Source organism: Pseudomonas sp. PDM02 (assembly GCF_014852285.1).
GTDB lineage: Bacteria > Pseudomonadota > Gammaproteobacteria > Pseudomonadales > Pseudomonadaceae > Aquipseudomonas > Aquipseudomonas migulae.
Genome location: NZ_JACVBL010000008.1, coordinates 284985 through 336890 on the forward strand (window position 1 = coordinate 284985; position 51906 = coordinate 336890).

Annotated in this window: 59 protein-coding genes and 4 tRNA genes (1 of these 63 cut by a window edge); 11 read left to right on the top strand and 52 right to left on the bottom strand. The window is 56.2% G+C overall.

Annotated elements, in window-relative coordinates:
* Positions 1–894 carry the 5' portion of a GlxA family transcriptional regulator gene (locus tag IB245_RS16425; protein WP_192228084.1) on the bottom strand. 105 nt of this gene lie to the left of the window's left edge, so 894 of the gene's 999 nt are visible here — the first part of the coding sequence; the start codon lies at positions 892–894; its stop codon lies beyond the left edge, outside the window.
* Positions 895–995: 101 nt separating this feature from the next.
* Between IB245_RS16425 and IB245_RS16430 the strand changes: the two genes are divergently transcribed.
* The 10 genes from IB245_RS16430 to IB245_RS16475 all read left to right on the top strand — a co-directional run bounded on the left by IB245_RS16430 (position 996) and on the right by IB245_RS16475 (position 11047).
* Complete coding sequence (locus IB245_RS16430) at positions 996–1544, top strand: cysteine hydrolase family protein (RefSeq protein ID WP_008044039.1); 549 nt, start codon at positions 996–998, stop codon at positions 1542–1544.
* Between the two features lie 1003 nt (positions 1545–2547).
* Positions 2548–3129: a YjfI family protein gene (locus IB245_RS16435; protein ID WP_085988408.1), complete on the top strand. Its 582-nt coding sequence runs from the start codon at positions 2548–2550 to the stop codon at positions 3127–3129.
* A 25-nt stretch (positions 3130–3154) separates the two neighbouring features.
* Complete coding sequence (locus IB245_RS16440; protein ID WP_008041320.1) at positions 3155–3853, top strand: PspA/IM30 family protein; 699 nt, start codon at positions 3155–3157, stop codon at positions 3851–3853.
* Positions 3854–4009: 156 nt separating this feature from the next.
* Positions 4010–4573, top strand: coding sequence for a rhomboid family intramembrane serine protease (locus IB245_RS16445; protein WP_008041319.1), 564 nt, complete (start codon positions 4010–4012; stop codon positions 4571–4573).
* A gap of 71 nt (positions 4574–4644) precedes the next feature.
* Entirely contained in the window at positions 4645–5679 is a 1035-nt protein-coding gene (locus IB245_RS16450; RefSeq protein WP_192228085.1) for an ion channel, read from the top strand.
* Complete coding sequence (locus IB245_RS16455) at positions 5666–6340, top strand: DUF2491 family protein (protein ID WP_192228086.1); 675 nt, start codon at positions 5666–5668, stop codon at positions 6338–6340. The genes IB245_RS16450 and IB245_RS16455 overlap by 14 nt, the downstream gene beginning before the upstream one ends.
* A gap of 15 nt (positions 6341–6355) precedes the next feature.
* Complete coding sequence (locus IB245_RS16460; protein ID WP_008030949.1) at positions 6356–6784, top strand: DUF350 domain-containing protein; 429 nt, start codon at positions 6356–6358, stop codon at positions 6782–6784.
* Positions 6785–6802: 18 nt separating this feature from the next.
* On the top strand, positions 6803–7516 hold the full coding sequence (locus IB245_RS16465; protein ID WP_192228087.1) for a DUF1190 domain-containing protein: 714 nt from the start codon (positions 6803–6805) through the stop codon (positions 7514–7516).
* 12 nt (positions 7517–7528) lie between these two features.
* Positions 7529–8686, top strand: a complete 1158-nt coding sequence (locus IB245_RS16470; protein WP_192228088.1) for a glutathionylspermidine synthase family protein — start codon at positions 7529–7531, stop codon at positions 8684–8686.
* Positions 8687–8842: 156 nt separating this feature from the next.
* Complete coding sequence (locus IB245_RS16475; RefSeq protein ID WP_192228089.1) at positions 8843–11047, top strand: OsmC domain/YcaO domain-containing protein; 2205 nt, start codon at positions 8843–8845, stop codon at positions 11045–11047.
* A 184-nt stretch (positions 11048–11231) separates the two neighbouring features.
* Here IB245_RS16475 and IB245_RS16480 read toward each other — a convergent pair whose 3' ends face one another.
* Positions 11232–11756 carry a single-stranded DNA-binding protein gene (locus IB245_RS16480; protein WP_008041307.1) on the bottom strand — a complete coding sequence of 175 codons (525 nt, stop codon included), beginning with the start codon at positions 11754–11756 and terminating at the stop codon, positions 11232–11234.
* A gap of 9 nt (positions 11757–11765) precedes the next feature.
* Positions 11766–13163: an MFS transporter gene (locus tag IB245_RS16485; RefSeq protein WP_008030907.1), complete on the bottom strand. Its 1398-nt coding sequence runs from the start codon at positions 13161–13163 to the stop codon at positions 11766–11768.
* Between the two features lie 191 nt (positions 13164–13354).
* Between IB245_RS16485 and uvrA the strand changes: the two genes are divergently transcribed.
* On the top strand, positions 13355–16189 hold the full coding sequence (uvrA, locus tag IB245_RS16490; RefSeq protein ID WP_008041305.1) for an excinuclease ABC subunit UvrA: 2835 nt from the start codon (positions 13355–13357) through the stop codon (positions 16187–16189).
* A gap of 136 nt (positions 16190–16325) precedes the next feature.
* Here uvrA and bfr read toward each other — a convergent pair whose 3' ends face one another.
* From bfr to birA, 49 genes are all read right to left on the bottom strand, one after another.
* Positions 16326–16790, bottom strand: a complete 465-nt coding sequence (bfr, locus tag IB245_RS16495; protein ID WP_008030905.1) for a bacterioferritin — start codon at positions 16788–16790, stop codon at positions 16326–16328.
* Between the two features lie 149 nt (positions 16791–16939).
* Entirely contained in the window at positions 16940–18394 is a 1455-nt protein-coding gene (locus tag IB245_RS16500; RefSeq protein ID WP_192228090.1) for a catalase, read from the bottom strand.
* A gap of 189 nt (positions 18395–18583) precedes the next feature.
* Complete coding sequence (gene rplQ / locus IB245_RS16505; RefSeq protein ID WP_007943777.1) at positions 18584–18970, bottom strand: 50S ribosomal protein L17; 387 nt, start codon at positions 18968–18970, stop codon at positions 18584–18586.
* Between the two features lie 42 nt (positions 18971–19012).
* Entirely contained in the window at positions 19013–20014 is a 1002-nt protein-coding gene (locus IB245_RS16510) for a DNA-directed RNA polymerase subunit alpha (RefSeq protein WP_003186012.1), read from the bottom strand.
* Between the two features lie 22 nt (positions 20015–20036).
* Positions 20037–20657, bottom strand: coding sequence for a 30S ribosomal protein S4 (rpsD, locus tag IB245_RS16515; RefSeq protein ID WP_003210056.1), 621 nt, complete (start codon positions 20655–20657; stop codon positions 20037–20039).
* An 18-nt stretch (positions 20658–20675) separates the two neighbouring features.
* Positions 20676–21065 carry a 30S ribosomal protein S11 gene (rpsK, locus tag IB245_RS16520; RefSeq protein WP_002555466.1) on the bottom strand — a complete coding sequence of 130 codons (390 nt, stop codon included), beginning with the start codon at positions 21063–21065 and terminating at the stop codon, positions 20676–20678.
* A 30-nt stretch (positions 21066–21095) separates the two neighbouring features.
* Positions 21096–21452 (bottom strand): 30S ribosomal protein S13, encoded by a 357-nt coding sequence (rpsM, locus tag IB245_RS16525; protein WP_003186020.1) that lies wholly within the window; start codon positions 21450–21452, stop codon positions 21096–21098.
* Positions 21453–21582: 130 nt separating this feature from the next.
* Positions 21583–21699, bottom strand: a complete 117-nt coding sequence (rpmJ, locus tag IB245_RS16530) for a 50S ribosomal protein L36 (RefSeq protein WP_002555468.1) — start codon at positions 21697–21699, stop codon at positions 21583–21585.
* 27 nt (positions 21700–21726) lie between these two features.
* Positions 21727–23055 (bottom strand): preprotein translocase subunit SecY, encoded by a 1329-nt coding sequence (secY, locus tag IB245_RS16535; RefSeq protein ID WP_003228718.1) that lies wholly within the window; start codon positions 23053–23055, stop codon positions 21727–21729.
* Positions 23056–23493, bottom strand: coding sequence for a 50S ribosomal protein L15 (gene rplO / locus IB245_RS16540; RefSeq protein ID WP_007896782.1), 438 nt, complete (start codon positions 23491–23493; stop codon positions 23056–23058).
* 3 nt (positions 23494–23496) lie between these two features.
* A complete protein-coding gene (rpmD, locus tag IB245_RS16545; protein WP_003186033.1) occupies positions 23497–23673 on the bottom strand; it encodes a 50S ribosomal protein L30 in 177 nt (58 codons plus the stop codon).
* Between the two features lie 2 nt (positions 23674–23675).
* A complete protein-coding gene (gene rpsE / locus IB245_RS16550; protein ID WP_007943782.1) occupies positions 23676–24176 on the bottom strand; it encodes a 30S ribosomal protein S5 in 501 nt (166 codons plus the stop codon).
* A gap of 3 nt (positions 24177–24179) precedes the next feature.
* The gene (gene rplR / locus IB245_RS16555) at positions 24180–24530 is read right to left on the bottom strand and encodes a 50S ribosomal protein L18 (RefSeq protein WP_003186037.1); all 351 of its coding nucleotides are present in this window, start codon (positions 24528–24530) and stop codon (positions 24180–24182) included.
* Positions 24531–24540: 10 nt separating this feature from the next.
* On the bottom strand, positions 24541–25074 hold the full coding sequence (gene rplF, locus IB245_RS16560; protein ID WP_003176412.1) for a 50S ribosomal protein L6: 534 nt from the start codon (positions 25072–25074) through the stop codon (positions 24541–24543).
* A 12-nt stretch (positions 25075–25086) separates the two neighbouring features.
* The gene (gene rpsH, locus IB245_RS16565) at positions 25087–25479 is read right to left on the bottom strand and encodes a 30S ribosomal protein S8 (protein WP_003186040.1); all 393 of its coding nucleotides are present in this window, start codon (positions 25477–25479) and stop codon (positions 25087–25089) included.
* A 210-nt stretch (positions 25480–25689) separates the two neighbouring features.
* Positions 25690–25995 (bottom strand): 30S ribosomal protein S14, encoded by a 306-nt coding sequence (gene rpsN / locus IB245_RS16570; protein ID WP_003176414.1) that lies wholly within the window; start codon positions 25993–25995, stop codon positions 25690–25692.
* A gap of 13 nt (positions 25996–26008) precedes the next feature.
* Positions 26009–26548 carry a 50S ribosomal protein L5 gene (gene rplE, locus IB245_RS16575; RefSeq protein ID WP_003176415.1) on the bottom strand — a complete coding sequence of 180 codons (540 nt, stop codon included), beginning with the start codon at positions 26546–26548 and terminating at the stop codon, positions 26009–26011.
* A 22-nt stretch (positions 26549–26570) separates the two neighbouring features.
* Positions 26571–26885, bottom strand: coding sequence for a 50S ribosomal protein L24 (rplX, locus tag IB245_RS16580; RefSeq protein ID WP_003176416.1), 315 nt, complete (start codon positions 26883–26885; stop codon positions 26571–26573).
* An 11-nt stretch (positions 26886–26896) separates the two neighbouring features.
* Positions 26897–27265, bottom strand: a complete 369-nt coding sequence (rplN, locus tag IB245_RS16585; RefSeq protein ID WP_002555479.1) for a 50S ribosomal protein L14 — start codon at positions 27263–27265, stop codon at positions 26897–26899.
* A 23-nt stretch (positions 27266–27288) separates the two neighbouring features.
* Positions 27289–27555 (bottom strand): 30S ribosomal protein S17, encoded by a 267-nt coding sequence (gene rpsQ, locus IB245_RS16590; protein ID WP_003176419.1) that lies wholly within the window; start codon positions 27553–27555, stop codon positions 27289–27291.
* A 2-nt stretch (positions 27556–27557) separates the two neighbouring features.
* Complete coding sequence (rpmC, locus tag IB245_RS16595; RefSeq protein ID WP_008030901.1) at positions 27558–27749, bottom strand: 50S ribosomal protein L29; 192 nt, start codon at positions 27747–27749, stop codon at positions 27558–27560.
* Positions 27749–28162, bottom strand: coding sequence for a 50S ribosomal protein L16 (gene rplP, locus IB245_RS16600; RefSeq protein ID WP_008030899.1), 414 nt, complete (start codon positions 28160–28162; stop codon positions 27749–27751). The genes rpmC and rplP overlap by 1 nt, the downstream gene beginning before the upstream one ends.
* Before the next feature lie 12 nt (positions 28163–28174).
* On the bottom strand, positions 28175–28861 hold the full coding sequence (gene rpsC, locus IB245_RS16605) for a 30S ribosomal protein S3 (protein WP_003176422.1): 687 nt from the start codon (positions 28859–28861) through the stop codon (positions 28175–28177).
* Positions 28862–28874: 13 nt separating this feature from the next.
* Positions 28875–29207 carry a 50S ribosomal protein L22 gene (rplV, locus tag IB245_RS16610; protein WP_003103908.1) on the bottom strand — a complete coding sequence of 111 codons (333 nt, stop codon included), beginning with the start codon at positions 29205–29207 and terminating at the stop codon, positions 28875–28877.
* Positions 29208–29218: 11 nt separating this feature from the next.
* Positions 29219–29494, bottom strand: coding sequence for a 30S ribosomal protein S19 (rpsS, locus tag IB245_RS16615; RefSeq protein ID WP_002555486.1), 276 nt, complete (start codon positions 29492–29494; stop codon positions 29219–29221).
* 16 nt (positions 29495–29510) lie between these two features.
* Positions 29511–30335, bottom strand: a complete 825-nt coding sequence (gene rplB, locus IB245_RS16620; protein ID WP_008030897.1) for a 50S ribosomal protein L2 — start codon at positions 30333–30335, stop codon at positions 29511–29513.
* Positions 30336–30349: 14 nt separating this feature from the next.
* Positions 30350–30649: a 50S ribosomal protein L23 gene (gene rplW / locus IB245_RS16625; RefSeq protein WP_002555488.1), complete on the bottom strand. Its 300-nt coding sequence runs from the start codon at positions 30647–30649 to the stop codon at positions 30350–30352.
* Positions 30646–31248 carry a 50S ribosomal protein L4 gene (rplD, locus tag IB245_RS16630; protein WP_003228735.1) on the bottom strand — a complete coding sequence of 201 codons (603 nt, stop codon included), beginning with the start codon at positions 31246–31248 and terminating at the stop codon, positions 30646–30648. Before rplD ends, rplW begins: the two co-directional genes overlap by 4 nt.
* A gap of 12 nt (positions 31249–31260) precedes the next feature.
* Positions 31261–31896, bottom strand: a complete 636-nt coding sequence (rplC, locus tag IB245_RS16635; RefSeq protein ID WP_003186059.1) for a 50S ribosomal protein L3 — start codon at positions 31894–31896, stop codon at positions 31261–31263.
* Positions 31897–31976: 80 nt separating this feature from the next.
* Entirely contained in the window at positions 31977–32288 is a 312-nt protein-coding gene (gene rpsJ, locus IB245_RS16640; RefSeq protein ID WP_003186070.1) for a 30S ribosomal protein S10, read from the bottom strand.
* A gap of 156 nt (positions 32289–32444) precedes the next feature.
* Positions 32445–33638 (bottom strand): elongation factor Tu, encoded by a 1194-nt coding sequence (gene tuf / locus IB245_RS16645; protein ID WP_008030895.1) that lies wholly within the window; start codon positions 33636–33638, stop codon positions 32445–32447.
* 30 nt (positions 33639–33668) lie between these two features.
* The gene (gene fusA, locus IB245_RS16650; protein WP_008030893.1) at positions 33669–35774 is read right to left on the bottom strand and encodes an elongation factor G; all 2106 of its coding nucleotides are present in this window, start codon (positions 35772–35774) and stop codon (positions 33669–33671) included.
* Positions 35775–35804: 30 nt separating this feature from the next.
* Complete coding sequence (rpsG, locus tag IB245_RS16655) at positions 35805–36275, bottom strand: 30S ribosomal protein S7 (protein ID WP_002555493.1); 471 nt, start codon at positions 36273–36275, stop codon at positions 35805–35807.
* 119 nt (positions 36276–36394) lie between these two features.
* Positions 36395–36766 carry a 30S ribosomal protein S12 gene (gene rpsL / locus IB245_RS16660; RefSeq protein ID WP_002555494.1) on the bottom strand — a complete coding sequence of 124 codons (372 nt, stop codon included), beginning with the start codon at positions 36764–36766 and terminating at the stop codon, positions 36395–36397.
* Between the two features lie 215 nt (positions 36767–36981).
* Positions 36982–41181 carry a DNA-directed RNA polymerase subunit beta' gene (gene rpoC / locus IB245_RS16665; protein ID WP_008030891.1) on the bottom strand — a complete coding sequence of 1400 codons (4200 nt, stop codon included), beginning with the start codon at positions 41179–41181 and terminating at the stop codon, positions 36982–36984.
* Positions 41182–41245: 64 nt separating this feature from the next.
* Positions 41246–45319, bottom strand: coding sequence for a DNA-directed RNA polymerase subunit beta (gene rpoB / locus IB245_RS16670; protein WP_008030889.1), 4074 nt, complete (start codon positions 45317–45319; stop codon positions 41246–41248).
* Positions 45320–45539: 220 nt separating this feature from the next.
* Positions 45540–45905: a 50S ribosomal protein L7/L12 gene (gene rplL / locus IB245_RS16675; protein WP_008030886.1), complete on the bottom strand. Its 366-nt coding sequence runs from the start codon at positions 45903–45905 to the stop codon at positions 45540–45542.
* Positions 45906–45980: 75 nt separating this feature from the next.
* Positions 45981–46481, bottom strand: a complete 501-nt coding sequence (gene rplJ / locus IB245_RS16680) for a 50S ribosomal protein L10 (protein WP_008030884.1) — start codon at positions 46479–46481, stop codon at positions 45981–45983.
* A gap of 198 nt (positions 46482–46679) precedes the next feature.
* Positions 46680–47375: a 50S ribosomal protein L1 gene (rplA, locus tag IB245_RS16685; protein WP_008041297.1), complete on the bottom strand. Its 696-nt coding sequence runs from the start codon at positions 47373–47375 to the stop codon at positions 46680–46682.
* Positions 47375–47806 carry a 50S ribosomal protein L11 gene (gene rplK, locus IB245_RS16690; RefSeq protein ID WP_008030880.1) on the bottom strand — a complete coding sequence of 144 codons (432 nt, stop codon included), beginning with the start codon at positions 47804–47806 and terminating at the stop codon, positions 47375–47377. The genes rplA and rplK overlap by 1 nt, the downstream gene beginning before the upstream one ends.
* A 117-nt stretch (positions 47807–47923) precedes the next feature.
* Entirely contained in the window at positions 47924–48457 is a 534-nt protein-coding gene (nusG, locus tag IB245_RS16695) for a transcription termination/antitermination protein NusG (protein WP_007896622.1), read from the bottom strand.
* 9 nt (positions 48458–48466) lie between these two features.
* Positions 48467–48835 carry a preprotein translocase subunit SecE gene (gene secE, locus IB245_RS16700; protein WP_007896620.1) on the bottom strand — a complete coding sequence of 123 codons (369 nt, stop codon included), beginning with the start codon at positions 48833–48835 and terminating at the stop codon, positions 48467–48469.
* Between the two features lie 45 nt (positions 48836–48880).
* Positions 48881–48956 (bottom strand) — tRNA-Trp (locus tag IB245_RS16705).
* A gap of 173 nt (positions 48957–49129) precedes the next feature.
* Positions 49130–49205: transfer RNA gene (locus IB245_RS16710), tRNA-Thr, on the bottom strand.
* 26 nt (positions 49206–49231) lie between these two features.
* A tRNA-Gly gene (locus IB245_RS16715) sits at positions 49232–49305 on the bottom strand.
* A gap of 24 nt (positions 49306–49329) precedes the next feature.
* Positions 49330–49414 (bottom strand) — tRNA-Tyr (locus IB245_RS16720).
* A 142-nt stretch (positions 49415–49556) separates the two neighbouring features.
* Positions 49557–49997, bottom strand: coding sequence for a hypothetical protein (locus IB245_RS16725; protein WP_008041291.1), 441 nt, complete (start codon positions 49995–49997; stop codon positions 49557–49559).
* A gap of 7 nt (positions 49998–50004) precedes the next feature.
* Positions 50005–50754: a pantothenate kinase gene (locus IB245_RS16730; protein WP_008030876.1), complete on the bottom strand. Its 750-nt coding sequence runs from the start codon at positions 50752–50754 to the stop codon at positions 50005–50007.
* Positions 50744–51703: a bifunctional biotin--[acetyl-CoA-carboxylase] ligase/biotin operon repressor BirA gene (birA, locus tag IB245_RS16735; RefSeq protein WP_008030874.1), complete on the bottom strand. Its 960-nt coding sequence runs from the start codon at positions 51701–51703 to the stop codon at positions 50744–50746. The genes IB245_RS16730 and birA overlap by 11 nt, the downstream gene beginning before the upstream one ends.
* Positions 51704–51906 lie beyond the last annotated feature (203 nt).

The following is a 51906-nucleotide window of genomic DNA, read 5'->3' on the forward strand; positions in this document are numbered from 1 at the left end:
GTCCTGATAACCGACGGTCCAGGCAATGTGGTCGATGGTGCCGTTGGTGAATTCAAGCATTTCCCGGGCCTTGCCGACCCGCAGGTGCTGGCAGTACTCGGTGGGTTTGAGCCCGGTTGCAGCACGAAATCTGCGCAGGAAGGTGCGTTCTTCCAGCCCTGCCCGTTCAGCCATGGTCGCCAGCGACACGTCGGTCGCGCCGGTGCTTTGCAGCCAATGCTGAACCTTGAGAATCGAGGCGTCGCCGTGGCTGAGGATCGGTGAAAAGTTGCTGCCACATTCACTCGCACTGTCGCTGTGTTCCACCACCAGAAACCGCGCAGTGCCGGTGGCGATGCTCGGCCCCAGCAATCGGTCGACCAGACGCAAACCCAGCTCGGACCAGGCCATCAACCCGGCGGTGGTGATCAAGTCGCCGTCATCGACAATCGGCGTATCGGCCTTGAGCTTGATCGCCGGATAACGCTCGGCGAACGCCTTGGCCGACGTCCAGTGGGTGGTGGCGCTGCGGCCGTCGAGCAATCCGCTCTCAGCCAATAGAATCGAGCCCACGCAGACGCCGCCGAGGGTCGCGCCTTGTGCGTGCTGCTGACGAATCCAGCGCAGCAAGCCTTGCGGCGCCTGGCCTTCGGAAAAACCGCCAATCGACGGCGGGATCAACACCGCCACCAATGCACCGTCCGGCGCGGGATGGCTGTCGTAGATGCGCTGGGGTGATTGATCGCCATCGACCTGCCAATGGCTGACCCGCAACAACGGCAACTGCGCCGCTTGATAGTCAGCGGCAATCCGGTTCGCCACGCCGAACAAGTCGGTCAGCCCGTGCACCGCCGCCATCTGCGCGCCGGGATAAATCAGCACGCCCAGCTCGGCGATTGCCCTTTGTACGTCCATTGTCAGTTTTCCCCCTTCTATTGTCGGTGCGGCCAATCCTCGGACGGTCCGCCAGAGCCAATACTTCATTCCACACCCACACACACTTCGAGGAAACAGTCATGGCCAAGCAAGCACTCATCGTAGTTGATATCCAAAACGACTACTTCCCCCAGGGCAAGTGGCCGCTGGTAGGCGCGGACGCGGCTGCGGATAACGCCGTACGCCTGCTCAAAGCTTTTCGTGATGCCGGTGATTCGGTGGTGCACATTCGCCACGAGTTCACTTCCGACGAAGCGCCCTTCTTCACCCCGGGCTCCGAAGGCGCGAAGCTGCATCCCAAAGTCCTGAACCGCGCCGACGAGCCGGTGGTGCTCAAGCACTTCGTCAACTCGTTCCGCGAAACTGAATTGCAGTCAATTCTCGACGAGCAGGGTATCAAGGAGTTGGTGGTGGTTGGCAGCATGAGTCACATGTGCGTCGATGGCATTACCCGTGCGGCCGCCGACATGGGTTACGCCGTCACTGTCATTCATGACGCCTGTGCCTCGCGGGATCTGGAGTTCAACGGACTTACGGTTCCGGCTGCCCATGTTCATGCTGCGTTCATGTCGGCGTTGGGTTTTGCCTATGCTCGTGTGGTGTCTACTGGCGAGTTTCTGGCTGGGTGAGGTGAGTACATATCCGTTGCTGCGGTAACGGCTGCTATTGGTTTCGCCCTTACGGCGAGTCACTTTCGAAAAGCGCGAAAGTAACCAAAGCGCTTTTGCCCCTTTCGTTCGGTGCCTCGCTAAGGCTCGGCATGCCCTCGCTCCGGTCCTGCTCCGTGGGCCCGCCGCCATCGGCCATCCATGGCCGGGGGCGGCTAACCCGGCATCCATGCCGGGTTGCCCACTGCGCAGAACCTGCGCTCAGCCTCTCGAGGGGGCGACTACCGCCACAGCCGCCGAGGCGGCCTGAAAGCCGACCTGGCTCTTCAGTTGTTCGCGTTGTCCTTTTTTGATGCGTTCACTCATTCCCGACATGTGCACCGCTCCCCTGTAGGAGCCAGCTTGCTGGCGATGGACGTCAACGATAACGCGGGCCGTCTGAGTGAACGCGTTGTCCGGTCGTTTTTCGCGGGCAAGCCTCGCTCCTACAGGGAATCGCGTACGCTTTTGATTCCCACCACTCATCAGGCCGAGCGTTAGCTCGCCTTCCGCTTTTGATCTGAGCGCCCCCTCGAGAGGCCGAGCGCAGGTTCTGCGTAGTGGGTAACCCGGCATGGATGCCGGGTTAGCCGCGCACGGCCAGGGATGGCCGATCGCGGCGGGCCCACGGAGCAGGACCGGAGCGAGGGCATGCCGAGCCTAGGCGAGGCACCGAACGAAAGGGGCAAGAGCCCTTGGTTACTTGGGGCTTTTCCAAGTGACTCGCCGTAAGGGCGAAACCAATATCCGCCATCACCCAAATAATGGATATACACCCCACCACCCATAAAAAAATCTCACGCGTGAGCTATTGAGCCCAGCGAAAATTGCCTGTAGTGTTTCTCACGCGTGAGTTTTTCACAACGAGGTCAGCACCATGAACAGCAGCTCTCCATCAGATCCGCCTTCCGGGTCTGTGAACGATTCAGCAAGCCGCAAGGGAGAGCGCTCGAAACCGTCCGCGAAAAAACCGTCGAGCTTCTACATGAAGCAGATGCGCGCGGGCCTGGGTGCCGCCGGTTATGTAAAACACGAGACTTGGGTGCTTCCCGAAAACCGAAGCCTGCTCAAGCAGATGGAGAAACAGCTACGCCAACCGATCCTGGCTGGCTCATTCATGTCGGAGAATTACATGAGCGCAGGTAACAACTGGAACATCGATCGCCTCTACAGCGCCCTTCAAGCCCTGGACGAAGTGGTCTCGAACGACATCACCCTCTCCCTCGTCCAAGGTTCCGAATCCAGCATCAAGCTGGAAATGAACGACTTCGGTGGCTTGCCGATTTACATCGCGGTAGTGGGCGACCAGATCATCGTCGATACCGTGCTGGTCGACGTCGAGTCGATCAAGGACGTGCCGGCCTTCAATGATGCCGTGCTGCGCAGCCGGGAAATGTTCCCGCTGTCGTCGATCGGCATCGAGTCCATGCCTAACGGGCAGGTCGTTTACAACATGTTTGGCGCGCTCAGCTCCGACTCGAGCCTGACCAACGTCGTGACCGAGGTCAAAACCCTCGTCGACAACGTGCAGCGCGCCAGCGAAGCCTTCGAACGTTTTTTCAATTAATTATTCGGGAATCAGGGAAAATCCAATGACTCAGTCCATCTGGAGCAAATTGTTCACCGCACTGCGTGGCGGTGCCAATGAAGTCGGCGAATCGATCGTCGACCAACAGGCCCTGCGCATCCTCGACCAGGAAATCCGCGATGCCGACAGCGCGCTGGCCAACGCCAAGCGTGAGCTGGTCACCATCATGGCCAAGCACAAACTGTCCGCAGATCGCGTCAGCGAGTACAACGCCAAGATCAAGGACCTGGAATCCAAGGCGCTGGCCGCCATTCAGGCCAACCGCGAAGACCTGGCACTGGAAGTGGCCGAAGCCATTTCGACCCTGACCAACGAGCTGGATGTCGAGCAGAAGCAGGCCACCGAATTCGGCGGTTATGCGGACAACATGCGCAAAGACATCACCAAGGCTGAAAGCCGCATCAAGAGCCTGCGCCAGCAAGTGGACATGGCCAAGGCCCGTGAAAGCGTGCAGAAAGCCCAGGTCAGCGCATCCATCGCCAGCGGCGGCGCCAACGGCAAACTGGAAACCGCAGTCGGCACGCTGAACCGCTTGCAAGCCAAGCAGCAGCAACGCGCCGCTGAACTGGAAGCCCAGGACCAACTGGCCGATGCATCGACCGGCACCGACCTGGAGCGCAAACTGCGCGAAGCCGGCATCACGCCGGACGCGGGCAGCGCCAACGCGATCCTGGAGCGCCTGAAGCAGAAATCGGCTGAGTAACCCACTCAGTCGCAGATGCATAACCTGTGGGAGCTAGCCTGCTAGCGATTACGGTTTGTCAGACGACATTAATGTTGACTGACACTCCCTCTTCGCGAGCAGGCTCGCTCCCACATTGGATATGCGTTTCAGTTTTTCGTTGAATCGAGGTCAAGGATGGATGCCCTGAAGGGTTTCAAGACAATCGCCAGCCTCGCCATTTTCATGGTGGCGCTGCAACTGCTCAACGTTGCGACCGGCTACAGCCTTGTGGCATTCGGCCTGGTGCCGAGAACAGCCCACGGACTGGTCGGCATCATCACCTCGCCTTTTTTACACGCGTCCTTTGCGCACCTCAGCGCCAACCTGATTCCCTTCCTGATTCTGGGCACCCTGGTCATTGTCGACGGGCTCAACCGGTTCCTGGCCGTCAGCGCGATCATCATTCTGCTGGGCGGCGCACTGGTCTGGCTGTTCGGGTTTTCCGGCGTGCACATTGGCGCCAGCGGCTGGGTATTCGGGCTGTGGGCCTACCTCCTGTCCCGCGCCTGGTTTCACCGCAGCTGGGGCAACCTGATCACGGCCAGCGTCGTGGCGCTGCTCTATGGCGGCCTGGTCTTTGGCTTCCTTCCGCGTCAGGGTGTGTCCTTCGAAGGACATCTCTTTGGGGCGCTCGCCGGATTTATTGCAGCCAAGGTACTTTTCTCTGCGCCGCGCAGCAGGTTTAATGCCGCCGGTTAACCGCACTTGAGCATTCAGACGCCGAGGCGATAACGTCGCCAGGAATGAGTACCCACGGAGTCAGGGACGAAATGTCGATTTTCCTTTTATTGCGCATGTATGCCTCGTCCCTCTTCCACCGATTCGGTTGGGTGGGACTGGTCATCGCCTTGGCCGTGCACCTGACCACGGCGTATCTGGGCCTGGTGTTGCTGGGCGAACAGCACCTCACCGCCCCCGCCACGTTTACCTACTTCTATCTCACTACCACGCTTACCGTAGGCTATGGCGATCTCGCGCCACAGACATCGGCGGGGCGCATTTTCGTGGCCACCTGGGTCATGCTCGGCGGCATTGCGCTGCTGACGGCAGCCATCGGCAAAACCACCAGCAGCGTTATCGATGTATGGAGAAAAAGCATGAAGGGCAAAGGTGACTACACCGGCAATGTCGGGCATACGGTGCTCATCGGCTGGGAAGGTGCGTCCAGCGAACGGGTCGTTGAGTTGTTGCTTCAGGATGAAACCTCCAACGACAACCTGATCGTCATTTGCGATTGCACCCTTGAAGAAAACCCCATGCCCGGCCAGGCGTCCTTCATCAAGGGCGAAAGCCTGTCCTCGGTGGCGCTGCTACTGCGCGCTGGCGTTCCCGGTGCCGAACGCGTTCTGGTGCGAACCCATTCAGACGACCTGACCCTGGCCACCGTGCTGGCGGTCAATCAACTGAAGCCTGTCGGGCATGTGGTCGCCCACTTCAATGACAGTGAAATCGCCTCGCTCGCCAGCGCCTACGCCCCCAGCCTGGAATGCACATCAAGCATGGCCATCGAGATGCTTGTGCGCGCGTCCCAGGACCCCGGCTCGTCCGTGGTCATCAACGAATTGCTGTGCGTGGGCCAGGGCGCGACCCAATACCTGATGAAACTGCCCGAGACGTTTAACGCGACCTTCGGCGATCTGTACACGCAGATGAAAGAACGTCACAACGCCACCCTCATCGGCTACCGCGCCAAGGGCGCCCGACAACCATCGATCAACCCGCCTGGCGCCACACGCGTCGAGGGCGGCGAGCTCTTCTACATCGCCTCCACTCGCCTCAAGGAAATCTCCAATGGGATGGTTTAAACAGTTGTTGGGGCTTGAGGCCCCGAACGCGAATTCAGAATCGAAATGGACCGCCAGCGAAACCCAACCGGCCGCCGGCCCGCTGGGTCTGGCGCTGGGCAAAGGCGTGATGTTCGACAGCACGCTGCAATTGTTGCTCGACGAAAAAACCGCCGTGGCCATCCCCGGCTCGCAGCAGATCTGGAGCAACGGCACCATTGACCTCGGGCAGTCGACCTGGCTGTCGCGCTACTACATGAACGACGAAGACTACTGGCTGCAAGTGCACACCACCGGCGACATCGCCGGCCAGGTCGAGTCGGTGATCCTGTTCAACTACCTCAGCTACATCACCATCAGCAGCGAAGCGGAGCTGCGCCGTCTGGCCGGCCCGAACAGCCTGATCGGGCTGCCGACCTACACCCACAACGGCGTCGAATACACCCGCGAATGGGGCACCGAGAATGGCCAGACTGAACTGGTGGCGTTGAGCGAACAGCTGAAAAACCCGGATGAGTCCTACAGCGTCGAGCACCGTTCGATGTTATACGCCCGCGAAACCGGCCTGACCGACCGCCGTGAATTCCTGCTGTTTTCTGTCGAAGAAGACGCCGAAGGCACGATCAGCTTGAGCACTTCGCTGGGCATTTCGCTGTACACCACCGACCTGAACACTTTTTAAAAAGGAAGAAACCCCATGCTAGAAGCGCTCTCCGTCTCCCTGAACAAAGCCGCCGTGCTCGGGTTTGTTGCGTACATCCTCGGCGCCGCCGTGCTGTTCGCGCTGTTCCAGTTCATCTACACCCGCATCACCCCGCACAAGGAATTCGAGCTGATCCGTTCGGGCAACGTCGCGGCTGCAATCGCCCTGGGCGGTGCGGTCATCGGTTTCGCGATTCCGGCCAGCAACGTGATCGCCTACTCGGTCAGCCTCCTCGACTTCGTGGTCTGGGCAGTCATCGCCGCGTTCGTGCAATTGTTGGCGTTCCTGATGACCAGCCTGGTGCTCAAGGGCACCTCCGAGCGCATCAAGAAAGGTGAAATCGCCGCCGGTATCTACGTGGCAGCCGTGGCCATCAGCGTCGGCATGTTGAACGCCGCCTGCATGACCCCTTCCTCGAACTGATCGCGCACGGAGCTCCCGATGAAACGAAGCAAGTACGTTCAGCTGTCGCTGGCAGCCTCGGTCGCGATGGCGATTTCGGGCTGCGGGCCGACGGAAAAAACCTACTCGATGCAGAAAAAGTACAACTTCCAGTCCGTGCAGCAATGCGCCGATGAAAAACTTCCGGTGGACGTCTGCTCGGACGCCTTCATGACCGCCATGGCCGAACATCGACGCATTGCACCGGTGTACGACAACCAGGCCGATTGCGAAGCCGACTTCGTCGCCGACTGGTGCCAGCAGGACTCCGCCGGCAAGTTCATCCCCAAACTCGGCGGCTTCGAGCTGACCGCCAATGGCGAGGTGACGCAATCCCAGGTGGACGCCGCCAAAGCGCAACTGCCTGCCTCGGAAGCGAACAGTGGCGGTTCGGGGTTCTCCGGCACCAGCCTGCTGACCGGCCTGCTGATCGGCAACATGCTGAGCAACAACCGCAACAGCTACTATTCGGAGCCGGTGTACCGCTACCGCGATGACCGTGGCAGCTATTCGTCTTCGACACTCGGCCAGCGGATTTCGAAAGGTTCGACCTTTACCAAATCCAATCAGGCGCGATACGGCAGCAGCAACTACGCCGACTCGATTCGTTCCGCCAGCAAACCGGTGTCCGTTGCCTCGTCCACTTCCCGTGGCGGCTTCGGCAGCAAAGCCAGTGCGCGCAGCGGCTGGGGTGGCGGCGGGTCGAGCAGTTAAGGAAACAGGGCCATGAAGAAAATCCTCTGCGCAGAGCGTCATGACTGGAAACAGACCGCTGAAAGCCTCGGCTTTCTGTTCCACACCATCGACGACGAACCCTATTGGGACGAGAGCGCGTACTACCAGTTCACGCTCAAACAGATCGAGAACGATCTCGAAGACCCGACCACCGAGATCCATGAGATGTGCATGGACCTGGTGGCTCGCGTGGTGCAGAGCGAGGAGTTGCTGGAACGCCTGAGTATTCCGGCAGCGTTCTACGACCTGGTTCGTACGTCATGGCTCGAAGGTCATCCGCATCTGTACGGGCGCATGGACTTTTCCTACAACGGCAACGGCCCGGCCAAGCTGCTGGAGCTCAACTACGACACGCCGACCAGCCTCTACGAAGCGGCGGCGTTCCAGTGGGGCTGGCTGGAGCAGTGCATTGAGCGTGGTTTGTTGCCCAAGAACGCCGACCAGTTCAACAGCATCGACACCAAGCTGCATCAGGCCTTTGCTCAACTGCAGATCACGCAGCCCTTCTATTTCGCCTCGATGAAAGACTCGGTCGAGGACAAGGGCACCACCGATTACCTGCGGCTGGTTGCGGAAAAAGTCGGCATCGAATCCCGTCACATCGACATCGAAGACATTGGCCTCACCAGTGACGGACGTTTCGTCGATCTTGAAGATCGCTGGATTCCTCACCTGTTCAAACTGCACGCCTGGGAGTTCATCTTCCACGAACCCTTTGGCGCAGCGATTGCCCTGAGTGATACGCAGTTCTTCGAACCGGCCTGGAAATCCATCATCTCCAACAAAGGCATCCTGCCGCTGCTGTGGGAATTCAACAAAGGTCATCCGAACCTGCTCGCCGCCCACCTGGATACCGACCCGAACAAAGCGGTGCCCAAGGGTTGGGTGCGCAAGCCATTCTTCTCGCGGGAAGGCGCCAACATCGAGCTGCAAACAACGGACGGTCTGATCGTGAAAGAGGATGGGCCCTACACGGATGCGCCGTTTATCCTTCAGGAGTTCGCGCCGCTGCCGAAGTTTGGCGATAGCTACACGTTGATCGGCTCCTGGGTGATCGGCGATCAAGCCGCGGGGATCGGCGTGCGCGAGGACAACAGCCTGATTACCAAGGATTCCAGCCGATTCTTGCCGCACCTGATACTCGACTGAACATTTACCGTCAGTGGAAAAGCCCGTTGCCATGCATCGGGCGTCGGGGTGAAACAGGTGTAAACCCGATCAGGAACCCGACAACCACAAGACTTACCGCTGAAAAGCCGGATAATGGCGGCCAAATCGTCTAGCCCGTTATTCTGGTACCCCCCCATGGAAATCAAGGTCAACTTTCTCGACAACCTTCGGCTTGAAGCCAAGTTCGACGACTTCACGGTGGTGGCCGACCAACCAATCCGCTACAAGGGCGATGGCTCGGCACCCGGTCCGTTCGACTACTTCCTGGCTTCGTCGGCGTTGTGTGCGGCGTATTTCGTGAAGTTGTACTGCAGCACACGCAATATCCCCACGGATAACATCCGCCTGTCGCAGAACAACATTGTTGACCCGGAAAACCGCTACAACCAGATTTTCAAGATCCAGGTCGAGTTGCCGGCGGACATCTCCGACAAGGACCGCCAGGGCATCCTGCGTTCCATCGACCGTTGCACCGTGAAAAAAGTGGTGCAGGCCGGGCCTGAGTTTGTGATCGAAGAAGTGGAAAACCTCGACGCCGATGCCCAGGCGCTGTTGATGCCTGCTTCCAGCTCAGAGGCGAGCACTTACATTGCCGGCAAGGATCTGCCGCTGGAACAAACCATCGCCAACATGTCGGCCATTCTGGCGGACCTGGGCATGAAGATTGAAATCGCCTCGTGGCGCAATATCGTGCCCAATGTGTGGTCGCTGCATATCCGCGATGCGCACTCGCCGATGTGCTTCACCAACGGCAAGGGTGCGACCAAGGAAGGCGCACTGGCGTCGGCGTTGGGCGAGTTTATCGAGCGGCTCAACTGCAACTTCTTCTACAACGACCAGTTCTGGGGCGAAGACATCGCCAACGCGGAATTTGTGCATTATCCGGACGAGCGCTGGTTCAAGCCTGGCCGCAAAGACGCGCTGCCGACCGAGATTCTCGACGAGTACTGCCTGAAGATTTACAACCGCGACGGCGAGCTGCGCGGCTCCCATCTGATCGACACCAACTCGGGCAATGAAGAGCGCGGTATCTGCTCGCTGCCGTACGTGCGCCAGTCGGACGGTGAGGTGGTGTATTTCCCGTCCAACCTGATTGAAAACCTGTACCTGAGCAACGGCATGAGTGCCGGCAACACGCTGGCCGAAGCGCAGGTGCAGTGCCTGTCGGAGATCTTCGAGCGCGCGGTAAAACGCGAAATCATCGAAGGTGAATTTGCACTGCCGGATGTGCCGGCCCACGTGCTGGCGAAGTACCCAGGGATCCTCGCCGGCATTCAGGCGCTGGAAGAACAGGGTTTCCCGGTGTTGGTGAAGGATGCGTCCCTGGGCGGTGAATTCCCGGTGATGTGCGTTACGTTGATGAACCCGCGTACCGGTGGTGTGTTCGCCTCGTTCGGCGCGCACCCAAGCCTTGAAGTGGCACTGGAACGCAGCCTCACCGAATTGCTGCAAGGCCGCAGCTTCGAAGGCCTCAACGACCTGCCCCAGCCGACGTTTGAAGGTCACGCGGTGACCGAGCCGAACAACTTCGTCGAGCACTTCATCGACTCGAGCGGCGTTGTGTCGTGGCGCTTCTTCAGTTCGAAGTCGGATTACGAATTCGTGGAGTGGGACTTCTCCGGCCAGGGTGAAAACTCGAATACCGAGGAAGCCGCGACCTTGTTCGGCATTCTCGAAGGCATGGGCAAGGAAGTGTACATGGCGGTCTACGAGCATATCGGCGCGACGGCCTGCCGCATCCTGGTGCCGGACTATTCGGAAATTTATCCGGTAGACGATCTGATCTGGGATAACACCAACAAAGCGCTGTTCTTCCGCGAAGACATCCTGAACCTGCATCGCCTGGACGAAGACGAACTGCGAGCGCTGGTCGAGCGTCTGGTGGAAAGTGAGCTGGACGACTACACCGACATCACCAGCTTGATCGGCATCGAATTTGACGACAATACCGCTTGGGGTCAGTTGACGATCCTGGAGTTGAAGCTGCTGATTTATCTCGCCCTGCAACAATTTGAAGAGGCGAAAGAGGCGGTGGAAATGTTCCTGCAGTACAACGACAACACGGTTGAGCGCGGCTTGTTCTACCAGGCCGTCAATGTGGTGTTGGAGATGAAACTGGACGAAGACCTGGAACTGGAAGACTACGAGGCCAATTTCCGCCGGATGTTTGGCAGCGAGCGGACGGACGCAGCAATCGGCTCGGTGGACGGGACCGTGCGCTTCCATGGCTTGACGCCGACCAGCATGAAACTGGAGGGGCTCGACAGGCACCTGCGCCTGATCGACAGCTACAAAAAACTGCACACGGCGCGGGCTGCTGTCACCACGTCATCCCGTTGAGCGCAAACCTGTAGGAGCCGGCTTGCTGGCGATGAACGATTACGCGGTTTACCTGGTTAACCGCGGTGCTTGAATCGCCAGCAAGCCGGCTCCTACAAATAGTGCGCAAAAGAAAACCCCCGACCAGTCCAGAGGACCGATCGGGGGTTTCGAGGCTAAACCTTACAAAGGCCTAAGCCATATCCTAGAACGGGATATCGTCATCAAAGCTGTCGAAATCCGGAGCCGGCTGAGGAGCGGCCTGCTGTGGAGCCGGACGCGACTGTTGCGGTGCCGACTGCTGCGGACGCGGCGCCTGCTGTTGGCGTGGAGCCGGAGCGGACTGCTGGTAGTTGTTGCCCCCGCCTTGTTGGTCGCCCTGCTGTGGACGGCCGCCCAGCAGTTGCATGGTGCCTTGCATGTCGACCACGATTTCAGTGGTGTAACGCTTGATACCGTCTTTTTCCCACTCGCGGGTCTGCAGCTTGCCTTCGATGTAGACCTGCGAACCTTTACGCAGGTATTCGCCAGCGATTTCCGCCACTTTGCCGAACATCGACACACGGTGCCATTCGGTCTTCTCGACCTTCTGACCGGTCTGCTTGTCGGTCCACTGTTCGCTGGTCGCCAGACTCAGGTTGGTCACGGCGTTACCGTTAGGCAAGTAGCGAACTTCGGGATCCTGGCCGCAAGTGCCGACCAATATGACTTTGTTAACCCCACGGGCCATAACGTTCTCCTAGGCTACGCACGCTGCCTCGGGCGGGTTGTTCACCAGGCGCTCGAGGGTAGTGCGATCCAATAGTTCTGTGTCCAATTTGATGTAAATCGCTGCTTCATCAGCAACGATTACCGCATCTGTTACCCCTACGACGGCCTTCAGGCGCTCAACCAGACCCGCTTCGCGGATCGCCTCGGGCGACAACGGCAAGCGCAGGCTCGTGACATAAGGTGGTTCGCGCATGGTAACAGCAAAGGCCAGCCAGAGGGCAGCCAGGCCGGCGCATCCGAGGAAGACAACCGACAGACCGCCATGCTGGAACATCCAGCCGCCGAGGATCCCGCCCAGTGCCGATCCGAGGAACTGACTGGTGGAATAAACCCCCATCGCCGTGCCCTTGCCGCCCGCCGGTGAAACCTTGCTGATCAGCGATGGCAACGAAGCTTCCAGCAAGTTGAACGCGGTAAAGAACACCACCGTCCCGATCACCAGAGCCCGCAAGCTATCGCCGAACTGCCAGAAGAATAGCTCAGTGAGCATCAGCGTCAGCACTGCGCCCAATAAAACTCGTTTCATTTTGCGTTTCTTCTCGCCGTAGATAATGAACGGGATCATGGCGAAGAAGGAAATCAGCAGCGCGGTCAGGTAGACCCACCAGTGCTGCTCTTTGGGCAGCCCGGCTTTTTCGACCAGGGCCAGCGGCAATGCAACGAAGCTCGACATCAACATCGCGTGCAACACAAAAATACCCAGGTCCAGGCGCAGCAGGTCCGGGTGCTTGAGCGTCGGCATCAGTGCCTGGCGCGCGACGCCGGATTCGCGGTGCTGCAACGGCCCGGTGGAACGCGGCACCATGAACATCACGATCACGATACCCACCAGCGCCATGCCACCGGTGGCGAGGAACAACCCGGACAGCCCGAAGGCGCGAGTCAGCAATGGTCCTACCACCATGGCGACCGCGAACGACAGACCAATCGTCATGCCGATCATGGCCATGGCTTTGGTCCGATGCTGTTCGCGGGTCAGGTCTGACAGCAATGCCATCACAGCTGCGGAAATCGCCCCGGCGCCTTGCAGGATTCGTCCGGCGATAACGCCCCAGATCGAATCGGCGTTCGCCGCCAGCACACTGCCGAGGGCGAACACGATCAGCCCCAGGTAAATCACCGGGCGGCGCCCGATGCGGTCGGAAATGAAGCCGAACGGAATCTGAAAAATCGCCTGGGTCAGGCCGTAAGCGCCAATCGCCAGCCCGATGAGGGCCGGGGTCGCTCCTGCCAGATCCATCCCATAGGTCGCCAGTACCGGCAACACCATGAACATGCCAAGCATACGGAACGCGAACACGAGGGCCAGACCGCTTGCTGCGCGGGTCTCACTGCCACTCATGCGTTCGCTGTGGGGATCGTGCATGGAAAAACCTCATGTGAACCGGCGGCGATTCTACCAGTCCCATCGATTGACAGGGTATATCGCGACGCTTTGACGCGTTCCGCTGACAGACTCTTCATGTACGACAGTAAACCACTCGTTTGATAGTGTGCATCCATCCAGTATTTGGCCGTATACTCCTACGTTTTCGACGCCCGCCGAGCGAGGCCACTTTGGACAAGATCCTGATTCGTGGGGCCCGAACCCACAACCTGAAGAACATCGACCTGACCCTGCCACGGGACAAACTGATCGTCATCACCGGCTTGTCCGGATCCGGCAAATCGTCCCTGGCGTTCGACACGCTGTACGCCGAAGGCCAGCGCCGCTATGTCGAGTCGCTGTCGGCCTATGCCCGGCAGTTTTTGTCGATGATGGAAAAGCCTGACGTCGACACCATTGAAGGTTTGTCGCCAGCCATTTCCATCGAACAGAAGTCGACCTCGCACAACCCGCGTTCGACGGTCGGCACCATCACCGAAATCTACGACTACCTGCGCCTGCTCTACGCTCGCGTCGGTATTCCGCGCTGCCCGGATCACGACATTCCGCTGGAAGCGCAGACCGTCAGCCAGATGGTCGACCTGGTCCTCGCCCAACCGGAGGGCAGCAAACTGATGCTGCTGGCGCCAGTGATCCGCGAGCGCAAAGGCGAACACCTTTCGGTCTTCGAAGAGTTGCGCGCCCAGGGCTTTGTCCGGGCCCGGGTCAACGGCAGGATCTGCGAACTGGACGAACTGCCGAAGCTGGACAAGCAAAAGAAGCATTCGATTGACGTCATCGTCGACCGCTTCAAGGTCCGCGCCGATCTGCAACAGCGTCTGGCCGAATCCTTCGAGACTGCGCTGAAACTGGCGGACGGCATTGCCCTGGTCGCACCGATGGACGACGAACCCGGCGAAGAGATGATCTTCTCTGCGCGCTTCGCCTGCCCGATCTGCGGTCACGCGATCAGCGAGCTGGAACCCAAGCTGTTCTCCTTCAACAACCCGGCCGGCGCCTGCCCGACGTGCGATGGTCTGGGTGTGAAGCAATTCTTCGACATCAAGCGACTGGTCAATGGCGAACTGACCCTGGCCGAAGGTGCGATTCGCGGCTGGGACAGGCGAAACGTCTATTACTTCCAGATGCTCGGATCGCTGGCGGCGCACTACAAGTTCAGCCTCGAAGTACCGTTCAACGAACTGCCGGCCGAGCAGCAGAAATTCATCCTGCACGGCAGCGGTTCCCAGAACGTCGATTTCAAATACCTGAATGACCGTGGCGACATCGTCAAACGTTCGCACCCGTTCGAAGGCATCGTGCCAAACCTGGAACGTCGCTACCGCGAAACCGAATCGGCTTCTGTACGTGAAGAGCTGGCCAAGTTCCTCAGCACCCAGCATTGCCCGGATTGCCGTGGCACCCGCCTGCGTCGCGAGGCGCGGCATGTCTGGGTCGGCGAGAAGACTCTGCCGGCGGTAACCAATCTGCCGATTGGCGATGCATGCGAATACTTCGGCGTGCTGAAGCTGACCGGGCGTCGCGGTGAAATTGCCGACAAGATCCTCAAGGAAATCCGCGAGCGCCTGCAGTTCCTGGTCAACGTCGGCCTCGACTATCTGTCGCTGGATCGCAGTGCCGACACGTTGTCCGGTGGCGAGGCGCAGCGGATTCGTCTGGCCAGTCAGATTGGTGCCGGTCTGGTGGGCGTTCTATACATCCTCGATGAACCGTCGATTGGTCTGCACCAACGCGACAACGACCGTTTGCTCGGCACGCTCAAGCACCTGCGCGACATCGGCAACACGGTGATCGTGGTCGAACACGATGAAGATGCCATTCGCCTGGCTGACTATGTCGTGGATATCGGCCCGGGTGCCGGCGTGCACGGGGGGCATATCGTCGCTGAAGGTACGCCAGCGGAAGTTATGGCTCACCCTGACTCGCTGACCGGCAAGTACTTGTCGGGTCGGGTGAAGATTGCCGTTCCAGCCAAACGCACACCGCGTAACAAGAAGTTGTCGCTGTCCCTCAAGGGCGCTCGCGGCAACAACTTGCGCAACGTCGATCTGGAGATTCCGATTGGCCTGCTGACCTGCGTTACCGGCGTCTCCGGTTCGGGCAAGTCGACGCTGATCAACAACACGCTGTTTCCCTTGAGCGCGACGGCACTCAACGGTGCAACAACGCTTGAGGCTGCGGCTCACGACAGCATCAAAGGGCTGGAGCACCTGGACAAGGTCGTCGACATCGACCAGAGCCCGATCGGCCGTACGCCACGCTCCAACCCGGCGACGTACACCGGGCTGTTCACGCCGATTCGCGAACTGTTCGCCGGCGTGCCGGAATCCCGTTCCCGCGGTTACGGGCCGGGACGTTTCTCCTTCAACGTGAAGGGCGGACGCTGCGAGGCCTGCCAGGGCGATGGCCTGATCAAGGTTGAAATGCACTTCCTGCCGGACATCTATGTTCCGTGCGACGTCTGCAAGAGCAAGCGCTACAACCGCGAAACGCTGGAGATCAAGTACAAGGGCAAGAGCATCCACGAAACCCTCGAGATGACCATCGAGGAAGCCCGGGTGTTCTTCGACGCGGTGCCGGCACTGGCACGCAAGCTTCAGACGTTGATGGATGTCGGCCTGTCGTACATCAAGCTGGGGCAATCGGCGACCACGCTGTCTGGTGGTGAAGCGCAGCGAGTGAAATTGTCCCGCGAGCTGTCCAAGCGCGATACCGGCAAGACGCTGTACATCCTCGATGAGCCAACCACCGGTTTGCACTTCGCGGATATTCAGCAACTGCTCGACGTGCTGCATCGACTGCGCGACCACGGCAACACCGTGGTGGTGATCGAGCACAACCTGGACGTGATCAAGACTGCTGACTGGTTGGTGGATCTGGGGCCGGAAGGTGGCTCAAAAGGCGGGCAGATCATTGCCGTCGGTACGCCGGAAGAAGTCTCCGAGATGAAGCAGTCTCATACCGGTTTCTATCTCAAACCGCTGCTGGCTCGCGACAGGGACTGAATCAAGCCCATGAAAAAGCCCCTGTCACTTTGTCGGTGACAGGGGCTTTTTCGTTGACACTGTAGGAGCACAGCTTGCTGGCGATGGCGATATCAAGGAAGCCTTCGCCAGCAAGCTGTGCTCCTACGGTTCAATGTCAGGTGTGAGATTGCAGGTAATTTTCCAGACCGATCAACTTGATCAGACCCAACTGCTTCTCGAGCCAGTAGGTGTGGTCTTCTTCGGTATCGTTCAGTTGAATGCGCAGCATCTCGCGGCTGACGTAGTCTTTGTGCTGCTCGCAGAGTTCGATGCCCTTGCAGAGCGCGGCGCGGACTTTGTATTCCAGTCGCAGGTCGGCAGCTAGCATGTCAGGAACCGTGGTGCCGACATCAAGATCGTCCGGACGCATGCGTGGCGTGCCTTCGAGCATCAGAATTCGGCGCATCAGCGCATCGGCGTGCCCCGCTTCCTCTTCCATCTCGTGGTTGATTCGTTCGTAGAGCTTGGTGAATCCCCAGTCCTCATACATCCGCGAGTGAACGAAATATTGATCACGCGCGGCCAGTTCGCCGGTCAGCAACGTGTTGAGGTAATCGATTACGTCTGGGTGGCCTTGCATCGCCCTACATCTCCCTGCTTGAAAGTCTGTAGTTTGAACCACAGCGACTGTTTGGTCACTTGGTTTGCGCGATAAAAGCGAAGATATTCTGAGAAAAGTAGTTTAAATAGCGCAAAAACCGCCCTAATGAGGGCGGTTCTGCTTCTCGTTTAGACTTCGTTAATCTGTACGTTGAGCGCCTTTGCGATTGCGTCTCCATAAGCCGGGTCGGCCTTGAAGAAATGCTGCAATTGGCGATCCACTACATCAGCGGAGACCCCTGCCATCGCGCCCGCAATATTGTTGGTCAGCAGTTTTTTCTGCTCATCACTCATCAAACGGAACAACGCACCTGCGTGGCTGTAGTAGTCCGTGTCTTCGCGATGATCGTAACGATCAGCCGCACCGCTCAATGCCAAAGCAGGCTCAGCATAACGAGGCGCCTGTTTTGGCGACTCTACGTAACTGTTCGGCTCGTAGTTCGGCGCTGCACCACCATTGCTGCCAAATGCCATGGAGCCATCACGCTGGTAGCTGTTGACCGGGCTGCGCGGCGCATTCACCGGCAGTTGCTGATGGTTGGTACCAACACGGTAGCGGTGCGCATCGGCGTAAGCGAACACTCGCCCTTGCAGCATGCGGTCTGGCGACAGGCCGACACCTGGCACCATATTGCTCGGACCGAACGCCGCTTGTTCAACTTCCGCGAAGTAGTTCTGCGGATTGCGGTTGAGCTCGAGCTCACCCACTTCGATCAGTGGGAACTCTTTTTGCGACCAGGTCTTGGTCACATCGAAAGGGTTCTCGTAATGCGCCGCAGCCTGGGCCTCGGTCATGATCTGAATGCATACACGCCATTTTGGAAAGTCGCCACGCTCAATCGCTTCGAACAAGTCGCGCTGTGCGTAATCCGGATCGGTGCCCGCAAGGCGAGCAGCTTCTGCCGGCGCCAGGTTCTTGATCCCTTGCTGGGTCTTGTAATGCCACTTCACCCAGTGACGCCCGCCGCTGGCACTGATCAGGCTGTAAGTGTGGCTGCCGAAGCCGTGCATGTGACGGTAGCCGTCAGGGATGCCACGGTCCGAAAACAGGATGGTGACCTGGTGCAGCGCCTCAGGCGAGTGCGACCAGAAGTCCCACATCATCTGCGCACTTTTCAGGTTGCTTTGTGGCAGGCGTTTTTGGGTGTGGATAAAGTCCGGAAACTTGAGCGGATCGCGAATGAAGAACACTGGAGTGTTGTTGCCAACGATGTCCCAGTTGCCTTCTTCGGTGTAGAACTTCAGGGCGAAGCCACGCGGATCGCGTTCTGTGTCGGCCGAGCCGCGCTCACCGCCCACGGTGGAAAACCGCAGAAACGTTGGGGTCTGCTTGCCGACGGATTCGAACAGTTTGGCGCTGGTGTACTCAGTGATATCGCGCGTCACGGTGAACGTACCGTAAGCACCCGAGCCCTTGGCGTGTACGCGGCGCTCAGGAATGTTTTCACGGTTGAAGTGGGCAAGCTTCTCGATCAGGTGGAAGTCGTCGAGCAGCAATGGGCCACGAGGGCCGGCGGAGCGGGAATTCTGGTTGTCGGCGACAGGAGCGCCACTGGCGGTGGTAAGTATTTTATTTTGGCTCATGCGATCTCTTCCTCTGTCAGTCTTGAACTGCCGGCTAATCGGCTGAGAGGGAGTATTGATCACCAACGTTACACCTACAAATTCATTAACTTGTAAGCGTCGATAGAAAATTACTAACGTAGAGCCTACTTTTCAGACGCCCACAAAAAACCGGGCACTAGGCCCGGTTCTTCGTTTCAGACTGACGTCTTACTCAGCGGATACAGCTTCACCGCCGGTAGCACGATCAACCAACTCGACGTACGCCATAGGCGCGTTGTCGCCAGTGCGGAAGCCGCACTTGAGGATGCGCAGGTAGCCACCCTCACGGGTAGCGTAACGCTTGCCCAGGTCGTTGAAGAGCTTACCAACGATAGCTTTCGAACGAGTACGGTCGAAAGCCAGACGGCGGTTAGCCAGGCTGTCTGTCTTGGCCAAAGTGATCAGCGGCTCAGCAACGCGACGCAGTTCTTTAGCTTTCGGCAGTGTAGTTTTGATCAGCTCGTGCTCGAACAGCGACACTGCCATGTTTTGGAACATGGCCTTGCGGTGCGAGCTAGTGCGGCTCAGGTGACGACCACTTTTACGATGACGCATGGTTCATTCCTTACCAAACACGACGTTCGGTGATTACGACGATCAGGCAGTCGCCTTGTCGTCCTTCTTAAGACTTGCAGGCGGCCAGTTGTCGAGGCGCATGCCGAGGGACAGACCGCGGGAGGCCAGAACGTCCTTGATTTCAGTCAAGGATTTCTTGCCAAGGTTCGGAGTCTTCAACAGCTCTACTTCGGTACGCTGAATCAGGTCACCGATGTAGTAGATGTTTTCCGCCTTAAGGCAGTTAGCCGAACGTACAGTCAGTTCCAGATCGTCAACCGGGCGAAGCAGGATCGGATCGATCTCGTCTTCCTGCTCGACAACCACTGGCTCACTGTCACCTTTGAGGTCGACGAACGCAGCCAACTGCTGTTGCAGAATGGTTGCAGCGCGACGGATAGCCTCTTCAGGATCCAGAGTACCGTTGGTTTCCAGATCAATAACCAGCTTGTCCAGGTTAGTACGCTGCTCGACACGGGCGTTTTCCACCACGTATGCGATACGGCGAACCGGGCTGAACGAAGAGTCAAGCTGCAAGCGACCGATGCTGCGGCTTTCGTCTTCATCGCTCTGACGCGAGTCTGCCGGTTCATAACCACGACCACGAGCTACGGTGAGCTTCATGTTCAGGGCGCCGTTAGACGCCAGGTTAGCGATTACGTGATCGGGGTTAACGATCTCGACATCATGATCCAGCTGAATATCGGCAGCGGTAACCACCCCCGAACCCTTCTTCGACAAGGTCAGCGTAACTTCGTCACGACCGTGCAGCTTGATAGCCAGACCTTTAAGGTTCAACAGGATTTCAATTACGTCTTCCTGTACGCCTTCGATTGCGCTGTACTCATGGAGTACACCGTCAATCTCGGCCTCGACTACTGCACAGCCGGGCATTGAGGACAACAGGATGCGGCGCAGCGCGTTGCCCAGGGTGTGGCCGAAACCACGCTCGAGAGGCTCGAGAGTGATCTTGGCGCGGGTTGGACTGACAACCTGCACATCAATATGGCGGGGTGTCAGGAACTCATTTACCGAAATCTGCATGGATGCACCTATTTTCTAGCCCTTACTTGGAGTAGAGCTCGACAATCAGGCTTTCGTTGATGTCGGCGGACAGATCACTGCGAGCTGGAACGTTCTTGAAAACGCCCGACTTCTTCTCAGTGTCTACTTCTACCCATTCTACGCGGCCACGTTGGGCACACAGATCGAGAGCTTGGACAATGCGAAGTTGGTTCTTTGCTTTCTCGCGAATCGCGACCACGTCACCAGCACGAACCTGGTAAGACGGTACGTTTACGGTCTGGCCGTTAACGCTGACGGATTTGTGCGATACCAGCTGACGGGATTCGGCACGAGTAGAGCCAAAACCCATACGGTATACAACGTTGTCCAGACGGCATTCGAGCAGTTGCAGCAGGTTTTCACCGGTTGCACCTTTCTTGCCAGCAGCTTCTTTGTAGTAGCCGCTGAATTGACGCTCGAGAACGCCGTAGATACGACGGACCTTCTGCTTTTCACGCAGTTGGGTGCCGTAATCGGACTGGCGACCGCGGCGTTGGCCGTGGATACCAGGTGCTGCTTCAATGTTGCACTTCGATTCGATCGCGCGCACGCCGCTCTTCAGAAAGAGATCGGTGCCTTCGCGACGAGCGAGTTTGCATTTTGGACCAATGTAACGAGCCATTCTTTACAATCTCCTGGATTACACGCGGCGCTTCTTCGGCGGACGGCACCCGTTGTGCGGGATTGGCGTCACGTCGGTGATGCTGGCGATCTTGTAGCCACAGCCGTTCAAAGCGCGGACTGCAGATTCACGACCTGGGCCTGGACCTTTGACGTTAACGTCGAGGTTTTTCAGACCGTATTCCAGCGCAGCTTGGCCAGCACGTTCAGCAGCTACTTGAGCAGCAAACGGGGTGGACTTGCGGGAACCGCGGAAACCCGAACCACCGGAGGTAGCCCAGGAAAGAGCGTTGCCTTGACGGTCGGTGATGGTCACGATTGTGTTGTTAAAAGAAGCATGGATGTGGGCGATGCCATCAACCACTGTCTTTTTAACTTTTTTACGAGGACGAGCAGCAGGTTTAGCCATGATTAATTTCCTGTCGATTCGCTGGGGCGATTACTTGCGGATCGGCTTACGCGGACCTTTACGGGTACGCGCGTTAGTCTTGGTACGCTGACCGCGTACTGGAAGACCACGACGATGACGCAGACCGCGATAGCAACCGAGGTCCATCAAACGCTTGATTTTCATGTTGATTTCGCGACGCAGGTCACCTTCAGTGGTGAACTTCGCCACTTCGCCACGCAGCTGTTCAATCTGCTCGTCGCTCAGATCCTTGATCTTTGCGGCTGGGTTTACCCCAGTCACTGCACAGATCTTCTGTGCAGTAGTGCGACCAACACCATAGATGTAGGTCAGCGAGATAACAGTATGCTTGTTATCTGGAATGTTAACGCCTGCAATACGGGCCATTCAGTGGGACTCCAATTGACAGCTACCTACGCCCCGGAAGCCAAGAAATAGGGCGCGAGATAATATCGCTGTAATAACAAATAATCAACCCGGTAGCGCACTAGCTACCGGGCTTGAAGCACAATCACACTCAGCCTTGGCGCTGTTTGTGACGCGGTTCCGCGCTGCAAATTACTCGAACAACACCTTCGCGGCGAATAATCTTGCAGTTACGGCACAGCTTTTTCACCGATGCACGAACTTTCATCACCAACTCCTCGAACCTTATGGGTACTCAGCGCAACATGCCGCTGCCGTAACCCTTCAGGTTGGCTTTCTTCATCAGGGATTCGTACTGGTGCGAAACGAGGTGCGATTGTACTTGGGACATGAAGTCCATCACAACCACGACGACGATCAGCAACGAGGTCCCGCCAAGGTAGAACGGTACGTTTGCCGCAACCACCAGGAACTGGGGAAGCAGACACACGGCCGTCATGTAAAGAGCACCGAACATGGTCAAGCGAGTCAGAACGCCATCAATGTAGCGCGCAGACTGCTCACCTGGACGGATGCCCGGAATAAAGGCACCGGACTTCTTCAGGTTTTCCGCTACGTCTTTCGGATTGAACATCAACGCCGTATAGAAGAAGCAGAAGAAAATAATCCCTGCACTAAACAGCAGAATATTCAACGGCTGACCAGGAGCGATCGACTGCGAGATGTCCTGCAACCAGCCCATACCTTCAGACTGGCCGAACCAGGCACCCAACGAAGCCGGGAACAGCAAAATGCTGCTCGCGAAAATGGCCGGAATAACACCGGCCATGTTCACCTTCAGCGGCAAGTGGCTAGTCTGCGCAGCGAAGACCTTACGGCCCTGCTGACGCTTGGCGTAGTGAACAGCAATACGACGCTGACCACGCTCAATGAACACCACGAAACCGATAATCGCTACTGCCAGCAAACCGATGGCAACCAGGGCGAAGATGTTGATATCACCCTGACGTGCAGACTCGAAAGACTGCCCGATCGCTCTCGGAAGACCGGCGACGATACCCGAAAAAATCAACATCGAGATACCGTTGCCAACACCACGCTCAGTAATCTGCTCACCCAGCCACATCATGAACATCGCACCAGCCACAAATGTGGATACCGCGACGAAATGGAAGCCAAAGTCACCAGTGAACGCAACGCCCTGCCCTGCCAGACCAATGGACATGCCAATTGCCTGAACAAGAGCGAGAACGACAGTGCCGTAGCGGGTGTACTGGCTGATCTTGCGACGGCCAGCTTCACCTTCCTTCTTCAACTGCTCCAGCTGCGGGCTGACGGCGGTCATCAGCTGCATGATGATCGATGCCGAAATGTACGGCATGATCCCCAATGCAAAGATGCTCATCCGTTCCAGCGCGCCGCCGGAAAACATGTTGAACAAGCTAAGAATGGTCCCCTCATTCTGTCGAAACAGGTCCGCGAGTCGGTCCGGGTTGATACCTGGAACCGGGATGTGTGCGCCTATTCGGTAGACGATAATCGCCAGGAACAGAAAACGCAGACGAGCCCAGAGTTCAGACATACCGCCTTTGCCGAGCGCAGAGAGAGCACCTTGCTTAGCCATTTATTCCTCGAACTTGCCGCCAGCTGCTTCGATAGCCGCACGCGCACCTTTGGTGGCGCCGATTCCCTTTCCGATGGTAACAGCGCGAGTCACTTCACCGGACAGCATGATTTTCACACGCTGTACGTTGACGTTGATCACGTTGGCATCTTTCAAGGACTGCACGGTGACGATGTCGCCTTCCACTTTAGCCAGCTCGGACAAACGCACTTCTGCGCGATCCATGGCTTTCAGGGAAACGAAACCGAACTTCGGCAGGCGACGATGCAGCGGCTGTTGACCGCCTTCAAAGCCTGGAGCAATGGTGCCACCGGAGCGGGAGGACTGACCTTTGTGGCCACGGCCACCGGTCTTACCCAAACCACTACCGATACCACGGCCCGGACGATGCTTTTCGCGACGGGAACCCGGCGCTGGACTCAGATCATTGAGTTTCATCGATTAACCCTCGACACGCAGCATGTAGTAAGCCTTGTTGATCATCCCGCGATTCTCGGGAGTATCAAGTACTTCTACAGTGTGACCGATGCGACGCAGACCCAGACCCTTAACGCACAGTTTGTGGTTAGGGATGCGGCCGGTCATGCTTTTGATCAGCGTAACTTTAACGGTAGCCATGATCAGAAGATCTCCTTGACGCTTTTGCCACGCTTGGCGGCAATGGATTCAGGAGACTGCATAGCCTTCAAACCTTTGAAAGTGGCGTGAACCACGTTTACCGGGTTAGTCGAGCCGTAGCACTTGGCCAGAACGTTCTGAACGCCAGCAACTTCGAGGACAGCACGCATAGCGCCGCCAGCGATGATACCGGTACCTTCAGAAGCAGGCTGCATGTACACCTTCGAAGCGCCGTGACCGGACTTCATTGCGTACTGCAGAGTGGTGCCGTTCAGGTCAACTTGGATCATGTTGCGGCGAGCAGCTTCCATTGCCTTCTGGATCGCAGCAGGCACTTCACGTGACTTGCCACGGCCGAAGCCAACACGCCCTTTACCATCACCAACCACGGTCAACGCGGTGAAAGTGAAGATACGGCCGCCTTTAACGGTTTTGGCTACGCGGTTAACTTGAACCAGCTTCTCGATGTAGCCTTCGTCGCGCTTTTGGTCGTTATTTGACATAACTTAGAACTCCAGCCCAGCTTCACGAGCAGCATCAGCCAGCGCCTTGACGCGGCCGTGGTACTTGAAGCCAGAGCGGTCGAAAGCCACCTGCGAGACGCCAGCGGCTTTAGCACGCGTAGCGACCAGCTGGCCAACCTTAGTGGCCGCGTCGATGTTGCCAGTGGCGCCATCACGCAGTTCTTTATCCAAAGTCGAGGCAGATGCCAGGACTTTGTTGCCGTCGGCCGAAATGACCTGGGCGTAGATGTGCTGCGACGAGCGGAACACGCAGAGACGCACGACTTCGAGTTCGTGCATTTTCAGGCGTGCTTTGCGAGCGCGACGCAGTCGAGTAACTTTTTTGTCGGTCATTTGCTATGCCCTACTTCTTCTTGGCTTCTTTACGACGGACGACTTCGTCCGCGTAGCGCACACCTTTGCCTTTGTACGGCTCTGGTGGACGGAAGTCGCGGATCTCGGCGGCCACTTGACCTACCAGCTGCTTATCGATGCCCTTGATCAGGATATCGGTCTGGCTAGGAGTCTCAGCGGTGATGCCTTCCGGCAGTTCATAATCCACTGGGTGCGAGAAGCCAAGAGCCAGGTTCAGCACTGTGCCTTTTGCTTGCGCTTTGTAACCAACACCGACCAGCTGGAGCTTACGCTCGAAGCCTTGGCTTACGCCTTGGACCATGTTGTTTACCAACGCACGAGTGGTACCAGCCATTGCGCGAGTTTGTTGATCGCCATTGCGAGCAGCGAAACGCAGCTCACCAGCTTCTTCAACGATCTCAACGGACGAATGGATGTTCAGTTCGAGAGTGCCCTTGGCACCCTTCACCGAAAGCTGTTGGCCTGCGAATTTGACTTCGACGCCGGCTGGCAGCTTAACGGGGTTCTTAGCGACGCGTGACATGCTTATCCCCCCTTAGAACACAGTGCAAAGAACTTCGCCGCCGACACCGGCAGCGCGCGCAGCACGATCCGTCATCACACCTTTGTTGGTGGAGACGATAGACACACCGAGACCGCCACGAACTTTTGGCAGATCATCGACGGACTTGTACTGACGCAGGCCTGGACGGCTAACGCGCTTCACTTCCTCGATGACCGGACGGCCTTCGAAGTACTTCAGCTCGATGGACAGCAGTGGCTTGATTTCGCTGCTGATCTGATAACCCGCAATGTAACCTTCGTCCTTCAGGACTTTGGCAACAGCTACCTTCAAAGTAGAAGATGGCATGCTTACGACGGACTTTTCAGCCATCTGGGCATTACGGATTCGAGTTAGCATGTCCGCTAACGGGTCCTGCATACTCATGGGCTAGACGCTCCTAATACACAAAAAATTAGCCTTGCGGCTACTACGTGTCGCCGAGGACATCCGTGCAAAAAAAGCACGGGCTCAGGCGAGCCGGGTATTCTAGACACACCCCACAAATGAATCAAGCCCCAAAAGGGGCTTGATTCAAGTTCAAGGTCACCGGCGGTCAGGATCTTGCGATCCCGAACACCGAGACTTTGATAGTGCTTACCAGCTGGCTTTAACCAGACCAGGTACGTCACCACGCATTGCAGCTTCACGCAGTTTGTTACGGCCGAGGCCGAACTTGCGGTAAACGCCGTGTGGACGACCGGTCAGGCGGCAGCGGTTACGCATGCGCGAAGCGCTTGCGTCACGTGGCTGCTTTTGCAGAGCTACTGTAGCTTCCCAACGCGCTTCTGGACTTGCGTTCAGATCAACGATGATAGCTTTCAGTGCTGCACGCTTTTTGGCGTACTTGGCAACCGTGAGCTGACGCTTCAGCTCGCGGTTTTTCATGCTCATCTTGGCCATTTTCCTACTCCAATCAGTTGCGGAACGGGAATTTGAAAGCACGCAACAGGGCGCGACCTTCATCATCGTTCTTGGCAGTGGTGGTCAGGGTAATGTCCAGACCGCGGAGAGCATCGATCTTGTCGTAGTCGATTTCCGGGAAGATGATCTGCTCTTTAACGCCCATGCTGTAGTTACCACGACCATCGAAGGACTTGGCATTCAGGCCGCGGAAGTCGCGAACCCGAGGCAGGGAGATCGACAGCAGACGATCCAGGAACTCGTACATACGCTCACGGCGCAGGGTCACTTTGACGCCGATCGGCCAACCTTCACGGACTTTAAAGCCAGCGATGGATTTCCGAGCGTAAGTCACAACGACTTTCTGGCCGGTGATCTTTTCCAGGTCAGCAACAGCGTGCTCGATGACTTTTTTGTCACCGACTGCTTCGCCCAGACCCATGTTCAGGGTGATTTTGGTAACGCGTGGAACTTCCATCACGTTCGAAAGCTTAAGTTCTTCCTTAAGCTTCGGTGCGATTTCTTTCCAGTAAATCTCTTTTAGTCGTGCCATGGTCTCATCTACCTAGCAGTGTTCAAGCATCAACCGCTTTTTGGGTCGACTTGAAGACACGAATTTTCTTGCCGTCTTCTACTTTGAAACCAACGCGATCAGCCTTGTTGGTTTCGCCGTTGAAAATGGCTACGTTAGAAGCGTCCAGTGGAGCTTCTTTCTCGACGATACCGCCTTGTACGCCCGACATCGGGTTAGGCTTGGTATGACGCTTGACCAGGTTCAGACCACCGATAACCAGACGGTTATTAGCGAGAACCTTAAGCACCTTACCGCGCTTACCTTTGTCTTTGCCGGCGATCACGATGATCTCGTCGTCACGACGAATCTTTTGCATGTCGGATCTCCTTACAGCACTTCTGGGGCGAGCGAGACGATCTTCATGAACTTCTCAGTACGAAGTTCACGGGTCACTGGCCCAAAGATACGGGTGCCGATCGGCTCTTGCTTGTTGTTCAGAAGAACAGCAGCGTTGCCATCAAAGCGGATAATGGAGCCATCAGCACGACGAACGCCGTGACGAGTGCGGACTACAACAGCAGTCATCACTTGGCCTTTTTTCACTTTACCGCGAGGAATTGCTTCCTTCACGGTAACTTTGATGATGTCACCGATACCAGCGTAACGACGATGGGAGCCACCCAGCACCTTGATGCACATAACGCGGCGAGCGCCGCTGTTATCGGCCACATCGAGCATGGATTGAGTCTGAATCATATAATTTCTCCGACCCCTAGTCCTTAGACTTCCACAGCGCGTTCGAGAACATCAACCAGCGCCCAAGACTTGGTCTTGGCCAAAGGACGAGTTTCACGAATAGTGACTTTGTCGCCGATGTGGCACTGATTGGTTTCGTCGTGCGCGTGCAGCTTAGTCGAACGCTTAACGTATTTACCGTAGATCGGGTGCTTAACGCGACGCTCGATCAGAACGGTGATGGTCTTGTCCATTTTGTCGCTGACAACACGGCCAGTCAGCGTACGGACGGTTTTTTCGGCTTCAGCCATGATTACTTACCTGCCTGCTGTTTGAGCACAGTCTTCACGCGAGCGATGTCACGCTTAACTTGCCGGAGCAGGTGAGACTGCCCCAACTGGCCAGTTGCTTTCTGCATGCGCAGATTGAACTGGTCGCGCAGCAGGCCGAGCAGTTGCTCGTTAAGCTGCGGCGCGTCTTTTTCACGAAGTTCGTTCGCTTTCATCACATCACCGTCCGTTTAACGAAGGCAGTGGCGAGCGGCAGCTTTGCAGCAGCCAGGGCAAATGCCTCACGCGCCAGCTCTTCAGAAACACCCTCGATTTCATACAGGACTTTGCCTGGCTGAATCTGGGCAACCCAGTATTCCACGCTACCTTTACCTTTACCCATCCGAACTTCGAGTGGCTTCTTGGAAATAGGCTTGTCCGGGAATACACGGATCCAGATCTTGCCGCCACGTTTAACGTGACGGGTCAGAGCACGACGCGCTGACTCGATCTGACGAGCGGTGAGACGACCACGAGCTACAGACTTCAGCGCGAACTCGCCGAAGCTGACTTTGCTACCGCGCAATGCCAGGCCACGGTTGTGACCAGTCATCTGCTTGCGGAACTTCGTACGCTTTGGTTGCAACATTTGGCGTACCCCTTACTTAGCAGCTTTTTTACGAGGCGCTGGTGCTTGTGGTTTCAGTTCTTCTTGGCGACCACCAATTACTTCGCCTTTGAAGATCCAAACCTTTACACCGATCACACCGTAAGTGGTGTGAGCTTCGTAGTTGGCATAGTCGATGTCGGCACGCAGGGTGTGCAGTGGCACACGACCTTCGCGATACCATTCAGTACGTGCGATTTCAGCACCGCCGAGACGACCGCTCACTTGGATTTTGATGCCTTTGGCACCAATGCGCATGGCGTTCTGTACAGCGCGCTTCATAGCGCGACGGAACATTACGCGACGCTCCAGCTGCTGAGCTACGCTCTGCGCAACCAACATACCGTCGAGTTCCGGCTTGCGGATTTCTTCGATATTGATGTGCACAGGCACACCCATTTGCTTGGTCAGGTCCTGACGCAGTTTCTCAACATCTTCACCTTTCTTCCCGATAACGATACCTGGACGAGCGGTGTGGATGGTGATACGTGCAGTTTGGGCCGGACGATGGATATCGATACGGCTTACGGACGCGCTTTTTAGTTTGTCTTGGAGATACTCACGCACCTTCAGATCAGCGAACAAATAGTCCGCATAAGTCCGACCGTCTGCGTACCAGACGGAGGTGTGCTCCTTGACGATTCCCAGGCGAATGCCAATGGGATGTACTTTCTGACCCATCTCTTCGACTCCGTTACTTGTCAGCAACCTTGACAGTGATATGGCAAGACCGCTTGACGATGCGATCAGCACGGCCTTTGGCACGTGGCATGATTCGCTTCAGCGAACGCCCTTCGTTGACGAAAACGGTGCTGACTTTAAGGTCATCAACGTCTGCGCCTTCGTTATGCTCGGCGTTGGCTACGGCCGACTCCAGCACTTTCTTCATGATCTCGGCGGCTTTCTTACTGCTGAAAGCCAACAAGTTGAGCGCTTCGCCCACCTTCTTCCCGCGGATCTGGTCGGCGACCAAGCGGGCTTTCTGGGCGGAGATTCGAGCGCCCGACAACTTAGCGGCTACTTCCATTTCCTAACCCCTTAACGCTTGGCTTTCTTGTCAGCCACGTGCCCACGATAAGTGCGGGTACCGGCGAACTCGCCCAGTTTGTGGCCGACCATGTCTTCGTTCACGAGAACTGGCACATGTTGACGACCGTTGTGTACTGCGATGGTCAGACCGACCATTTGTGGCAGGATCATCGAACGGCGCGACCAGGTTTTAACTGGTTTGCGATCGTTCTTTTCCGCCGCCACTTCGATCTTCTTCAGTAGGTGAAGATCGATAAAAGGACCTTTTTTCAGAGAACGTGGCACTGTCGTATCCCTCTATTTACTTGCGACGACGGACGATCATTTTGTCGGTACGCTTATTACCACGAGTCTTCGCGCCCTTAGTCGGGAAGCCCCATGGCGATACCGGATGACGACCACCAGAGGTACGACCTTCACCACCACCATGTGGGTGGTCAACCGGGTTCATGGCAACACCACGAACGGTTGGGCGAACGCCACGCCAGCGTTTGGCACCAGCTTTACCCAGCGAACGCAGGCTGTGCTCGGAGTTCGAGACTTCGCCCAAGGTCGCGCGGCATTCAGCCAGCACTTTACGCATCTCACCAGAACGCAGACGCAGGGTCACATAGACACCTTCACGAGCGATCAGCTGAGCCGAAGCACCAGCGGAACGAGCGATTTGCGCGCCTTTACCTGGCTTCAATTCGATGCCGTGTACGGTACTACCAACTGGAATGCTGCGCAGTTGCAACTGGTTGCCCGGCTTGATCGGAGCCAAAGCACCCGAAATCAGCTGGTCACCAGCGTTCACGCCTTTAGGGGCGATGATGTAACGGCGTTCGCCGTCTGCGTACAACATAAGAGCAATGTGAGCAGTACGGTTTGGATCGTATTCGATACGCTCGACAGTGGCTGGAATGCCATCTTTGTCGTTGCGACGGAAATCGACCAGACGATAATGCTGCTTATGGCCACCACCGATGTGACGAGTGGTAATACGACCATTGTTGTTACGACCACCAGACTTCGATTTCTTCTCGAGCAGCGGTGCGTGAGGAGCGCCTTTATGCAGCTCCTGGTTGACCACCTTGACCACATGACGGCGGCCAGGGGAAGTCGGTTTGCATTTAACGATTGCCATGATGCACCCCTTCCTTACTCAGCACTGCTGCTGAAATCGAGATCTTGGCCTGGCTGAAGGGAGATAACTGCCTTCTTCCAGTCATTACGCTTGCCCAGACCGCGAGCAGTGCGCTTGCTCTTACCCAGAACATTCAGGGTAGTAACACGCTCTACTTTCACGCTGAACAGGCTTTCGACGGCCTTCTTGATTTCCAGCTTGGTTGCGTCAGTGGCAACCTTGAAAACGAACTGGCCTTTCTTGTCTGCCAGAACCGTAGCCTTCTCGGAAACGTGCGGGCCAAGCAGAACTTTAAATACGCGTTCCTGGTTCATCCCAGCAGCTCCTCGAATTTCTTCACGGCCGACACGGTGATCAACACCTTGTCGTATGCGATCAGACTAACTGGATCGGAACCTTGCACATCACGTACATCTACGTGCGGCAGGTTGCGAGCAGCCAGGTACAGGTTCTGATCAACAGCGTCCGACACGATCAGAACGTCGGTCAGGCTCATGTTGTTCAGTTTGCCCAGCAGGTCTTTGGTTTTCGGCGTTTCAACGGCGAAATCCTGAACCACGACCAGACGATCAGTACGCACCAGCTCAGCAAGGATGGAACGCATTGCTGCGCGATACATCTTCTTGTTCAGCTTCTGGGAGTGATCCTGAGGACGAGCTGCGAAAGTGGTACCGCCGCCACGCCAGATTGGGCTACGGATAGTACCGGCACGAGCACGGCCAGTACCTTTCTGACGCCATGGGCGCTTACCGCCACCACGAACGTCGGAACGGGTCTTTTGCTGCTTGCTACCTTGACGGCCGCCGGCCATGTAGGCCACGACTGCTTGGTGAACCAGCGTCTCGTTGAATTCGCCGCCAAATGTCAGTTCGGAAACTTCGATCGCTTGAGCGTCATTTACATTTAATTGCATGTCAGCTTCCCCTTAACCGCGAGCCTTGGCTGCTGGACGTACAACCAAGTTGCCGCCAGTAGCGCCAGGAACAGCGCCCTTGACCAACAACAGATTGCGTTCAGCGTCCACGCGCACTACTTCGAGGGACTGCACGGTCACGCGCTCAGCGCCCATATGACCGGACATTTTTTTGCCCTTGAATACACGACCAGGAGTCTGGCACTGGCCGATAGAGCCTGGAACGCGGTGGGACACGGAGTTACCGTGGGTATTATCTTGCCCGCGGAAGTTCCAACGCTTGATCGTACCCTGGAAGCCTTTACCTTTGGACTGACCGGTTACATCAACCAGTTGACCAGCGGCGAAGATTTCAGCGTTGATCAGATCGCCGGCCTGGTACTCGCCTTCTTCAAGACGGAATTCCATTACGGTACGACCAGCGGCAACGTTCGCTTTAGCGAAGTGGCCAGCCTGAGCAGCTGTAACACGCGAAGCACGACGCTCGCCTACAGTGACTTGCACTGCACGATAGCCATCGGTCTCTTCAGTTTTGAACTGGGTGACGCGATTCGGCTCGATCTCAATGACCGTGACCGGAATGGAGACACCTTCTTCGGTGAAAATACGGGTCATACCGCATTTACGACCGACTACACCAATAGTCATGTTGTAAACCTCATGAGTGTACGGGGCTTTCACCCGCTATGGCCGCCCATTTCAGAGCGTTACACGACTAAGACCGAGTCTTAGCCGAGGCTGATCTGCACTTCCACACCGGCCGCAAGATCAAGCTTCATAAGAGCATCAACGGTTTTATCCGTTGGCTGGACGATGTCCAGAACGCGCTTATGAGTACGGATCTCGTACTGGTCACGCGCGTCTTTGTTGACGTGCGGGGAGACCAGAACGGTGAACCGCTCTTTACGGGTAGGCAGTGGAATTGGACCACGCACTTGAGCACCAGTACGTTTCGCGGTTTCCACGATTTCCTGGGTGGATTGGTCGATCAGGCGATGGTCAAAAGCCTTCAACCTGATACGGATTTGCTGATTTTGCATTGGATTTCAGACTCCGGCTGCTATTCCCACCGGGCGCAATACGCCCGTTAAAAGGAGGCGCAATTCTATAGACGCCCCAGATAGGTGTCAACCCAATAAAAAAGCCCCCGCTAAGCGGGGGCTTTTTCAACTCATCAAAGCTTACTCAAAAAGAGCTTACTCGATGATTTTGGCTACGACGCCAGCGCCGACGGTACGACCGCCTTCACGGATAGCGAAACGCAGACCGTCTTCCATTGCGATGGTTTTGATCAGGGTAACAGTCATCTGAATGTTGTCACCTGGCATTACCATTTCAACGCCTTCTGGCAGCTCGCAGTTACCAGTCACGTCAGTAGTACGGAAGTAGAACTGTGGACGGTAGCCTTTGAAGAACGGAGTATGACGACCGCCTTCTTCCTTGCTCAGAACGTAAACTTCTGCGGTGAACTTGGTGTGCGGCTTAACCGAACCTGGCTTAACCAGAACCTGGCCACGCTCAACGTCGTCACGCTTGGTACCACGCAGCAGAACGCCGCAGTTCTCGCCAGCACGACCTTCGTCGAGCAGTTTGCGGAACATTTCAACACCGGTGCAGGTGGTGACGGTGGTGTCACGCAGACCAACGATTTCCAGTGGATCCTGAACGCGAACGATACCGCGCTCGATACGGCCAGTCACAACAGTACCACGACCCGAGATCGAGAATACGTCTTCGATTGGCATCAGGAACGGCTTGTCGGTCAGACGAACTGGCTCTGGGATGTAGCTATCCAGAGTTTCAACCAGTTTACGAACGGCAGTGGTGCCCATTTCGTTTTCGTCGTTGCCTTCCAGAGCCATACGAGCAGAACCGATGATGATCGGAGTGTCGTCACCTGGGAAGTCGTAAGTGCTGAGCAGGTCGCGAACTTCCATCTCAACCAGTTCCAGCAGCTCTGCGTCGTCTACCAGGTCAGCCTTGTTCAGGAAAACCACGATGTACGGAACGCCTACCTGACGGGACAGCAGGATGTGCTCACGGGTTTGCGGCATCGGACCATCAGCGGCCGAGCAAACCAGGATAGCGCCGTCCATCTGAGCAGCACCGGTGATCATGTTCTTCACATAGTCAGCGTGACCTGGGCAGTCAACGTGAGCGTAGTGACGGATCAGCGAGTTGTATTCAACGTGCGCGGTGTTGATGGTGATACCACGAGCTTTCTCTTCTGGTGCGCTGTCGATCTTGTCGAAGTCAACACGAGCCGAACCGAAAACTTCGGAGCAGACGCGAGTCAGAGCAGCAGTCAGAGTGGTTTTACCGTGGTCAACGTGACCGATGGTGCCAACGTTGACGTGCGGAAGGGAACGATCAAATTTTTCTTTAGCCACGACAATTAACTCCTAGCCTAAAGGACTGAATCAGCCTTGTTTTTTGGTTACAGTTTCGACGATGTGCGACGGAGCTGTATTGTATTTTTTGAATTCCATAGAGTAGCTTGCGCGACCTTGGGACATGGAACGAACGTCGGTCGCATAACCGAACATCTCGCCCAACGGAACCTCGGCACGAATTACTTTACCGGAAACCGTATCTTCCATACCCAGGATCATGCCGCGACGACGGTTAAGGTCGCCCATCACGTCACCCATATAGTCTTCAGGTGTAACAACCTCTACAGCCATGATCGGCTCAAGCAACTCACCACCGCCCTTCTGGGCCAGTTGCTTGGTCGCCATGGAAGCAGCCACCTTAAACGCCATCTCGTTCGAGTCGACGTCATGGTAGGAACCATCAAACACGGTAGCCTTCAGGCCGATCAGCGGATAGCCGGCAACAACGCCGTTCTTCATCTGCTCTTCGATACCCTTCTGGATAGCCGGGATGTATTCCTTAGGAACCACACCACCCACTACTTCGTTCAGGAATTGCAGACCTTCCTGACCTTCGTCAGCAGGAGCAAAGCGAATCCAGCAATGACCGAACTGGCCACGACCGCCGGACTGACGAACGAACTTGCCTTCGATTTCGCAGCTCTTCGTGATGCGCTCACGGTACGAAACTTGAGGCTTACCGATGTTGGCTTCGACGTTGAACTCACGGCGCATCCGGTCAACCAGGATGTCCAGGTGCAACTCGCCCATGCCGGAGATGATCGTTTGACCAGTCTCTTCATCAGTCTTGACGCGGAAAGACGGGTCTTCCTGAGCAAGTTTGCCCAGAGCGATACCCATTTTTTCCTGGTCATCCTTGGTCTTAGGCTCTACGGCAACCGAAATAACCGGCTCCGGGAAGTCCATGCGAACCAGGATGATTGGCTTGTCAGCGTTGCACAAAGTCTCACCAGTGGTGACGTCCTTCATGCCGATCAAGGCCGCGATGTCACCAGCGCGAACTTCCTTGATCTCTTCGCGGGCGTTTGCGTGCATTTGCACCATACGACCCACACGCTCTTTCTTGCCTTTAACCGAGTTGATCACGCCGTCGCCGGAGGCCAACACGCCCGAGTAAACTCGAACAAAGGTCAAGGTACCCACGAATGGGTCGGTAGCGATCTTGAACGCCAGAGCCGAGAACGGCTCGCTGTCGTCTGCGTGACGCTCCATTTCCTTGGTCTCGTCATCCGGGTCAGTACCCTTGATGGCAGGAATGTCGGTAGGAGCAGGCAGGTAGTCGATAACGGCGTCGAGAACCAGGGGAACGCCCTTGTTCTTGAAGGAAGAACCGCAAACAGCCAGAACGATCTCGCCAGCAATAGTACGCTGACGCAGAGCGGCCTTGATTTCCGCGTTGGTGAGTTCTTCACCTTCGAGGTACTTGTTCATCAGCTCTTCGCTGGCTTCTGCCGCAGCTTCAATCATGTTGCTGCGCCACTCGTCAGCCAATTCCTGCAATTCAGCAGGGATAGGCTCGCGACGTGGAGTCATGCCTTTGTCAGCGTCATTCCAGTAAACAGCTTCCATGGACATCAGATCGATCTGACCCTGGAAGTTGTCTTCGGAACCGATAGCCAACTGGATTGGCACCGGAGTGTGACCCAGACGCTGCTTGATCTGACCGATCACGCGCAGGAAGTTTGCACCAGCACGGTCCATCTTGTTTACGTAAACAAGACGTGGAACGCCGTACTTGTTGGCCTGACGCCATACGGTTTCCGACTGAGGCTCAACACCCGAGGTACCGCAGAACACAACGACCGCGCCGTCGAGAACACGCAGGGAACGCTCAACTTCAATAGTGAAGTCAACGTGGCCCGGGGTGTCGATGACGTTGAAGCGATACTGATCTTTGTGCTGCTTCTCGGAACCCTGCCAGAAGGCGGTAATAGCAGCAGAAGTAATGGTAATACCACGCTCCTGCTCCTGCACCATCCAGTCTGTGGTCGCGGCGCCGTCATGCACCTCGCCCATTTTGTGACTTTTGCCAGTGTAAAAAAGGACGCGCTCGGTGGTGGTGGTTTTACCAGCATCCACGTGAGCAACGATACCAATGTTACGGTAGCGATTAATCGGTGTAGTACGAGCCATAAAGCCCTCGCAAAATTAGTGACGCTAAAATTAGAAGCGGTAGTGCGAGAAAGCCTTGTTGGCTTCAGCCATACGGTGCACGTCTTCACGCTTCTTAACTGCAGCACCTTTGCCTTCAGCAGCGTCCAACAGTTCGCCAGCCAAACGCAGAGCCATAGACTTCTCGCCGCGCTTACGGGCGAAGTCTACCAACCAGCGCATTGCCAGAGCGTTACGACGGGACGGACGAACTTCGACCGGAACCTGGTAAGTAGCACCGCCTACACGGCGCGACTTTACTTCGACCAGCGGAGCGATGGCGTCGAGAGCTTTCTCGAAGATTTCCAGGGGGTCGCTGTTCTTGCGTTCTTTAACCTTCTCCAGCGCGCCATAAACGATACGCTCGGCAACGGCTTTCTTGCCGCTTTCCATCACGTGGTTCATGAACTTGGCCAGGATTTGGCTTCCGTATTTTGGATCGTCAAGCACTTCGCGCTTGGCTGCTACGCGTCTTCTTGGCATGGATAAGCCCTCAAACGGTCTTCAGGTTCGCTCGGAATCAGTGCCCTTTCGGGACGCCTCCGACCTTACTCTTATCGACTCAGAAAAATAGATGATTCAGTTTTTACAAAAAGCCACTACTACTTAGGCTTCTTGGTACCGTACTTCGAACGACCTTGGTTACGACCTTTAACGCCGGAAGTATCCAAAGAGCCGCGAACGGTGTGGTAACGAACACCTGGCAAGTCTTTTACACGACCGCCGCGGATCAGTACCACGCTGTGCTCTTGCAGGTTGTGGCCTTCACCGCCGATGTACGAGGAAACCTCGAAACCGTTGGTCAGACGCACACGGCATACTTTACGCAGTGCCGAGTTAGGTTTTTTCGGCGTGGTGGTATACACACGGGTGCATACGCCACGACGTTGCGGGCAGTTCTGCAGCGCAGGCACGTCGGATTTCTCGACGATACGCTTACGCGGCTGACGTACCAGCTGGTTGATAGTTGCCATCTACTAGCTCCACTGTTGTCTTGCGACGCTATTGTCTTGCAAGAAAAGCAAAATGGCAGGAACGAATTCCCGCCAAATTTAGGGGTACAAGAGTCTAAAGAGGATCTTGTCCCCAGTCAAGACAAGGCCCCGACCTTCCCGCTTATCCAACCTCGACAAAATGTCTTGATTCGATGAACGGAACGATCAGGGCCTTGGCTCATTTATCGCAGAACTCAGTTACCGCTCGAGTTCAGCGCTTCGGTCAGTGCAGCTTCCACTTCACTGGCGCTTACGCGCAACGGTTTGTCAGCATCACGACGGCGTTTACGCTCGCTGTGATAAGCCAGACCGGTACCAGCCGGGATCAGACGACCCACGACCACGTTTTCTTTCAGGCCGCGCAGGTAATCGCGCTTGCCGGTTACCGCCGCTTCGGTCAGTACGCGAGTGGTTTCCTGGAAGGAAGCCGCCGAGATGAACGATTCGGTGGACAACGACGCCTTGGTGATACCCAGCAGCACGCGAGTGAACTTGGAAACGAATTTCTCGTCGTTCGCCAGGCGCTCGTTCTCTACCAATACGTGAGTCAATTCCATCTGGTCGCCCTTGATGAAACTGGAATCGCCGGATTCAGCGATTTCAACTTTACGCAGCATCTGACGCAGGATGGTCTCGATGTGCTTGTCGTTGATCTTCACGCCTTGCAGACGGTAAACGTCCTGGATCTCGTTCACGATGTACTTGGCCAGCGCACTTACACCCAGCAGACGCAGGATGTCGTGTGGATCGCTCGGGCCGTCGGAGATAACTTCGCCGCGGTTTACCTGTTCGCCTTCGAAGACGTTCAGGTGACGCCACTTCGGAATCAGCTCTTCGTACGGATCGCTACCGTCGTTCGGAGTGATGACCAGACGGCGCTTGCCTTTGGTCTCTTTACCGAACGCGATGGTGCCGCTGACTTCAGCCAGAATCGAGGCTTCTTTCGGACGACGGGCTTCGAACAAGTCGGCAACACGCGGCAGACCACCGGTGATGTCACGGGTCTTCGAAGTCTCTTGCGGAATACGAGCGATAACATCACCGATCGCGATTTTCGCACCGTCCGCAACACCGACCAGGGCGTTGGCTGGCAGGAAGTACTGAGCGATAACGTCAGTGCCTGGCAGCAACAGATCCTTGCCGTTGTCATCAACCATCTTCACAGCAGGACGGATATCTTTACCGGCAGCTGGACGGTCTTTGGCGTCGAGGACTTCAATGTTGGTCATACCGGTCAATTCGTCAGTCTGACGCTTGATCGTGATGCCTTCTTCCATGCCCACGTAGGTCACGGTACCTTTCATTTCGGTAACGATTGGGTGAGTGTGCGGATCCCACTTGGCCACGATTGCGCCAGCGTCGACCTTGTCACCTTCTTTAACCGAAATCACAGCACCGTACGGCAGCTTGTAACGCTCGCGCTCACGACCGAAGTCATCAGCGATTGCCAGCTCACCGGAACGGGACACAGCAACCAGGCAACCATCCACTCGCTCAACGTGCTTCAGGTTGTGCAGACGGACGGTACCGCCATTCTTCACCTGAACGCTGTCAGCTGCGGAGGTCCGGCTTGCCGCACCACCGATGTGGAACGTACGCATGGTCAGCTGGGTACCCGGCTCACCGATGGACTGGGCAGCGATAACGCCGACCGCTTCACCGATGTTCACCTGGTGACCACGAGCCAAGTCACGGCCGTAGCACTTGGCGCAAATGCCGTAGCGGGTTTCGCAGCTGATCGGCGAACGCACGATCACTTCGTCGATGCTGTTCAGCTCGATGAACTCGACCCACTTCTCGTCTACCAGAGTGCCGGCAGGAACGATAACTTCCTCGGTACCTGGCTTGAATACGTCACGGGCAATGACACGACCCAATACGCGCTCACCCAACGGCTCAACAACGTCACCGCCTTCAATGTGCGGAGTCATTACCAGGCCATGTTCGGTGCCGCAATCGATCTCGGTCACAACCAGATCCTGCGCCACGTCTACCAGACGACGAGTCAGGTAACCGGAGTTCGCAGTTTTCAACGCGGTATCCGCCAAACCTTTACGAGCACCGTGAGTCGAGATGAAGTACTGAAGTACGCTCAAACCTTCACGGAAGTTCGCAGTAATCGGCGTTTCAATGATGGAGCCGTCCGGCTTGGCCATCAGGCCACGCATACCGGCGAGCTGACGGATCTGCGCAGCAGAACCCCGTGCGCCCGAGTCGGCCATCATGTACATCGAGTTGAAGGACTCTTGGTCGACTTCGACGCCATGACGGTCGATGACTTTCTCTTTCGAGAGGTTGGCCATCATCGCCTTGGAAACTTCGTCGTTCGCCTTGGACCAAAGGTCGATTACTTTGTTGTACTTCTCGCCCTGGGTTACCAGGCCGGAGGCGTACTGACTTTCGATCTCTTTCACTTCGTCGGTAGCAGCACCGATGATGCGGGCTTTTTCATCCGGGATAACGAAGTCGTTAACACCGATGGAAACGCCGGAAATAGTCGAATAGGCAAAACCGGTGTACATCAACTGGTCAGCGAAGATCACGGTCTCTTTCAAACCAACCACGCGGTAGCACTGGTTGATCAGCTTGGAGATCGCCTTTTTCTTCATCGGCAGGTTGACAACGTCGTACGACAGACCTTTTGGTACAACCTGGAACAACAGCGCACGGCCGACAGTGGTGTCGACGATACGAGTGTTGGTCACGCTGCCGCCATCACGGTCATTGACGGTTTCGTTGATCCGCACTTTGACTTTTGCGTGCAGTGCGGCTTCGCCGGCACGGAACACACGGTCAACTTCTTGCAGATCCGCGAACACACGACCTTCGCCCTTGGCGTTGATCGCTTCACGAGTCATGTAGTACAGACCCAATACAACGTCCTGCGACGGAACGATGATTGGCTCACCGTTGGCTGGCGACAGAATGTTGTTGGTCGACATCATCAACGCACGCGCTTCCAACTGGGCTTCCAGTGTCAGCGGTACGTGCACGGCCATTTGGTCGCCGTCGAAGTCGGCGTTGTACGCAGCACAGACCAGAGGGTGCAGCTGGATAGCCTTACCTTCGATCAGAACTGGTTCAAACGCCTGGATACCCAGACGGTGAAGGGTCGGTGCACGGTTGAGAAGCACTGGGTGTTCGCGGATAACTTCAGCGAGAACGTCCCAAACTTCCGGCAGCTCGCGCTCAACCATCTTCTTCGCAGCTTTGATGGTGGTAGCGAGACCACGCATTTCCAGCTTGCCGAAAATGAACGGTTTGAACAGCTCGAGAGCCATTTTCTTCGGCAGACCGCACTGGTGCAGACGCAGGGTCGGACCTACGGTAATTACCGAACGACCCGAGTAGTCAACACGCTTACCGAGCAAGTTCTGACGGAAACGACCTTGCTTACCCTTGATCATGTCAGCCAGGGATTTCAGAGGACGTTTGTTGGAACCGGTGATAGCGCGGCCACGACGACCGTTGTCGAGCAGTGCATCGACGGCTTCCTGCAACATACGCTTTTCGTTGCGCACGATGATGTCCGGAGCGGACAGATCGAGCAGACGCTTCAAGCGGTTGTTACGGTTGATCACTCGACGATACAGATCGTTGAGGTCGGAAGTCGCGAAGCGACCGCCATCCAGCGGGACCAGTGGACGCAGATCTGGCGGCAGAACCGGCAGAACGGTCAGCACCATCCATTCTGGAAGGTTGCCGGAACCCTGGAAGGCTTCCATCAACTTCAGACGCTTGGACAGCTTCTTGATTTTGGTTTCGGAGTTGGTTTGCGGAATTTCTTCACGCAGACGGCCAATCTCGTGTTCCAGGTCGATAGCGTGCAGCAGTTCGCGGACAGCTTCGGCACCCATGCGGGCATCGAAATCGTCGCCGAACTCTTCCAGCGCTTCGAAGTACTGCTCATCGTTCAGCAGCTGACCTTTTTCAAGGGTGGTCATGCCTGGATCGATAACGACATAGCTCTCGAAATAGAGAACGCGTTCGATATCACGCAGGGTCATGTCCATCAGCAAGCCGATACGCGACGGCAGCGATTTCAGGAACCAGATGTGGGCAACTGGCGAGGCCAGTTCGATGTGCGCCATGCGCTCACGACGAACTTTAGCCAGCGCGACTTCAACGCCGCACTTCTCGCAGATCACACCACGGTGCTTCAAGCGCTTGTACTTACCGCACAGGCACTCGTAATCCTTTACCGGGCCAAAGATCTTGGCGCAGAACAGGCCGTCACGCTCAGGTTTGAACGTACGGTAGTTGATGGTTTCCGGCTTTTTAACTTCACCGAACGACCACGAACGGATCATCTCAGGCGATGCCAATCCAATACGGATGGCGTCGAACTCTTCGACTTGACCCTGGTTTTTCAGCAAATTCAGTAGGTCTTTCAAGGCCTTTCCTCCTGGCGGAGCAGAGAGCGGGCAATCCTGCCCCGCTCTCGATTCGCGTCACGTGTTATTCGGTTTCCAGATCGATATCGATGCCGAGGGAACGAATTTCCTTGATCAACACGTTGAAGGACTCGGGCATGCCCGGCTCCATACGGTGATCGCCATCCACGATGTTTTTGTACATCTTGGTACGGCCGTTCACATCGTCCGACTTCACTGTGAGCATTTCTTGCAGAGTGTAAGCGGCACCGTATGCTTCCAGTGCCCAGACCTCCATCTCCCCGAAACGCTGACCACCGAACTGCGCCTTACCACCCAGCGGCTGCTGGGTAACCAGGCTGTACGAACCGGTAGAACGAGCGTGCATCTTGTCGTCTACCAAGTGGTTCAGCTTCAGCATGTACATGTAGCCAACAGTAACCGGGCGCTCGAACTTGTTGCCGGTACGGCCGTCGGTCAGCTGCATCTGGCCGCTTTCTGGCAGGTCTGCCAGTTTCAGCATGGCCTTGATTTCGCTTTCCTTGGCGCCGTCGAACACTGGAGTGGCCATTGGAACGCCGCCACGCAGGTTCTTCGCCAGATCCAGGATTTCCTGATCAGAGAAGCTATCCAGATCTTCGTTACGACCGCCGATCTCGTTGTAGATCTCGTGCAGGAACTTGCGAAGCTCGGCGACTTTGCGCTGCTCTTCGATCATCCGGTTGATCTTCTCGCCCAGACCTTTGGCCGCGAGGCCCAGGTGGGTTTCAAGGATCTGACCAACGTTCATACGCGAAGGTACGCCCAACGGGTTGAGGACGACGTCGACCGGGGTGCCATTGGCATCGTGCGGCATGTCTTCAACCGGCATGATCACGGAGACCACACCTTTGTTACCGTGACGACCGGCCATCTTGTCGCCCGGCTGGATGCGGCGACGGATTGCCAGGTAAACCTTGACGATTTTCAGCACGCCTGGAGCCAGGTCATCGCCCTGCTGCAGTTTGCGCTTCTTGTCTTCGAACTTGTCGTCCAGCAGACGGCGGCGATCAACGATGTAGGCCTGAGCCTTCTCGAGCTGCTCGTTCAGAGCATCTTCAGCCATGCGCAGTTTGAACCACTGACCATGCTCAAGACCGTCGAGAACTTCGTCGGTGATGTCCTGACCTTTCTTCAGACCGGCGCCGCCTTCGGCTTTATGGCCGACCAGAGCGGAACGCAGACGTTCGAAAGTGGCGCCTTCAACGATACGGAACTCTTCGTTCAGATCCTTGCGGATCTCGTCGAGCTGAGTCTTCTCGATCGACAGTGCACGAGCATCACGCTCAACGCCGTCGCGGGTGAAGACCTGTACGTCGATGACAGTACCCTTGGTACCGGTAGGTACACGCAGGGAGGTGTCTTTAACGTCGCTGGCTTTTTCACCGAAGATGGCACGCAGCAGCTTCTCTTCCGGAGTCAGTTGAGTCTCGCCTTTCGGAGTGACCTTACCGACCAGAATGTCGCCTGCGCCAACTTCAGCACCTACGTAAACGATACCGGCTTCGTCCAGCTTGTTCAGTGCAGCTTCACCCACGTTAGGGATGTCTGCAGTGATTTCCTCAGGCCCAAGCTTGGTGTCACGTGCCACACAGGTCAGTTCCTGAATGTGGATCGTGGTGAAGCGATCTTCCTGAACAACACGCTCGGACAGGCAGATGGAGTCTTCGAAGTTGAAGCCGTTCCATGCCATGAACGCGATGCGCATGTTCTGACCCAGAGCCAGCTCACCCATGTCGGTGGACGGACCGTCGGCCATGATGTCGCTGCGCTGGACCCGATCACCTTTACGCACCAGCGGACGCTGGTTGATGCAGGTGTTCTGGTTAGAGCGGGTGTATTTGGTCAGGTTGTAGATGTCGACACCAGCTTCGCCGGTTTCAACTTCGTCATCAGCAACACGAACCACGATACGGCTGGCGTCCACGGAATCGATAACGCCGCCACGACGAGCCACGACGCAAACGCCGGAGTCACGAGCTACGTTACGCTCCATGCCGGTACCGACCAGCGGCTTGTCAGCGCGCAGGGTTGGTACAGCTTGACGCTGCATGTTCGAACCCATCAACGCACGGTTGGCGTCGTCGTGCTCGAGGAACGGGATCAGCGACGCTGCAACCGAAACTACCTGCTTCGGCGATACGTCCATCAAGGTGACGTCTTCCGGCGCCTTGACGGTGAACTCGTTCAAGTGACGAACAGCTACCAGCTCGTCGATCAGGACTTTCTTGTCGTTCATCGTGGCCGAAGCCTGAGCGATCACGTGATCAGCTTCTTCGATGGCGGACAGGAACACGATCTCGTCGGTGACCAGAGCGTCTTTCACCACACGGTACGGGCTCTCGAGGAAGCCGTACTGGTTGGTGCGCGCATAGGCGGCCAGGGAGTTGATCAGACCGATGTTCGGACCTTCCGGCGTTTCGATCGGGCATACACGACCGTAGTGAGTCGGGTGTACGTCACGAACTTCAAAGCCGGCACGCTCACGAGTCAAACCGCCAGGGCCGAGTGCTGACACACGACGCTTGTGGGTGATCTCGGACAGCGGGTTGTTCTGGTCCATGAACTGGGACAGCTGGCTGGAACCGAAGAACTCTTTCACCGCCGCAGCCACTGGCTTGGCGTTGATCAGGTCTTGCGGCATCAGGCCTTCGCTTTCAGCCATCGACAGACGCTCTTTGACCGCACGCTCAACACGTACCAGGCCAACGCGGAACTGGTTCTCGGCCATTTCGCCTACGCAGCGAACACGACGGTTACCCAGGTGGTCGATGTCATCGACGATGCCTTTACCGTTACGGATGTCGACCAGAGTCTTCAGAACCGCGACGATGTCTTCTTTGCACAACACGCCCGAACCTTCGATCTCGGTACGACCGATACGACGGTTGAACTTCATCCGGCCGACCGCAGACAGATCATAGCGCTCAGGGCTGAAGAACAGGTTGTTGAACAGCGTCTCGGCAGCGTCTTTGGTTGGCGGCTCGCCTGGACGCATCATGCGATAGATCTCGACCAGCGCTTCCAATTGGTTGCTGGTGGAGTCGATCTTCAGGGTGTCGGAGACGAACGGACCGCAGTCGATATCGTTGGTGTACAGAGTTTCGATGCGGACAACCTGAGCCTTGGCGATTTTCGCCAGGATTTCGGTGTTCAGCTCGGTGTTGCACTCTGCCAGGATTTCGCCGGTTGCCGGATGCACGATGACCTTGGCGGTAGTGCGACCCAGGACGTAGTCCAGAGGCACTTGCAGCTCTTTGATCCCGGCTTTTTCCAGCTGGTTGATGTGGCGAGCGGTGATACGACGACCTTGCTCGACAATAACCTTGCCTTTGTCATCCAGGATATCCAGGACAGCAATTTCACCACGCAGGCGCTGAGGCACCAGTTCCAGGCTGAGGTTTTCACCTTGCACGTGGAAGACGTTGGTGGTGTAGAACGCGTCGAGCACTTCTTCAGTGGTATAGCCGAGCGCGCGCAGCAGTACCGATGCAGGCAGCTTGCGACGACGGTCGATACGCACGAACACGCAGTCTTTCGGATCGAACTCGAAGTCCAACCACGAACCGCGGTAAGGAATGATGCGCGCGGAGTACAGCAGTTTGCCGGAGCTGTGCGTCTTGCCACGGTCGTGGTCGAAGAACACGCCCGGGGAACGGTGCAGCTGGGAAACGATTACACGCTCGGTACCGTTGATTACGAAGGTACCGTTCTCAGTCATCAGGGGGATTTCACCCATGTAGACTTCTTGCTCTTTGATGTCCTTGATCGCTTTGTTCGACGATTCTTTGTCGAAAATGATCAGGCGCACTTTTACCCGCAAAGGTACGGCATAAGTTACACCGCGCAATACGCATTCTTTGACATCAAATGCCGGTTCGCCCAGGCGATAACCGACGTACTCCAGCGCAGCATTGCCGGAGTAGCTGATGATCGGGAAAACGGATTTGAAGGCCGCATGCAGGCCCACGTCGCGGAACTGATCTTTAGTCGCTCCCGCTTGCAAGAATTCACGATACGAATCCAGCTGGATGGCCAGGAGGTACGGCACATCCATGACGTCCGGCAACTTGCTAAAGTCCTTGCGGATACGTTTTTTCTCAGTATATGAGTAAGCCATCAGCGTTCCCCAGCTTGGTCACCTGCTTGTTTGGCCCCTCCCGACGGGAGCAGCCAGAAAATCGTGCAAACCCCATGGTTTGCGCCACCGCATCGGGTGGTTACAACTCGTTATCAGCACCGACCCAGTCGGCTGCCAATAACGGAAAAAGGCCGGTGGCAAGAGCCACCAGCCATCAGCCTTTCGCTTAACGCTCGGGCTGGAGGAGCAAAGTCGATGCTTACTTCAGCTCGACTTTAGCGCCTGCTTCTTCCAGTACTGCTTTGGCTTTGTCAGCTGCGTCTTTGGCAACAGCTTCCAGAACCATGGCAGGAGCGCCGTCAACTACAGCCTTGGCTTCTTTCAGGCCCAGACCGGTCAGTTCACGTACAGCCTTGATCACGTTAACTTTCTTCTCGCCAGCTTCGGTCAGCATGACGTTGAATTCAGTTTGCTCTTCAACAACAGCGGCAGCAGCAGCTGGACCAGCCGATGCAGCAGCAGCGGTAACGCCGAATTTTTCTTCGAAAGCTTTGATCAGCTCAACAACTTCCATTACGGACATGTTGCCAACTGCTTCAAGGATATCGTTCTGAGAGATAGACATGAATCTAATTCCTGATATTGGGGACGGCCTACGCGACCATCGAAATAAACAAAAAACGCGAGAAGGAGACGAGCCTTAGGCTGCGGCAGCTTCTTTTTGGTCGCGAACTGCCGCCAGAGTACGAGCCAACTTGCTGGTAGCGCCTTGAATCACGCTCATCAGCTGAGAAATAGCTTCGTTACGGGTCGGCAGGGTTGCCAGTACGTCGATCTGATTAGCTGCGAGGAACTTGCCCTCGAACGCAGCTGCCTTGATCTCGAACTTATCCTGACCTTTTGCGAACTCTTTGAAGATACGAGCAGCAGCGCCCGGATGTTCTTTGGAGAATGCAATCAAGGTAGGGCCGGTGAACACGTCGTTGAGAACACTGTATTCAGTGTCGGCAACGGCGCGCTTGAGCAGGGTGTTACGTACAACACGTACGTAAACGCCAGCTTCACGAGCCTCTTTACGGAGTCCGGTCATTGCGCCTACTGTTACGCCACGGGCATCAGCCACGACAGCGGACAGAGCGACTTTGGCAGCCTCGTTGACTTCAGCGACGATGGCCTTCTTGTCTTCGAGTTTAATTGCCACGGGTTTAACTCCTGCTTGTTACCGTTTCATCCAACCGGAGCCGGATGTCGTTTTGGTGTCTGATTCGGTAAGGAACCGGGAGCACCATCTGCGTAGGCTTGAGGTTTAAGACTTGCGTCGCCTACGGTCTTGGATAGCCCCCGCCAGGCAGGGACCCCAATCTTTCAATTGGCGCAATCGCTTGCGCCAACCTGTGTCTTACGCGTCGAGCGAGCTTTGGTCGATGACCAGACCTGGGCCCATGGTGGTGCTCAGGGTAACGCGCTTGACGTAAATGCCTTTCGAGGAAGCTGGCTTGATACGCTTCAGATCAGCGATCAGGGCTTCAACGTTTTCCTTCAGCTTGACGGCGTCGAAGCCAATCTTGCCAACGGAAGTGTGGATGATGCCGTTTTTGTCGGTGCGATAACGAACCTGACCAGCCTTGGCGTTTTTAACCGCGGTAGCTACGTCTGGAGTTACGGTGCCGACTTTAGGGTTAGGCATCAGGCCACGTGGACCGAGGATCTGACCCAACTGACCTACAACGCGCATTGCATCCGGGGATGCGATAACTACGTCATAGTTCAGGTCGCCGCCTTTCATTTCGGCAGCCAGGTCGTCCATACCTACACGGTCAGCGCCGGCAGCCAGAGCGGCCTCAGCAGCTGGACCCTGGGTGAACACAGCAACGCGAACAGTCTTGCCAGTGCCGTGTGGCAGCACAGTAGCGCTACGAACGACCTGGTCGGATTTACGCGGGTCAACACCCAGGTTCACAGCAACGTCGAACGACTCGCTGAACTTGACAGTCGACAGTTCAGCCAGCAGAGCAGCAGCGTCTACAAAGTTGTAGGACTTGCCTGCTTCGATTTTGCCGGCGATAGCCTTTTGACGCTTGGTCAACTTAGCCATTACACACCCTCCACGTTAAGGCCCATGCTACGAGCAGAACCGGCGATGGTACGCACGGCTGCTTCCATATCAGCTGCAGTCAGATCCGCGTTTTTAACTTTCGCGATTTCTTCCAGCTGAGCACGAGTCACAGTGCCAACCTTAACGGTGTTCGGACGAGCGGAACCGCTAGTCAGACCAGCCGCCTTCTTCAGCAGAACCGAAGCAGGGGTGGATTTGGTTTCGAAAGTGAAGCTACGGTCGCTGTAGACAGTGATGATCACTGGAGTCGGCAGACCTGGCTCAATACCCTGAGTACGGGCGTTGAAAGCCTTGCAGAATTCCATGATGTTCACGCCGTGCTGGCCCAGAGCAGGACCAACAGGTGGGCTTGGGTTAGCCTGAGCGGCCTTCACTTGCAGCTTGATGTAAGCGGTAATCTTCTTGGCCATGAGGCACTCCAATTACGGGTTCGAACGCCTCGAAAGGCTCCCCGGTTACTTGCGCGTTTATCCCAGTGACGACAAAACCCCACAGCCTAGGGCTGCGGGGTTGGGATGCTTGCTCAGCTAGACTTTTTCGACCTGGCTGAACTCTAGCTCTACCGGAGTAGAGCGACCGAAAATGAGCACTGCCACTTGAATCCGGCTCTTTTCGTAGTTAACTTCTTCAACCGTGCCGGTAAAGTCGGCAAACGGCCCGTCGTTGACACGCACCGACTCACCAGGCTCGAACAACGTCTTCGGCTTAGGCTTATCGCTACCATCAGCGACACGACGCAGAATCGCTTCTGCCTCTTTGTCTGTGATTGGTGCAGGCTTATCAGCGGTACCGCCAATGAAACCCATCACCCGAGGAGTATCCTTGACCAAGTGCCAAGTACCCTCGTTCATGTCCATCTGAACCAGCACATAACCTGGGAAGAACTTACGCTCGCTTTTGCGCTTCTGGCCATTACGCATTTCAACCACTTCTTCAGTGGGAACCAGAATTTCGCCAAAGCCATCTTCCATGCCAGCCAGCTTTACGCGCTCTACTAACGAGCGCATGACATGCTTCTCGTAACCGGAGTAAGCATGCACAACGTACCAACGCTTAGCCACGGGACACCCTTAGCCGACAATCAAGGAAACAAGCCAGCCGAGCAGGGAATCAAGACCCCACAACAGCAACGCCATAACCAACACAACAGCGACAACGATCAACGTGGTCTGCGTGGTTTCTTGGCGAGTTGGCCATACGACTTTACGAATCTCGGTGCGAGCTTCCTTAACCAGTACAAAGAAAGACTTGCCCTTGACTGTTTGCAGGCCTACGAAGGCAGCCACAGCAGCGATGACAAGCAATGCAAGTACGCGGTACAGGATCGGCGAAGCAGAGTAATACTGATTACCAACAACGCCAACAACCACCAAAGCGACTACTACTAGCCACTTGAGCAGATCGAAGCGAGAGCCTTGAGCTTCAGCTTTAGGAGTCATCTATGAAGATCCTGTGAAAAGAAAGCCAGACACACCAGGTGAATCTGGCAGGTCAGGAGGGAATCGAACCCCCAACCTACGGTTTTGGAGACCGTCGCTCTGCCAATTGAGCTACTGACCTAAAACAAAATCAGGCCGACCATTATGCCGACCCGAAAAAGACATTACAACACCTTACTCGACAGCCTCAACCCTAAGGCCAAAGCCACCCGCGCAACCAGCCAACAAAAAACAACAAGCCCTGATCGCAACCCTTAAAACAAAGGCAGATATTTTCATATCTGCCTTGTTATATGGAGCTCTTGAGCGGATTTGAACCGCTGACCTCACCCTTACCAAGGGTGTGCTCTACCAACTGAGCTACAAGAGCGTAACACTTTGCAGGACCTGCAAACTTGGAGCGGGTAGCGGGAATCGAACCCGCATCATCAGCTTGGAAGGCTGAGGTTCTACCACTAAACTATACCCGCGAGGCTTGCAGCTCTCGCTAAAAATGGTGGAGGGGGAAGGATTCGAACCTTCGAAGTCGTAGACGTCAGATTTACAGTCTGATCCCTTTGGCCGCTCGGGAACCCCTCCTAAGCGAGCCGGCATTCTATATCATGCCAGCCTTCTGTCAAGCATTTTCTCATTAAAAACCTGAGGTTAGCTGCGTTGACATCGCTTCGTTGTGTTTGCCGTTAAAGGCGTTCACTGCGAAGCGGGCGCCATTCTATTCAAACTATTCAGCGGGTGCAACCCCCTCGCACGGCATTATTTTATGTTTTAACTCATTGAATTCTCTAGAAAGGTTTTGCAGCTGAACCTCACCCAGCCAACGCCGGCTTTCAGGGGCGATCCGAACCCAATAACCCGCGAATTCAAGATGATCCTTTGGCAGGAGCTGATACTTGATTTCCATGCCATTCAAGCGCCGTTCAACTGCCTGAACCGCTTCTTGACGAACAAAACCACCCAAGTACAAACAACTATTGTCCGGCAGAGCAGCCTTCCCCTTATCAAGGACCGGATCAGCCGCCTCGCTCAACAAGCGAATATCCTGCTGCCCTCCCCTATACAAACTGAGAGGAGTGACATCCTTCGCGCGCAGAGGAGCCTCTTGTTGGTGCCAGATGTAATAGAACACATTCAGAACAAGCAGCAGCAGAAACAACCAACGCATAAGAACCTCAGGACAAAGGACATGCCATAGCCAAACCCACAAATACCAGGTCCGGAACCACTCTAGCCTCTGGCACAATCTCAGAAACCAACCCGGCATCCCCACCGGTCAGAAACACGGAGAAATCCGCCCCCCAGTAGCTACGCGCAAGCTCCAGCTGGGTCAGAACAAAGCCTCTAAGCATCAACGAGCACCCCCGCTCAACCGCTTCGACGGTTGTGCGACCTGGAACGAGACTCTCCATGGCGCGCTCAGCTGCCAGATCCCCATAACGAATTTTACGGGTATGGGTGCGCAATTGATTTCGCATCAATGGCATTCCCGGACAAATAAACCCCCCGAGATGCTCTCCATCACCGGCAACGAAATCCGCAGTGACAGCAGTACCAAAATCAAGCACCAGGCATGCACCCGACGCTAATTGGAACCCCCCAAGCATCGCCAGCCAGCGGTCGAGCCCCAGGCGTTCGAACTCTTCATAGCCATTACGAACCCCCGACATTTCGCGAGCGGGCGCAGCGCAAACTACTGACACTCCAAAAGTGTCGGTCAGCAGAGTAATCAATGCACCGGTCTCTTCTGCCGTTCGGACACTGACCAATCGGCAAAACTTGAGGGCGAGCCCCTTGAGCGCGCTCAAACTCTCCAGCAATGCAAGATTAGAGTCGACGACGCCCTCGCCAACCGTCTGGCGAGCATCAGCTTCAAGCACTCGCCACTTGATAAAACTGTTTCCGCAGTCGAGCTCAAGAATCATCACGCAACCTCAAGCTGAGCTCACCACCACTAAAGACTTTTTCCACACCGCCCACCTTCAAGCGCAGAGCACCCTGACTATCAATACCCAGTACCTCGCCATCTATATGGTTAACTCCGGCGATCAACGACACCGCCCGACCCTGCCACAGATGATTCTGCTCCCACTCAGCCTGGATAGCGGAAAATCCGCCGACTTGATGTCGACTCAAATAAACCTGGAGCATCTGCCCCAACTGCGCGACCAAGTGATTGCGATCGAATGTCCGCCCCGACTCGAGCCGCAAGGACGTCCACTGCTGATCAACCTCGTCGGTCATCTGCATGTTCACATTGATCCCGACACCCAGAACCACATGACACACATCAGCAGGATCGCCTACCAACTCAAGCAGTATCCCCGCGAGCTTTTTTTGACCAACAAGAACATCGTTGGGCCATTTCAAACCTGCATCTGATACGCCCAGCGCTCGCAAGGTTTGCAGGACAGCAAGTCCAACAACAAGGCTCAAGCCTTCCAACTGGCGCATGCCACCCTCAATACGCAGCACCAGACTGTAATAGATATTTTCCGCGAAAGGACTCGCCCACTTACGCCCGCGGCGCCCACGGCCAGACGTCTGCCGCTCGGCAAGCACAAGAAATGGCGCTACCTGACCACGCTCTATTGCACGCAGCGCCTCGGCGTTAGTGGAGTCAATTGAATCGAAAACCAGAATGGGCCAATCACAAGAAGGCGCCTGCTCTGCTATTGCGACAGAGTCGAGCAGTGTCAACGGCGAGGCCAATTGATAACCACGCCCCCGCACCTTGTGGATGGACAAGCCAAGCTCAGCCTCGAGAAGCTGAAGCTGCTTCCACACAGCACTGCGACTGACACCTAAAGCGGTGCCCAGGGCCTGGCCTGAATGGAATCGGCCATCCTTAAGAAGCTTTAACAACGTCAGCATGCAAGTCCCGCCTCACAATGAGGCCCGCATGATAGCCATGCCTTGAGCCGTTGCATAGAAACCGTACTGGGCAGATTTTCCTGCGGGCAAAACAAAACCCCAACTGCTTTCGCAATTGGGGTTTCGGAATTTAATCTTGACGATGACCTACTCTCACATGGGGAAACCCCACACTACCATCGGCGATGCATCGTTTCACTGCT

Excerpts from the sequence above, each read along its gene's own strand:
- IB245_RS16430 (WP_008044039.1), top strand. The coding sequence starts at position 996 with ATGGCCAAGCAAGCACTCATCGTAGTTGATATCCAAAACGACTACTTC.
- IB245_RS16435 (WP_085988408.1), top strand. The coding sequence starts at position 2,548 with ATGAAGCAGATGCGCGCGGGCCTGGGTGCCGCCGGTTATGTAAAACAC.
- IB245_RS16440 (WP_008041320.1), top strand. The coding sequence starts at position 3,155 with ATGACTCAGTCCATCTGGAGCAAATTGTTCACCGCACTGCGTGGCGGT.
- IB245_RS16445 (WP_008041319.1), top strand. The coding sequence starts at position 4,010 with ATGGATGCCCTGAAGGGTTTCAAGACAATCGCCAGCCTCGCCATTTTC.
- IB245_RS16450 (WP_192228085.1), top strand. The coding sequence starts at position 4,645 with ATGTCGATTTTCCTTTTATTGCGCATGTATGCCTCGTCCCTCTTCCAC.
- IB245_RS16455 (WP_192228086.1), top strand. The coding sequence starts at position 5,666 with ATGGGATGGTTTAAACAGTTGTTGGGGCTTGAGGCCCCGAACGCGAAT.
- IB245_RS16460 (WP_008030949.1), top strand. The coding sequence starts at position 6,356 with ATGCTAGAAGCGCTCTCCGTCTCCCTGAACAAAGCCGCCGTGCTCGGG.
- IB245_RS16465 (WP_192228087.1), top strand. The coding sequence starts at position 6,803 with ATGAAACGAAGCAAGTACGTTCAGCTGTCGCTGGCAGCCTCGGTCGCG.
- IB245_RS16470 (WP_192228088.1), top strand. The coding sequence starts at position 7,529 with ATGAAGAAAATCCTCTGCGCAGAGCGTCATGACTGGAAACAGACCGCT.
- IB245_RS16475 (WP_192228089.1), top strand. The coding sequence starts at position 8,843 with ATGGAAATCAAGGTCAACTTTCTCGACAACCTTCGGCTTGAAGCCAAG.
- IB245_RS16480 (WP_008041307.1), bottom strand. The coding sequence starts at position 11,756 with ATGGCCCGTGGGGTTAACAAAGTCATATTGGTCGGCACTTGCGGCCAG.
- IB245_RS16485 (WP_008030907.1), bottom strand. The coding sequence starts at position 13,163 with ATGCACGATCCCCACAGCGAACGCATGAGTGGCAGTGAGACCCGCGCA.
- bfr (WP_008030905.1), bottom strand. The coding sequence starts at position 16,790 with ATGCAAGGCCACCCAGACGTAATCGATTACCTCAACACGTTGCTGACC.
- IB245_RS16500 (WP_192228090.1), bottom strand. The coding sequence starts at position 18,394 with ATGAGCCAAAATAAAATACTTACCACCGCCAGTGGCGCTCCTGTCGCC.
- rplQ (WP_007943777.1), bottom strand. The coding sequence starts at position 18,970 with ATGCGTCATCGTAAAAGTGGTCGTCACCTGAGCCGCACTAGCTCGCAC.
- IB245_RS16510 (WP_003186012.1), bottom strand. The coding sequence starts at position 20,014 with ATGCAGATTTCGGTAAATGAGTTCCTGACACCCCGCCATATTGATGTG.
- rpsD (WP_003210056.1), bottom strand. The coding sequence starts at position 20,657 with ATGGCTCGTTACATTGGTCCAAAATGCAAACTCGCTCGTCGCGAAGGC.
- rpsK (WP_002555466.1), bottom strand. The coding sequence starts at position 21,065 with ATGGCTAAACCTGCTGCTCGTCCTCGTAAAAAAGTTAAAAAGACAGTG.
- rpsM (WP_003186020.1), bottom strand. The coding sequence starts at position 21,452 with ATGGCCCGTATTGCAGGCGTTAACATTCCAGATAACAAGCATACTGTT.
- rpmJ (WP_002555468.1), bottom strand. The coding sequence starts at position 21,699 with ATGAAAGTTCGTGCATCGGTGAAAAAGCTGTGCCGTAACTGCAAGATT.
- secY (WP_003228718.1), bottom strand. The coding sequence starts at position 23,055 with ATGGCTAAGCAAGGTGCTCTCTCTGCGCTCGGCAAAGGCGGTATGTCT.
- rplO (WP_007896782.1), bottom strand. The coding sequence starts at position 23,493 with ATGAAACTCAATGATCTGAGTCCAGCGCCGGGTTCCCGTCGCGAAAAG.
- rpmD (WP_003186033.1), bottom strand. The coding sequence starts at position 23,673 with ATGGCTACCGTTAAAGTTACGCTGATCAAAAGCATGACCGGCCGCATC.
- rpsE (WP_007943782.1), bottom strand. The coding sequence starts at position 24,176 with ATGTCAAATAACGACCAAAAGCGCGACGAAGGCTACATCGAGAAGCTG.
- rplR (WP_003186037.1), bottom strand. The coding sequence starts at position 24,530 with ATGACCGACAAAAAAGTTACTCGACTGCGTCGCGCTCGCAAAGCACGC.
- rplF (WP_003176412.1), bottom strand. The coding sequence starts at position 25,074 with ATGTCACGCGTCGCTAAGAACCCCGTTAAGCTGCCAGCCGGCGTCGAA.
- rpsH (WP_003186040.1), bottom strand. The coding sequence starts at position 25,479 with ATGAGTATGCAGGACCCGTTAGCGGACATGCTAACTCGAATCCGTAAT.
- rpsN (WP_003176414.1), bottom strand. The coding sequence starts at position 25,995 with ATGGCCAAGATGAGCATGAAAAACCGCGAGCTGAAGCGTCAGCTCACG.
- rplE (WP_003176415.1), bottom strand. The coding sequence starts at position 26,548 with ATGGCACGACTAAAAGAGATTTACTGGAAAGAAATCGCACCGAAGCTT.
- rplX (WP_003176416.1), bottom strand. The coding sequence starts at position 26,885 with ATGCAAAAGATTCGTCGTGACGACGAGATCATCGTGATCGCCGGCAAA.
- rplN (WP_002555479.1), bottom strand. The coding sequence starts at position 27,265 with ATGATTCAGACTCAATCCATGCTCGATGTGGCCGATAACAGCGGCGCT.
- rpsQ (WP_003176419.1), bottom strand. The coding sequence starts at position 27,555 with ATGGCTGAAGCCGAAAAAACCGTCCGTACGCTGACTGGCCGTGTTGTC.
- rpmC (WP_008030901.1), bottom strand. The coding sequence starts at position 27,749 with ATGAAAGCGAACGAACTTCGTGAAAAAGACGCGCCGCAGCTTAACGAG.
- rplP (WP_008030899.1), bottom strand. The coding sequence starts at position 28,162 with ATGTTGCAACCAAAGCGTACGAAGTTCCGCAAGCAGATGACTGGTCAC.
- rpsC (WP_003176422.1), bottom strand. The coding sequence starts at position 28,861 with ATGGGTCAGAAAGTACATCCCATTGGCATTCGCCTGGGAATCGTCAAG.
- rplV (WP_003103908.1), bottom strand. The coding sequence starts at position 29,207 with ATGGAAGTAGCCGCTAAGTTGTCGGGCGCTCGAATCTCCGCCCAGAAA.
- rplB (WP_008030897.1), bottom strand. The coding sequence starts at position 30,335 with ATGGCAATCGTTAAATGCAAACCGACTTCCCCTGGCCGCCGTCATGTG.
- rplW (WP_002555488.1), bottom strand. The coding sequence starts at position 30,649 with ATGAACCAGGAACGCGTATTTAAAGTTCTGCTTGGCCCGCACGTTTCC.
- rplD (WP_003228735.1), bottom strand. The coding sequence starts at position 31,248 with ATGCAATTAAATGTAAATGACGCTCAAGCGATCGAAGTTTCCGAACTG.
- rplC (WP_003186059.1), bottom strand. The coding sequence starts at position 31,896 with ATGACTATTGGTGTAGTCGGTCGTAAATGCGGTATGACCCGTATTTTC.
- rpsJ (WP_003186070.1), bottom strand. The coding sequence starts at position 32,288 with ATGCAAAATCAGCAAATCCGTATCAGGTTGAAGGCTTTTGACCATCGC.
- fusA (WP_008030893.1), bottom strand. The coding sequence starts at position 35,774 with ATGGCTCGTACTACACCGATTAATCGCTACCGTAACATTGGTATCGTT.
- rpsG (WP_002555493.1), bottom strand. The coding sequence starts at position 36,275 with ATGCCAAGAAGACGCGTAGCAGCCAAGCGCGAAGTGCTTGACGATCCA.
- rpsL (WP_002555494.1), bottom strand. The coding sequence starts at position 36,766 with ATGGCAACTATCAACCAGCTGGTACGTCAGCCGCGTAAGCGTATCGTC.
- rpoB (WP_008030889.1), bottom strand. The coding sequence starts at position 45,319 with ATGGCTTACTCATATACTGAGAAAAAACGTATCCGCAAGGACTTTAGC.
- rplL (WP_008030886.1), bottom strand. The coding sequence starts at position 45,905 with ATGTCTATCTCTCAGAACGATATCCTTGAAGCAGTTGGCAACATGTCC.
- rplA (WP_008041297.1), bottom strand. The coding sequence starts at position 47,375 with ATGGCTAAGTTGACCAAGCGTCAAAAGGCTATCGCCGGCAAAATCGAA.
- rplK (WP_008030880.1), bottom strand. The coding sequence starts at position 47,806 with ATGGCCAAGAAGATTACCGCTTACATCAAGCTGCAAGTGAAGGCCGCT.
- secE (WP_007896620.1), bottom strand. The coding sequence starts at position 48,835 with ATGACTCCTAAAGCTGAAGCTCAAGGCTCTCGCTTCGATCTGCTCAAG.
- IB245_RS16725 (WP_008041291.1), bottom strand. The coding sequence starts at position 49,997 with ATGCGTTGGTTGTTTCTGCTGCTGCTTGTTCTGAATGTGTTCTATTAC.
- IB245_RS16730 (WP_008030876.1), bottom strand. The coding sequence starts at position 50,754 with ATGATTCTTGAGCTCGACTGCGGAAACAGTTTTATCAAGTGGCGAGTG.
- birA (WP_008030874.1), bottom strand. The coding sequence starts at position 51,703 with ATGCTGACGTTGTTAAAGCTTCTTAAGGATGGCCGATTCCATTCAGGC.